Raw genomic sequence first — 53,595 nt, 5'->3', positions numbered from 1 at the left:
CCTGCAAAGTTCACGACTCTGGCTACGGCCATCAAAAACGTCATGGGCGAGATCACCACTCGCTTGATCAAGACCGAGAAGGGCCTTGAAACCATCACCACGGGTGAGTATCCGGTACGTGTTGCCTCGGTCGAGGATCTACGTGCACGTACTCCGAAGATCGCCGGTGAGCGGGTAGAGACGTCCTACCACACCTATGAAGGGTACGGTGGTGGTATCTACCGTCACATGCCTTCTGACACCACCAGTGAAGACAACGGTGGCGATACGATCGTCACGGCCGGCGGTGCACGCTACAAGCGTGAGTGGGCAAACCTGGATGAGCGCGACAACGTCATCATGTGGGGCGCGGATCCGACGGGCGGCAAGGACACTTCAGCCATCCTGCAAACCATGGTCGATAACGACGTCATGGAGCTGCACTTCCCGAACGGTCGCTTCATGGTCGACGCTCAGGTTGATCTGAAACAAATTGGCCTCTCTGGCAACAAGTTTGCGTACTGGGGTCATGACAAGAATGTGGCTGCCGTTTTCGCCGGGCCAAACCTTTCTCATGATGATTCCCGTGATGACTTCTCGACCGGCAATTTCGAGGAACCGGAAAACGCCGAAACTTTCGGATTTCATTCCTCTGGTTTCATGTTCCGCGACGTTCACTACGCGCGTTACCTGAGCTTCGTAGGCAACGGTCGAAAGTCTACCGACGCCTGTGGTCTGCGCGCCTACGGCTATGTGAATCACTTCGAACACTGCATGTTTCACGGCTTCTATGTCGCAATTGGCCAGCTGAACTGCGACAGCCGTGTCCACCGCTGTGCGTTCACTTCGCTGATGTACTGCGCGGTGTCCTCTGGCGATTCCATTACCACCGTGACGATCAATCAGTGTGAGCACCAGTCTTGCGAGAAAGGATACTGGTTTACCGGCGAAGTGACCGGTTCCGGCTTCATCGACAACATCTGGGAAGAGTGTGGGGCACCGTTCGTATCATGCCGTTCTTCTGGCAGTAACCGCCGTGAAGGCAACTGGTTCGAGAAACGGGGTGGAACAGACGAGAACGGCAATCCGATTCCGCAGTTTGAAGTGCGCATGAACCAAGCGTCTCAGTCTGAGTTCTCTGCCGGTAACTCGACTCGCTACAACTCAGCGGATTTGAACACCGTAACGAAAGACGATGACGAAGGGCATGACGGCAAGTTGGGCGGTGTATCGGTAGACGCCGGCTTCGTGCAGGTGGCTACTTCTACGGGTCAGCGTACAAACCTGCATGCGCGATCCCTCGACTTTGTGCCTGATGCTTGGTCTGAGGCACGCGCGTTCAAACTGACCACCCGGGGCAACGAGAACGGTTGGAGCTCCTTGTACTTGCAGCCCAACGGCAGCCTGTACGTGAACCCCTACTACGGTGGCGTCTACCTATCAAAGGTGGATCGACATACGTTGAGCCCTGCCGGTTTACACTGGCCCCGTGAAACGGTCAAGGATGGTGAGATCGGTGCATGGTCTGCATTTGAGCCTGCTGGTTACGGTGCCATGCGTCACAAGGTTCCCTACCGATACACCAATCCAAATGCCACCGAAGATGCTGATGGCAACGTCATTGATGTCGAAACGGGGGAAGCAGCGGAACGTTATAAAGAAGGCAGTTATACGGCCAACATGCCAATCGGGGTGCGTTGGGAAGGGACGTTCGAGAAGGGTAAACCGACCGGGAAGGTCGCATTTTTCGATGAGTCGACCTCTGGCAATGATAGCAACGGTAACCCCTACGTTACGCTCTGGAGCACGCACTACCAGATTTCGGATCCGTTCATCATCGGTGTGCGCTGTTCAAACCCGGACATCGAGTTTGAACGTTGGTCGCCCTCTTCTTCTTACTCTGGCAGTTGGGGTGCCTACAAGATCTGTAAGGGCTTCTATATGTTCTTCCGTGATAAGGCCACTAAAGAACCCTGCTTGCCGACCCGTGACAATGCGGATGACACGTTCGAGTTCATTTTCATGAACGGCTCGTGATTGATCTGGCTTAATCACCCTGTTTCTCATTACCAAGGAATTTGCATATGGCTCTTAAAAACACGTTTCAAATTACTCGTCCTGGTTTCTCTGGTGCACTGCGCAAGGAGAACACCTACGTCCTGGTGACATCCGTTGAAGGCCGTGACGTCATTCGCGTGAAGTACGCCTACAAGGACATCGACACCAATGAGCTGCTGGACGAACGCACGACTCGGTTCAAGCCACAGCTCGATGGCACGAACTACATCAAGCAGGCGTACAACCATCTGAAGTCGCTGGATGAGTTCAAGGATGCGACGGACTATGACTTGCCGAAGCCCGAAGTTCAGGTGCCTCTGACACCTGAGCAAGAGCAGGCAGAAGCCGACGGCATCTAAGCCAAGGTACTCGAAGAGCCCCCGCTTAATGCGGGGGTTTTTATTGCAATACTTAAATAATGACGCATTGAAATAAGGAGTAGATCATGGGGTTATGGAGCTCTTTGTTTGGCAGTGACAACGTAATCAAGAAAGCGGCAGACGGGATCTACAACGGGGTCGATAAAGCGATCTTCACCGACGAAGAGAAGGCCACTCGATTCATGTCGCTCCTGAAGTTGTATGAGCCGTTTAAACTGGCTCAGCGCCTTTTGGCACTGTCGGTAACACTTCCGTATGTGGTCGTATGGCTCCTGTGCGCCTGTATGCTGGTTTTTTCTGGTTTTGTTGAGCCAGGGTATGGGGAACAGGTTTCAGAGGCTGCACGGGCCCTTGGCGAGCTGAATAACGATACGTTGGCCAGGCCGGTAACGTTGGTGCTCAGTTTTTATTTTGCCGGTGGGGTGCTTGAAGGCGTGGTATCCAAGATCCGAACGAAGCCGTGATTTCCCGAAAGGGGACATTTAAGTGGGACAAATACGTGGGAGAGCTTTTTCACTCGAAATGGGTCTCTCCGTTTTTAATTTTCTTTTTCTTGTTTTTAAACCTTGTTTTTAGGGCGTGTGGACAGAACGCTGTAACCCGCATGGTTGAGCCTCTCGTTAAGGGTCAAAATTTTCCGAAAACGGACATCTGGGTGGGCGCGGGGGGACAAATAGGTGGGATAATGGGACAAATACGTGGGCGAAAGGGGACATTTGAGTGGGGGTATCCACAGCCCTAGATTGCACCTGATTCTGCCTTGTTGCATATTCGAGCGCTGATCTGGAGGCACGATGTCGGAAGAACCCAAGCCGAGTGAACAAACACCCCTGCTGGCAAAGTACAAGGGTACTCCTCGAGTCTCGATGAGTAATGCCCTGGCACGCTCTGCGCATGACCTCTCGCTGCACGAGAAACGCCTTGTGGCGCTGTGTATCTCAAAGATGGACAGCCGCAAGACCTGGACGCCCGAGCGCCTGGTGATCCGCATTACCGTTCCCGAGTACCGCGAAACCTTTGACATCGACCACGACAAGCACGTCTACCGTGACCTCAAGGAAGCCGCCGAACGACTCGAGACACGCCGCATACGCTTCGCTGAGGCCGGCAAGAAGGGTGAGCGCCTGCACAGCATTGCCTGGGTCGGCCGCGCCACGTATGCCCAGGGTGAGGGCTGGGTGGAGCTGGCGTTTTGGCACGAGCTTGCACCGCACCTGTTCAAGCTCCGACAGCAATTCACCACCTACCATCTCAAGCAGGCATCCGCCTTGCGTTCAGTCTACAGCTGGCGATTGCTCGAGCTGCTGATGCAGTTCCGGGACAAGCAGGCATTGCTCATCACGCTGGAAGATCTACACCACGCGCTTGATGTACCCGATAGCCTTCGCAAGTCGTTCAAGGATCTCCGCCGGCGAGTTCTGGAACCAGCGACCAAGGAACTCAAGGACAAGGAAAACCTGACTGTTGAATTTACCCCTCGAAAGACCGGTCGGCGCATCACCTCATTAAAATTCGATTTCGGCTATGAGCAGCAGACGGTGCTTGATCTGGAGTGACCTGTAGCCGAGTGCTCCCACCTAAATGTCCACCTTTAACACTCGGGCATCCTGTAACCGATAGGCCGTGCCGTTGACTTGAGCGCGTAAACCGCACACGATTCCGACCATTGCAATAGTGAAATAACGCAATAGCTCATTATTTAAAAGGGGGACGAATCAGCCATGCGCTACGCAGTGGTGTATCTCAAGGGCGGTGTGGGCAAGACCACGCTCGCAACCCATCTGGCGGCGCATTTTGCGCGGTCGGCCCCTTCCCTGCTCATCGACGCAGACCCTCAGGAAAGCAGTGCTACCTGGGCCGCATGGCGCCAGGAACACGAAGCCCTTCCCAAGCCCACGACCGTTCGACTCCGAGGCAAGGCCGTCTTCGATGAAGGCCGCTCACTGGCCGAGAACTACCAGAACACCGTGATCGATGCAGGTGGCCATGATGGCGCCGGCCTGCGTAACGCTCTGCTGGCTGCAGATCGTGTCGTGGTGCCCATGGGTATTTCTGGTTTCGACGGAGCCGTCTTTGACGACTTCATGGATCTGTTCAACACCGCCCAGGATTTCAACCAGGGGCTCGAGATGCGTGTGGTGGTCAACCGGATCAACCCGCAGAGCTCAGATCGGGAGCTTCGTGAGTTTCTGGGGGAACGCAACGTGCATGTCATGGAGCGCGTGGTTCATGAACGCAGGGTCTTTCAGCATGCGATCGGAGATGGTCTGACGATCGAAGAATACAAGCCGCGCAATGGCTCAGCGATCCATGAGATGGGTCAGTTGTATCGAGAAATTACGGAGTGGAAGTGATGAAGAACAAGCCCAGGTTCGAGTTTGAAGAAAAGGATGTGAACGCTTGGCGCGGCGAAGATCCAGAAGCCGAAAAGGCCAAGAAGGTCGAGGCCAGTACCTACGATGCAAAGGACACCCGAATCACCAAGACCGTGCGTATGCGCATGCGTTACGGCGAGTTCCTGCGTGACCAGGCTCATGCCCGTACTGTCGAGAAGGGCAGCAAGGTTTCCGAAGCGGATGTGCTGGACGAGATCATGCAGGAATACATCGTGAATCATAAGCTCCACGCGTAAGGGTATTCATGACTCAGGACGCCACTCAGCTTGAGCGCACAATCCTCGAATGCGCTGAGCAGAACGCCATCACTATCGAACGATTCATTGAAAACGGAGACGCCTTGGTCTCGGCCGATTTCATGCGTGCAGTGCACGAGCTCAATGCGCTGACTCAGCTGGGTTTGTTCAAGGACAACGGCATGTCTGAAGAGGCCATGGGCACGCTCGGTGAAATCGACAAGCGTGCACGCATGATGATGCGGGACATGGTCACTCCTGGTGGGAATGACTCGGAATAAAAGGGCTGGTTAAACATAAAATAGATCCCTATCAATTTGATAGGGATCTATTGCAAATATTTAGGGCCAGTCAATATATTGACTTTGTTCAGTATCAAAAATATGAGACCTGAACTCGATCATTGGCCAACTATGATTAAGTTCTAATTTCTTTTTTAAAGGTTTGCTTACATTGTTTTCGAGGTCATTCATATCTATATAGTAACCGACTACTAATCCATCTGATGTCTCTCGAGCATGTATTTCTAGGTCAGATAGTTCTTGGGCTTCTTCTAAAGTAATGCCTAATTCTTCAGCAATAATTTCTTCTATTCTTGATGAATCTCCGTATTCATCAAAGTATTCTTGCTGTTTCCAGTCAATTTCTTGGTCTGACTCAGCATTTTTAATATCCAGAGGTTCATCATCGAATGTCCAAACACCGTCTGTGAATATTAAAAGCAAGCTTGCAGAGGTTACATGCAGTTTAGTTGCGGAAAATACCTTGTCGGGTATAGGCTCCCCCGTGTAATCGAAAGAAATTTCTAATATAACGAGGCCAAACCTACCTCCGAAAGAAAAATCATGAACTGTAAGCCCATCAATAAAAAAACCGGAAGCATTCGTTGAAGCTATGAATTCAGATAATTGATCTTCGACAAGTATTTCAAGTTCAGCCAATAAATGGTCGTTTTCTTCCAGTACTTGGGTGAGATCAGATATACCGAATGCCGCTTTGAGGAGTCGTGGATCTTTCTGATTGCTCTCGTTTACTGTTTGTAGCTCATGAAAATCATTGAAGTCATTGCACATAGCTATCTTTTCTAAAGCTTTGCTATGTTTTACTTTTTCATTTTTGACTTTTTTGGCGTGAGATTTGATGAGGTCGAGCGGGGTGAAGGTAGTCATACAGAATTTGCTCCGTTAGACGACGCTTATTTGATTGTACTCAGTTGCCTGCTTACCGAACACAAAAAAGCGTCTAGGACACAAATTCGATATCGACTTTAGTTTAAGATGGGTTTTTACTTTGGCTTTGCAGGCGCCTGGCGTCCATCTATCACCATAATTCCCTATTTACGCTAGACGAAAAGGCGATTCTTTTCAAGGGCAAAAATTTTATTCTTTCACTGCCGTGTACTTCTAATGCAAGGGTATTTCCACGCAATATGTTCATGCTATTGACGACTGAAAGTAAGAGCTGCGCTGCTGCTCTCACAATTTGGATTGCAACACTTGGGTTCATTGGCTCAGCCCAGGCCGACATGACGGTCGGCTCATGGAATTTGAAGCATCTAGGCTGGAACAACGGCAAGAACATTGGTCATGTCGCTGAGATTGCCCAAGGTGCGGATCTCTGGGCATTGCAGGAGGTTATGAGCGCTGATGCTGTCACAGAGCTCGAGCACGCACTTGAAGATCGAACGGGCGAGTCATGGTCGTCGATGACATCCCATGAAGTCGGGCGCAGCTCATATCGTGAAAGCTATGCATATCTCTGGCGTGATAGTGCAGTCGAGTACACGAAAGGCGCCGTAGTGTATCTGGATCCGGGCGACTTGTTTGCGCGCGAGCCCTACCTTGCCGAGTTCCGTGACAAAGACGATGGCAACAAGATTGCGATGGCCACGGTACACATCATCTATGGCGACAGCCGCTCAGACCGTACTCCCGAAATCCGCGAGCTCGCATCAATCTGGGACTGGATGCGGGAAGTCTATCCAGACACGCCGCGTGTCATCGCGGGCGACTACAACCTCCCACCCGACAGCCCAGCCTGGCAGCCGCTTCACGACCAGGGCGCAGAGCCTGCGATCAAGTATAGCGCTACGACCCTTGGTAAAGCCGACGGCACATACGCGAATCTGTACGACAACCTCTGGTTCGATCCAGAAGCGCTTAACGTCACCGGCAGCGCAATCGTGCAGTATCCCGACCTACTCGGCATTTCGCACGAAGAAGGTCGCAGCACGGTGTCGGATCATGCCCCTATCTATATGACGACCGGGGATGCTGAACCCGGATTTGCTTCGGCAAATGTTCAGGTGGCTCAGGCCAATGGATCAAGCTGCATCGATTTGAATACCGGATCTGTAAGCGAGCTGGATGAGCTGCCAAATGTTGGGTCAGCACGCGCACAGGACATCATTGATGGGCGTCCTTGGCGCTCGATCAGTGAGCTCACACGGATTAACGGGATCGGCAAGTCACGTATGGGCGAGATCCGCGACAGCGGACAGGTATGCAAACTTTAGGGAATGTCTTGAGTTAGGTTAGATACAGTTTTTTTAAAGAAGAAGATTGGAGTTAGTGTTCTTAATATGAAAAAAATTTATTTAGTCATTTTTTCACTATTGTTTTGTTCTGCGATCTTAGCAGGTTCTGTCATGTATGGGCCTCGTGTTGACGTAACTCTTGATAGAAATAGCTTTGCAAAACAATGCCCACCCTCATTCCCCATAGCAACCCGAGTGAGAAATTACAGTTTTAAAACTATCAAATCTATAGATTTTAATCTCGAGTTGTTTGAAGGGAATAACACGAGAAATCTTCTTCGTGTTCCTAGAGCAGGAATAATGCATTTGATCAAACCATTTGATACAAAGGTTTTCTGCTTAATTGATGGTGACATCAAGAATAAAATAAGTGGTAAAGCTAGTGGTGGTGATTCCTTAAAAAAAGCTATCTCAGACGTAAACTCTCTTCATGATTTTGTAGAAAAACATTCAATCTACGTAAGTAATATTAGATACGAATATTTGGAATAATTTTATTATGGCCTGGAATGTAAACGACATGTGATTGTTTAAGAATTAGGCAATAGGAGATCTGAAGGCTAAACTGAATTTGCCAGATAACTCCCTGACAGCACGGGGGTAAGATCACCTGATCGGAGATTGCGTCTAAGGCATATCAGGCTCTTACTGCGGGTGTTATGTGCCACCGCCCGCTGGGCTCCATGGAACCTGACTAGGCCACGTCCTTGATATGGTCGGATCGACGAGCGCGACGGTATTCGCAGCGCTCGGCAATCAAATGATTGGGGTTGATTCCGTCTCGCGCTTCCCGGAGCTTTTCGTTGATCAGCGGGGTCAACTCCTCGAGCAACGACGGCTGCCATACAGTGAACTCAACGATCTCACGCTTGATCTCGCCGGTATCATCCAGCCCTGTGGCAATGCAGGTGATGTGCCAGGGCAGGGCCGTGCTCAGCATCCAGTTGTGTACCCATAGCGCCTCTTGCGCCCACATAATCTGCTTGGAATAGACAGGCACCTTTTGGGCGAAGGGCTCGCCTTTAAACCGCTCGAACACCATGGTCAGATGATAGGAAAGACGATCACTCTTGCGCTGGCGAGTGGCACCGGACTGTTTGTATTTTGGTTTCATCGGGCATGCTCCTGTAGCAGGATAAGTTTGTCGCTGCGGCCGGCGTGCCAGGCCATTCTCATGCCGAGCCCGCCAAACGGGGATTCCTCAAGGGACGGGTTCGCGAAGCCATCGGCATACGCGTTTGTCCACTCGATCCCGAGGTCTTTGGTAAGGCGCCTTCGCTCAACAAGCGGCAGCTGTACATCAATGATTGGGGGGCTCTTTGGCATGATATATACCGTTATTTTCAGGGGATGAATCATCCAAAGAAGGTGCAGGATGCACCCTGCCATTCACTATGGGGCAGCCCATGAAACAGCGACTCAAGAGCCAGGCGGAACGCTGGCGAGATGAAGCCATGCTTGTGATGGACTACAAGATGGCACTGATCGGGTATCGGTTGATCGAGCAGATGGAGCTGGATCTGAAGCACCATGACCATCGGCTGGCCGACATCATGGGCACTTCCTGGTTCGAGGTGATGTTGCGTTATGGCAGCAGAAAAGGGGAGAAGGCGGGTAGGCAGTGGAAGTACATGATCGAGACTCGAAGCTACCCACCCAGAAACATTTAATTTATCGGGGACAATGCGGCTTAAAAATAGTGGATACGCCAATGAGGTTGTTATAGGCGTCATACACTTTGTATTTAACTCGTCCCTTTTGATAAAGGAATGTCTTTATTTTCTTGTTGGCTTTGTACTGACAAATGCCATAAGTAATATGGCCGGAAAGAAAAGTATCTATTTTCTTCTGGGTAACTTGGTGCCCCCATATACGAAGAATAAGCGCACTTTTCGTTTCTTTCATTTTTCCTGAAAACTCCAGGAAATCATCTTTCGATGCTACCCGATCTATAAATATATCGGGATCATATTGCTTTGGATTTTTCCGCTTCATTTCTTGAGATAACCGATCTGCGACGGAACACAGGTCACGGCCATAGTAATTGGCATAGCGACAATTCGGTTTTGTGATGGCGAAGACGTAAATGGTGGTGCACCAGAGGGTGGCTGCGACTAAAGCAGCGGCGAACTTGAACACGTGAGGCTGGCCTAACAGGTCTGAATTTTAAGTAAGCGCGCTAATTTAGCACGCTTAGTTTTCTTTACAAGATGTTTCAAAGAGATCGTGTCTCGAGGTTATCCACACAAAAATAATCTAATTTAACATAATGATGATTATGCGAACTGAGCTAAGGGGTGCTGTGGATTTTTCGGAAGAGAATTTTTTAAGGGAAATCGGCGACCGGAGGCGGTCTGAACAACAAGGGGAGGTCGCGGGAACTGATGGCGTTGACCGGCTGAATCAGCGCCCGCTGAACAGTAACGGTACAGTGCCAGTCATAGATCGTCAATCTATGGCGGCTGCTCCCTGAATCAGAAAAGCCCCGGCATGGCCGAGGCTTTAAAGAATGGGGGTATGCAATAGATCGCTTAACGCTTGTCCCGATCGATTCCGAACTCACGGTCGAGTGCCTTGAACCATTTCATGTGGGGCGCGATGTACGCCACAAAGATCCAGGTGAGCATAACGACGATTACGGGACTCATAAAGAGTAGCGTGATTGGCTCAGTCAGCATCGTCTTCTTCCTTGCCACGCCTAAATCGCGTAGCTCTGTAATTATCAGCTTCTACCTTGGCATTCAGTATAAGCCCTGGAACCATCACAAACAAACCAAGGGCCATGCCCGAGCAGGCGCTGGTAAGCGTATAGCTCTCGGTATGGGCGATGAAGTAGCCCAGAAACGACAGCACCATGGCGGTGCCACCCAGGGTCTGAAAGATCAACGCCACGTTCTTGGCCAGGTGATATGCCCTGGGCGAGTGGCGCTCACTGAAGCCTGCACGACGTACCATCCATATCGACGCCATTACCCGGTTCATGAATCCTTCTGGTTTGAAGCTCTGTTGATACGCACGCAGATCCGGGATCTCATCCTCGAGCTTTTTAAATTCTGTGGGGGATTCGCCAGGATTTTTGCCAGAATTGCTCATTTCGGCCTGCCTTGATGTTCGTGGTTTCGATCAATAGGTGCATTATCTCCTAAATCAGTCCAAAACCAGACCCCGCTTGCGCGGTTTGAGTGAGGTCAGAGTACACACATAAAAAAGGCACCCGAAGGTGCCAAGGGCTTCTCAAGGAACAGAGAATCAGGGGCGGTCTCTCGCTTTCAAAAGACCGTATTTTCGATACAGCATGGTCTCCAGAGCCTGGAGCGAGCGTCCACCGATATGCGCTGACAAGGCGATGGCCACCGGCAGTGTCATCCAGCCAGGCAGATGCTTGGCAATGCTGAAATAGCTGTCGTACATGAGGTAGCCGCACAGGACGGCTGCCAGGAACTCGCTGATGATCCAGAGTACGTTGGCATCATGGCCACGCACGATGCGCTGCATGATGGAGACAACGCCGCTGACGACGCTGATGATGAAAGCCCCAAGCATTCCTTGGAAGTCCGGGGGCATGTCTTTAAAGGGCATGGGCACCCCTCCTCAAAGAAAAAGCCGGCATTGGCCGGCTTGATTTTAAAGATGGGGTGGTTTACATGCTGAAATAATTCAGTGTTTAAGTAATGAAATAATGCAATAGATCAAATAAGCGCGCGTCCATGGGTCTGAAGGTTTGAACGCACCAGGCGATCCAGGCGCTGAGCGTAGTGCTCGGCTTCTGATCGATCCTCTGTAACGCGGCGTCCTGGCAGTACCCAGGCGGTCTTGCGGCCTTCGACAGGGTCTTGAGCCCGAACTGAGCCAAAGCCCACGATGATGTCGTTATCGTTTTCAGTGAATTTGAAGTTGCTCTGATCTACTGACATAGATAAGACGCTCCGAAGAATAAGTGGTAGAGCCATTATACTGAAAATAACGGTATAAATGCCATGCCTGACCCCCTACTTATGAGAGATTCAAAACGTCTGAAAAATCGATCAATTCCATGAAATCCGTGCTCTTGCGGTAGGACGCTTTCACGATGTCCGGCAACGCGTTGAACCGCTCGGTGCGCAGGAAGTCCAGCCGCGATTGCACGTAGGAATAGAAGCACGTCTCCTTGCTCCGCTGAAGGTCAATGCGGCAGGCGAAATGTGCGTCATTGTCGAAGAACACGGAAACGTGCGTTTTGATGTAGCCCTCGGTGCTTCCCCAGGCGATTTGCCGGGCCTTCTTCTCGAACGCCTCGAACGGCGTCTCGACACCGTCTTCAAACCAGGGGGATTCCGAGAAGTTGACGACCACGTGTGTCGGCCGCATCACATCCTCCAAAGGCGAATATAGATGGCGCCGTCATGGGCCATGCACTTGTAGCCCTTCCAGTGCGGCGAGCGCACGGAGCCCGAGAAGTCGTACTCAAACCCCGCCCACTTCTGCAGGCGGGAATGGTGACGCTGGTTGCGAATCCAGTTCCGTGAAAGCTGAAGGACGCGGTACTCAGGGCTCCCAGGCTCTGAGGTTTTCAAGCTGGTCATACTCATCTTCCTCGAGAGCATCAGGATGGTTTGAGGGCAGGTGCTCGCGCTGCTCGAGCTGGCGGCGGCGAAGCATGATGTGTGCAGCCTCGGCGCGGTACTGGTTCGGGTCTGGCGCTGTTTCAAAGCGTCGGTTGTACATGCGGGCTCTCCTGTTACTGGAGCATTAGAGACTGACCGGTATGGTTCTCGTCACGCGAGACGACCGAAACGCCGACATCCTTCAAAAGATCCAGCCCTTCGGTGCAGTCGTGGAGTCGGTCGTAGTGAATGGCCTTGAGGCCGAGACCGACCAGTTTCTTGGCGCACTCAAAGCACGGTGACAACGTGACAAACAGCAAGGCGTTCTTGGTGGGAATGCCCTGCACCAGCATCTTGTCGAGTGCGTTCTGCTCGGCATGGATCACGGCACGGTTGGTTTTCAGGCGGTGCCGCCCTTCCCCGGGAACGTGCTGATAGGTCTCGCAGGCGTTGGGCATGCCGGCAGGCATACCGTTCCAGCCAATGCTCAGCATGCCCGAGGTCGTGACGACCACTGAGCCGACCTGCTCGCGCGTGGCCACGGACTCGTACTGCGCCTGATACGCCATTCGCCAGTAGAGCGGGAAGTACTTGGGTTTATGCGGATCGATCATGGTTCCCTCGATAATGCTCTGGAAAGCGGATCTTCGGCGCGTTCGGGTCTACGGACGCCAAAACAGTGAGCCAGTGGTTCATCTCACCGATGGACGTGCTTCGGCTGGTTTCACCGCGTGCGAACACGTCGGCAGCCTGCCGGAAACGCCAGCGGTAATAGGCGCGCTTGATGGGTCGCTTGATGGAGCGCTTAACGGAACGCGTGATGGAATGTGTCATGGAAATACCCTTTGAATGGATAAAGTCACCGAGTGCCCGGAGGGCGCCCGATCAGGTGGTAAAACGCCGCCAGCCCACGCCGTCTGCCTCGATCTCCTCGCTGAGCCAGGTATGCAGTGCCCGCATCTGATCCAGTGAGAGATCCATGGTTCGCGCTTCTCGGGGCTGCCCGGCGGTGACGGAAAACGTAAGACTGAAGGTGTGGTTGTGCCGCGTGATCCGCACCTGATTGGTGGGGTCGTACAGCTCGATGGCTTCGGCCATGGGATTACTCCTCGCTCAGAACGAGGTAGGCATCCAACCCCTCATCCAAACAGCGGTTTAAGTACACTTCCGCGTCATACAGGCGGAAAAAGGATCCGAGCACAGCGTCGTGCCCAGCGTTGGTTTCCTGGACGACATCGAAACGACACGCCACTTCCAGGGCCTGCTTGAGACGTGCCTGCTGGGCGCACGTCATCGGCCAGGGCAGCCACTCATAGTCGAGGACAGTGAACTCGTTGGTGCAGTCATAGGCCGCCCAGGCCATGAATTGCTTGATGCCTGTCATGGTCAGTCGACGTCCAAGACGAAGCCCGGGCGTGTCGAAGCGAACTTCCCCCTCTTCGGTAATCTCGATGATGCGGCGGTCATTGATGTGCTGCGTGCCCTTCTCGAAGACGCCGCGAGGCTGCCTGCCGCGATACGTCCGGCCGACCTCCAGATCGTCAAAGGTCATTGCCCTGCCGTCCCGGGCCGGTCATGGGCAGCGATGATGTGGTCACGAAGGCTCTGCATCTCGGCTCGCGCGGCGGTGCATTCAACGGGCGGGAGCATCCCCTGCGCGGCCCACCACTCCTTCATCAGCAGCCAAGCAGTCTCGACGGACAGAGTGATGACGTGTTGAGTTGGTTTCTCCAGCTGCGCGATCAGGTCATCCGCCCGGTCGTAAAGGTCGATCAGTTCCTGAGCGCCTTCGGGATCCTTGGCGTAATCCGCACTGAAATAGGGCCCGTGGGTGTAGTGTTCAAAATCATCTGCACTGCGCTGCACCAACGTCGTGAGATCCGATCGTTGCTGGTCTGTCAGGGCAAGCGGTACAGGCTGGCGGGATGCGTTCGAGGGCATGTAACAGCTCCAAAAACAGAAAGGGCCCCAGCTGGGGCCCCTAGAAATGAAAACGCCTCATCGAGATGAGGCGGGTGCGAGATGCCCATGGACGACATTGGCGATGTCCTGGGCCAGGCGGTACTTCGGAAACGTGATGGACGTGAGCTCGCAAAGCGCATCATTACGGCGCAGTACATCGCGGTTGATCTCGACCTGATAGCCGGTGACACGGCTGCCCGAGACCCACGCCAGTTTGGGTGTGCTCATGGGAATCCTTGCAGGGGCCTAAAGGGCGTAGATTTCCTCGATCGGCATGCCATAGAAATGCGGGGTGGTGAAGCGAACGGCCCAGTCGATGCCGTTGGGGCCAAGGCCGACTTCCTTGCACAGAAACCCGCCGGTGGGTCGGGCCTCGATAACAAACTGACGGGGTGTCAGGCCGTCCATCTTGGTGAGCCTGAGGTAGGCGGCGGTGTCGCTGAAGTCACGATCCTCGGTTACGGCCATGTTCCGGTGGCGAAGGGCCTTCTTGAGCTTGTGAAGCTCTTCATGCAGCGGCCGCATCATTTGCGGGACAGCGCGCGATTGAGGCGTTCGGTGACGAACTCATTGAGCGCTTCCTTGATGATGGCGGCACACTGGGCTTTGGTCGGTTGCATGAGAGATACCTGATTCGGTTATGAAGGGGATTGAATGGCCTGGAAGTGTTCTTCGCAGACCCGCTCTATTTCCTCGGTGCTGGCGTCATTGGGCAGCGTCACGTCCTCGGCCCAGCTGGGCCAGAAGATGTCGAGTGCCGCCCCCAGCTTCACGGTGTCGTGCTGGATTTCCGGCAGTTCCTGCCAGCGCATGGCCTTAATCAGTTCCCGATTGGCAAACGCCACCACGTCCAGATCGTTGCGGATCAGCAGATAGATGGCGTCATGAATCAGGGCGACTGGTTTAATGTCCAAGCGGTAGGGCGAGGCCCAGACGGCAGCCATGAAGGCATTGGCGGCACGGTTGTTGAGCAGGCCATAGGACTGCCCGAGGGCATTGCCAGCCGTGCGCCCTTCTGCCTCGGCTTCGTGCGGTGTGGTTGAGTGATTACGGATGGTCTGCGCCAGAAGCGGTGTTCGAAGTCGCAACCCAAAGGCCACTTCCACGAATCCCTGTTGGGCGGCCTTATCCAGCTGTGCCTGCACCCACTGGTCACTGACTCGATAGAGCTCGTGGTAGTTGGCTTCGATCTTCTTGGCGGTTTCCTCATCAAAGCCCAGGTTTTTCATCAGGGTGATGTAGGTGCCCGCATAAGTAAGCGCAAAGGTAGGCGTCTTGGATAACTGCCTAATATCGGGATACTTTTTCTTGATTGAGTTGATCGACTCCACCGTATCGACAATGCCGGGCAGGCGGTCTGGGAAGTAGCTGAACGCCCTCAGGCAGTGACCGTCGTAGCCCTCCGTATACACCTTGAGCTTGTTGGGATCCTTGGTGGTGAGTGCACTGATGTAGTCCTCGAGCGAGTTGAAGTCCGCCCCACAGAACAGCCAGCCCTTGGGCGCTCGGAAGCATTTCTTGATGAGCTTGCCGTAGTAGGAGCCCGACGGGATCTGCTGAAGGTTTGGATCGGAACTCGACAGTCGACCGGACTTGGTGCCGCCCAGGTTGAAGTTGCCGTGAAGCCAGGTGACATCATCTCCGTGCTCTATGGCGGCTTCGAAGTTCGGGATGAACGCCGACAGGATCTTGGCCGCCTTGGCAAACCCGATCAGTGACTCGAGGATGGCCACCGTGGATGGGTCGCTTGTGTGGTTGATCAGCTTCTCGAGGGTGTCCGCGCCGGTTGCCGGCTGGCGAGTGGCCGTGGTGTCGATCACCGGCAGATCCAGCTCTTCATAGAGCAGCATCTGAAGCTGAGGCCCCGAGTTCGGATTGAACATCACGTAATCGAAATGCTCGATCGGGTGCTGCTTGGTCTTGAGCTTGCTGTTGGCCTTCGCTCGTTCCCGGTGCCGAAGCCGCTGGGTGAAGGACTGGATCACGGACTGCTGATTGATGGTGTCCAGATAGCCCTGAATGTCACTTTCAAGCGCCTCTCGGGCCTTGGCCACGTAGGCTTGGGAAAGCGGCATGCCGGTCAATTCCATCTGAATGATGACCTTGAGCGACGGCAGCATCAGCGACTCATAGACCGCCTCCTGCTGGTCTTTCTCCATGATGGGCCGGTACGTGTCGTGCACATAGTTCGTGCAAAGCGTATCGACCAGGTTGTACTCAAGGAGCTCATCAAGCGGGATTCGGCGAATGTCCTTGATGTCGTCCTGGGCGTAATTGCCGGCGAACTCGTGAGCCAGTTCCTTCAGCCCCAGCGCGTTGCCGGCGGTGGAGTTGGTTGCGAGATAGGCAATGATCTTGGTGTCATCGAACAGCCGGGTCATGACCTCAAGCCCGTGCAACAATCCTTCGGTATCGAGTGGGTGCTCCATCCACAGCGCCCAGATAAGGCAGCGCAGGTCATAGGCCGCGTTGTGCCAGCGAAGGCGTCCCTGATACGCCTCCAGGAACTCACGCAGCACCGCCCGGATCTCCCGGTTCACCCGGAACTCCCCGTGATAGCCCTCCGCAGGCTCGGCCAGCGGGGTGTAGTCACAGGGGAAGGCCACGCCATCGGACTGGTTCCAGGAGAAGGCACACGTTCCGACACCGGCGTTGTGCACCTTCAGCGAGAACGCCTCGATGTCCGCCGACAGAGTCGGGTACTGGTGCAACTGGCTCAGTGCCGCGCGGATCGACTCGACATCCTTGGGGTAACTGGCTCGGCCAATGACGTTCTGACCCAGTGCCTGATAGGTGCCCAGGTGCGCATCCGCCAGCGCCTTGAGCGTCAGCGTCAGGCGAGACTGGGTATCCGGGTTGTAGATCAGCTGCTGGTGGTTCATGCCCAGTACCACGTTCATGTGCTCAAAGCCCTCGATCTTGCAGGGCAGGCAGTAGCCATAGTGCGGCTCGGCCTTTCTCTCCTTGGTAAGCACCTTGAAATAGGCACCGTCGCAGACATAGAGCAGCCGTGTTCCCAGCGAGTCCAGCCCAGGCAGCAGGTTGGCCAGATACGCCTTGGCGTCCTTGACCGAAACCTTGCCGCGCCGGTCGTGCTGGAGTGTGAACCCAATCACGGACTGGCTTGGAATGTGACGCTGATTGAGTGGTTCGATGTAGTGGCGAATCATGTCCGAGCGCTGGAAGGCACTCACCTTGGTCAGGATGGCAATGGGGTAATGATCCGCCTCGTCGAAGATCATGTGTCGCATGACGTCACCTTCAGGAAACGAGGTTCAGGACAAAGCGCTCCCGGATAAGCTGGATCGGGACTTCATGGCGCGCGCGGAGCTCTTCGACCCTGGCATCGCTCAGGTCAGAGATTCGGCACCCGCAGCTGTCGATCAGCTCCTGCAGGGGCTGGTGCAGCGGCTCGGGGAGCAGCTTGATGTAGTCGTTGATGTTGTCGGACGTGTTGAGCACCGACGTGATGTAGCCCAGTACGTAGGGCATCTCGTAGGCGTTGAGCCGGTTGAGATCAGCCAGGTACTCATCCATGCGTTCGGTGAGGCTTTCGTGCAGCCGGTTCATCCTTCGGGGGAGAATTTCCTGGCCGTTCAGCACGTAGGTCTGACCGTCGTAGATGAACGAGAAATAGGAGCTTCTGAGCAGCTTGGTGTTGTCCCGGATAATGCCGTGGAGACGCGTCTCAAACTTCTGCTCCATGGGCCCGTAGATCGTGTCGTGCAGCTTGTCCTTGATCTGCTGTTTGGTTCTTGGATCGAATTGCAGCTTTTGGGTCATACCAGGTCTCCGCATAACGTCACCTGCCGACGCGCGCGACTGACCCCGACGTACAGCATGCGGGCCATCTGGTCGTTGCTCCGGCACTTCTTGAGGTCGTCCAGATCAATGAAGACCTGGTCATAGGTGGAGCCCTGCGCCTTGTTGATGGTGCAGGCATAGGCCGCTCGAAGGTCGGCCCACTGTTCGATGTCACTGATGACCTCTCGATCATCGTCCTTGAGGGCACGGGCGTAGCGGCCGTTCTTGGCATCGAGGCTATCGGGGAGAAATACCCGGTACTTGCTGTCCAGTTCGACCCAGTGTCCGAACACGTCATGAAGCGCGATGCGCGGCTCCTTGCGTGTGATCAGCACGGTCTGGTCGGTACGGATGGCGCCCCGGTTGAGGCTCAGGTAGTGGTTGCAGATGGCGTAGTCGCCTACCTGCAGGGACGGACTGCCCTGGGCCCGGTCTCGCACGGCGTGGTTGTAGCCAACGACACGTTTGTTCGTCCACGCCAGAATCTTGGAATCGGCGTCGCCCCAGTCCGGGCGGGTGAACTCGGTAAGCACTTCCCGCTCGAACTGGTCGCGGGGCAGGTGACGGATGAAGTAACCGTCTGGGAGGAAGGAGAAGAACTCCCCGGTCTCCACCGTGTTTCGGAACTTGGTCGAGAGATCCATGATCGGATTGCCCTCGGCCTGGCGCATGACCTGACGGAGATACGCGGTCTTGTAGCCGGCATCGAATACCGGGGAGCGCTTGCAGCCCACACTCAGAAGCTGTGCGGGATCACCCAGAAACACGATCTTGCAGTTGATGGTCTGGGAGTGGATGTAGTGCAGCAGCGCCCGGTCGATGTAGCTGGCTTCGTCAATGAAGATCAGCTGGTTGTGAGGCAGATTGGAGCGGTCGTGAACATCCTCTTCCCGGATCCGCAGCTGGCTCTTGCGGGTCTCGTAATCGGTCTTGAGGATCAGGCGCAGCAGACGGTGAATGGTCTGCACCTTCTGGCCGGTGATCTGACCGAAGTTCTCGGCGGCCTTGTTAGTGGTGGCTGTGAGGGCCACTTCAAGGCGTGGCGAGTTGGGCATCACGATCTCACGGAGCCCTTCAAGCCGGGGGATGTTGTCGAGGATGTAGCGTGTGAGGGTTGTCTTGCCGGTTCCGCTGTACCCGCATAACACGAACTCGGATTCGTTGGGGTCGAGATAGAACGCGCAGAACGCCTCAAAGGCCGCGGTCTGGTCGGCCGAAAGAGTGAACGTTGTCATGGGAGTGTCCAATCAATGAATCTGTCGGGAGTACTGACCCGGATTAAGTGAGATACCGCGGAGTTCGTTACCGAAGGTGATGTGCTTGATCTGCTCGGCGAGGATGAGCGCAACCGCGTGGGCATGCGTTGGGGGACGTCCTTCCTGCAATGGGTCGCCGCCCAGGGCGATCTGAACTTTCCCTCGTTCCAGATCAGTCACTGAGATAGTTACGGTAGCCATGGCTGTCCTTAATCGGGGTCATGTTATGCGTGGCACGATGAGCGCCATCATTTTGTTGGTCTTGGCCATGCGGTCTGCGAAGTCGCCGGCCTGCTGCAGGGTGTTGAAATCTTCCATGTGACGGGCCCGGAAGTCGGGGCCCGTGGTCGTGCGTTCGTACACGCCCCAGAACTCCGGGGCGGTCTTGCTGGGGTCAACGCCGTGGACGCATCCCTGCCGCACCACGCAGGCCATGACCTCGTAATCACAGGTCTCGCCGGCGATGGTTCGGTAGATGCAGCTCATGCTCAGTCATCCATTGCGTAGTGAATGGTTTTGCCAAAGGGCGCGTTGAACTTGGTGTTGTCGTGAATGAGCCAGATGATCTGCACTCGGGGATCGATCACGTTCTCGTCGAACCGGAAGTGGCCATCGGTGAACATCAAAAGCACCTGCGGCTTGTGCCGGGCTGTCCAGTCCATGACCTCGCCGATGTGCGTACCTCCCCGCCCTTTGAACTCGACGTTCTCGAGCTCTCGGGTGGTGCGGACACGATTGACGGACTTGATGCAGGTATCGAACTGGATCAGATGGATCGCCGGTGGCTTCATGCGTGACAGGATGCCGTGGGTTTCGCTGACGAACCGAAGAAATTCCGCATCCTTCACTGACGCCGAGGCATCGACGGCAATGGCCACCTCGCCCAGTCCTTCGCTGTACAGCGAGGGCAGGTAGTGCTCGGGCATGAAGCGTCGGTTCGGGCGGCGCCAGGAATAGTCCTCCTTCACCATGGCGTTCATGAATCGCGCAAGGATCTGGTGCCAGGGCAGCTTTGGATTGAGCAGGGTGTCGATGAATATCTGGATCTGACCGGGAATGCTCCCCGGTGTGTCCCCCATCATCTTCGACTGAAGGGCGGCACGAACCAGAATGTCCTGGATCTTCTGCTCGACCTCGGCGGCGGCCTCATTGGCACCACTGCCAGGCACGCCACGGCCCCCGCTCTCGCCCGGGCTGTCCCCGGGTGGGGCATCGCCCTGCCCCGGCTCGATCAGATCGCTCATGGGCAGCGGCTCAGTCGGCTCGTCCGGCAGCAGGTCATACACCTCTTCGGTGCTCATGCCCTGGTACTGCCGATCAAGAAGGCCCCCGGGCGGGATCTGGATGCCTCGATCCGTGATGATCAGGTTGATCACGTAGTCCGCTGCCCGGTTGAATTTCTCTGGTTCACGCGTGCCCCGGCGAACCATGTGCATGAACGCCACATGCAGGGTCTCGTGCAAAAGCAGGCCCAGCTGCTGCTCGGGGGTGTGCGCCAGGAAGAAGTCCGGGGAGTAGTAAATGGTCAGGCCGTCGGTTTCAGCCGTTTCTACGCGGGTGTCCCAGACATGCTTCAGGGAAAAGCAGACGGTGCAGAAAAAGGCGGAGTCCTTCTGGCGCATCAGTGCGATCTTGGCTTTATCCAGTGCCTTCTGTGCGGTCGCCAGATTCGGGTGAATCGGTGCGTTCATGGCTGTTCCTTAGTCGTTGCATGGCTTTCGCCGACTGCCAGAGAAAAAGTGCGGTGATGGACATGAAAATGGCGAGGCCCCCATAGCCTTCCCGGAATGCGTCAACGGCAATCCAGAGCCAGATGGCCCCCATGAAGAGCTCCTCGGTGCCACTGTCGGGGTCGAAGACCCCACGCCAGGCTGTCGAGGCGTCACAGGCCATCTGGATGACCCCAACGGCGATCTGCCAAATAACGATGGCAGGCTGGATCAGGCAAAAGGCCAGAGTGCGCAGCAGGCTGTCCCACCACTTCAAATCAGCTCCCGGAGGGAGCGTCCACGATCGGATGTAGCCCGCCATAAGCGAGACGTAGATCAGCACGCCGGCAACCGTGTAGAGGGTCGCCAACCGTTCAAAGACTTCGTACATGGATGGTTCCTATTGAGTGACCAGCGTGCGCAGCTGGTGGCGCTTGCCGTATTCGAGCTGGTTGTCCCAGGGCTTGGGCTGGGTAGCCGTGTATTTCTCCCTGATGTAGCGCGCCAGTGCGTCGGGATCGGCGGTCAGGTCGATCAGGGAATGCAGGGTGAGGCTGAGTTCGGCGTCGCCGATGTAGGTGCTGTCGGGCTCGCCGTCTTCAGTGAAGCGAAGGTAATGCGTGCAGCCCTCAAACGTGTCGCCGGGCCCCCAGACGTGGTCGAAGGCGATGCCGGCCGCCTCGAGCTGTTTAAGCTCCTCGATCTGGCCGTAGTTCGCCTCCTCGAACTCCATGACAAACAGCGATGTGGTGCCCTCGACCGGGCCATACCCACAGCAGATGTTGTCCAGGATCCTGAGGGCGGCTGCCTTGTGCTCGGCAAGCACGGACACCCGTGCCCAGGTTCTATCCCCCATGAATATTCCCTCGAAACTGCTCCTTGAGTTCCTCGATACGCTCAGGCGTCAGCTCCGAGCCGTCATAACGGATGAAGCGGGACGCATGGGCGGTGACGGGACGGCCCTCAAGACGCGCAGACGTGACGGTGATGTAGGGCCGATCGGCGAATATGCCCGGCAGGGTATCGGTCAGGGCGACACAGACGACGTGGGACGGCAGCAGGTCTTCCTGGCTCCGGTTGGCGAGACATAGCAGCTGGTCGCCTGCCTTGAAGTGATGGTTCATGCGGGTGGATTCTCGATCAGGGAAGGGCCAACAAAGAAATGCCCCCGATGCGTTGGCACCGAGGGCATGGAAAAAAATGAAGGGTCACAGGGCCTAGAACAGCTCGACCGCGTTGACGCTGATCCAGTTCTTGATGGCGTCGTGCTGAACCAGCACCGGGTGATGACGCAGCATGTCGCGCATGCACACGATCTGGAACTCGGGCGGCAGACGACGCACAAACGTCATCAGGCCATCGAGCACGGATTCCTTGGCGTGAGCGGCAATGGAGCCGGTCAGTGCAAACTGGATGCTTGGTTCCTGGGGCAGCGAGATCTCCGACGGCGCCGCCACGATCTGCTCAATGGTCGGCAGCTGCTCGTGGATCTCGACGAACGACTTGAACTCGCTGGCCACCCCGGACGACACCGTGCCGGCAAGAATCGGCATGACCTCATTGATGTCGGTGCGACCCTTGGTCAGCGGGCTGGCCTTGTACCAGGTACGCGGTGAGGCGTAGGTGAAGTCGGTGTGGTCTGGTTTGAAGCTGTAAAGCAGATCCGGCTTGAAACGCAGGAACGACAGGATGCGGTAGTCGACCTTGTCCTTGGCCGCCTGAGCGATCCAGTCGTTGAGGTTTGGCACCATCTCAAGGTGAGACAGGCGCGACTGCAGGGCCGTCGACATTTCCTCGACGATGGCGTTGTCTGTCTCGAGGTTGCCTGCCCCGGCCATGACCGCCTTGGGATGCAACCGGCTCTGTCCGACCATGCGATCCAGCAGGATCTTGTAGGCCGCTGCCTGTACCGAGCGTGGGGCACTCGAGATCTCGTCGAAGAAGATCAGCCAGCCGTCCTTGTCTTCCGGCAGCGGATCGCCCTCGAGCGGGAAGGTTTCCATGGGCACGTATCCGGCACGGCCACGCTCGACATCGATCTTGGGGAAGCCATTTAGATCGGTCGGGTCGTACTGCGACAGGCGCACATCGATCAGCTCGAGATTAAATTCCTCGGCGACCTGACGCACGATGGCGGATTTGCCGATGGCCGGGCTGCCATGGATGACCGGAACCAGTCCTGCTGTCAGGGCATGGATGAGCTGTGACTTGGCCTGTGAGGGCGTGACGGTATATTTCATGGATCTTCCTTGTCTGGTTCGGGTGAGCGGCTTACGCCAGGCTCATGGTTTTCTGGGATGAGGCACGCTGGACGTTTATTTCCAACGTGAAGTAGAAGTAAATGAAGTAATGAGGGATCAGGGTTTTGATAGGGCGCATGGTGCAGTGGATGTTGGTTGGCATCCGGCCACTAAGGAAGGCCACCCTGTCAAATAGCTGCGTAATAAGCTGGGGGGCGGAGGTACTGTCTTGTTTTGCTTTCGATGACTACCGGCTGCACCTTATCGGCGAAGGTCGAGGCGCTGGCGGAAACTGCCCAGCTGAAACGACGTTCAGCGGATAAGGGCTACTTAGAATCGCTGGAAACCGTTTTGCCAGAAGGCCGCTATAGAGGGAAGCCAGTACTACAAACAGAAACGGTCCGGCAGATCAGCAGCCACCCGCTAGACCCACCAGCGCCAGTCCCTTTGGCAACTCCTCGTTACCCGTGGGTTATCGCGCACCCGCGAGACTACTCGAGATGCTCAACGGAAGCGCCTCGACAAAGAGAGCCCCCCCCTTTATTTTCATACTTTTACGTTTGCTCAGGGGAGATTCATGGCGGTTGATATCAAGGCCCTTTTTGGCGAGTGGTTCGGCGATACCTTCAAAGACAACGAGAATAGGTATGTGAGCTACGAGGTACTTTCAGATTTTATATTGGAGCAACATACCGATTGGAACTTAGCGCCGGATACAGAAGGTTTAGCACGGAAGTTTGCCGCACAACTGCGGGATATGCCGAAAAGGGAATTTGCTTTTCTTCTCTGCCACACAGGGTATATCCCAGAAGTGTACAAAGCCGACTCCAGTCAGGAGACGCTGTATACCAAGCTGGTTGAGGCAGTCGCTTGCGAATGGGCCATTCGACTTGGCTTCACTGACTCCACGCTGCCTACACAGAAGGCCAGTAAAGAAGACGTTACAATCAGCGATGAAAACAAGATTATTGTCTGCGATGCCAAGTCCTATCGCCTCGGCAGGAGCCAAGCAGCCCCTAACGTAAAGGATGCGCTGAAGAAAGGCGACATAACTAAATGGCTATCGCACTACAAAGCAGACAAGCGTGTGGGCGGGTTGGTCACGTTCCCTTCCCAGCACGATTGGAAGAATGGAAGCGATTTCTATCTCTATCTCACCGACAAGAATTCGCCCATCGTGATGCTATTCTATGAGCACATGGCGTTCATGCTTCTAACCGGAATGGAGAAACAATCTTTACTCAACTTCTTCGAGCGACATGCGGAAATTTTCCCCAACGAGGAAACAAATAAATCTGGGTCTAGGAAGGTCTACTTTGAGAAAATAACTGAACACCTGCTTAACACGGGCGTACCCAGCTGGAACCACTTCCAGCCGCTTGCAGACTATGTAGTCAGTGAAAAGGTTTATCACACGAAGGCGTGGTTGGACGAACACCTAACATCTGAAGAAGCAGCCACCCGTGCTTGGGTTGACAGTTTGCCGGTTGAAACTCTGAAAGAGGAGCTAGTAGCAGTGCGCTACCAGCTCGATAACCAAAATTTACTTCGCCAACGGGACAACATTCTAAAATTCAGGAAGATCCTAAAGAAATAGGTCCTGCTGGTTGAAGTCGACCAATCGGCCCTTCATGGTCGAGAAGATCTCTTGGTCTTTCTCGATCATGATGAACTTGCGGCCCAAGTTGGCAGCCGCAGCCCCGGTCGAGCCACTACCGGCGAATGGGTCGAGCACCACGTGACCGGGCTTGGTGACGAGGGAGATCAAAACCTCTAGGAGCTTTGCCGGCTTTTGAGCAGGGTGCAAGCCGCCTTCGCCCTTTTCCATGCCCATTTCGATTATGTTCTTAATGTGACCCGTTGCGGCCTCAAACGCATCCTGATTATATGCGCCAACACCGTGTTCGAGAACATTATCTGCAATTGTGTGCTTGTATGGCTTGAAGCACCAGATGATAGGCTCAAAGCTGGGGCGTAAGTTGCCTATCCGCCAACCCGTCCACTCTTCTGCATCGTCTTCACCCCCCCGACGGTCATAAACAATACTCAGCCGTTGGGCGCGATGTGTAGCTCGGGGCTTTACCCACGAAAGCATATCCCTAAAGTTAAAGCCTGCGTCCTCAAGTGCGACAACGCAGCGGGGAGCGTACCGTCGACCAGCAAAAACGATTGCTGATCCCCCAGGCTTTAACACCCTAAGCCATTCTTTGGCCCAAAGAGAGCACCACTCGTAATATTGCTTTGGGATTTCCCGATCTGCCTCAGACCAACCATTAATAGGCTTTCCTCTGCGCTGAAACACTGACCCCGCTTTTTGCTGGGCTGGGCTATTGCCCATGTACGCACTGTTGGTGTTCGAATGCAGAACATCCCACTCATCAGCACCGATGCCATAAGGGATATCGCTAAGGATTAGATGGACCGAATTATCTGGCAGCTTCTTCAGCTCTTCGATACAGTCCCCATTTATAACTTGGCTTTTAACGTCTAACTCACTTGCAATCTGGTTCATAGAATTCTCGGTCGTAAATCTAATTCAAAGCCCAAAGGTGCAGGGGCCAACATTCTTAACGGCGTGCCCTATCTATTAGGTTCCGGGCCTTCTAGTCGGAAGGCAGACCCAGCAGCTCGTGGATTTCCGATACGGTATGCGGTCTCTCCCCAGCAGAGCCAGCAATGAGGGCTGGGCAGCACGTCCAGCGGCCTCTAGCGTCTTCCAGACCTGCTCCAGCCCCTTGTCCCAGTTGGCGAACCATTTGGTGGGCTTGCCGGTTAGCTCGCTATATAGGGCAGGTAGCTACTAGGTGGGCAACTGCTCAATATCCGCACGGGTGCAAATGGCCGGTATTCTTGCATTTTCAAGCGTAAAGATCATGCCGATCTACTCCTAAGCGAAACCACGTTTTGGCCTTCGTGTATGCGGCCCAGCAGTTACACGGTTATGCGCTCTTGGCACTCCCGTAGGTGGCCGCCCAAGGTAGTGCCGTGGATTGTAGGCCCCCAGTCACGTCCAACAGACAGCTTCTGGTTCATCACGATCAGTCTTACTCGTGCTCATCGTTGTCTTCTGCGGCACTGACCTCGTCGCCAATGCTGATGGCGGTTACTCGGACGCCGGCCAACGACGTGCTTTCGGTGTCGTTTTTCATCGAGTCGAACAGGTCATCGAGGGAGTCTGGATTGGTGGCATCGTCCAGCTTCTCCAGCACGACCGTCAGGTAACGGTGGTTCGGGCGATGGGTATAAGGGTGCGTTCCTGTCGGGTTCATTGACGGGTCTCCGATATGCCCAGCGTCTTGAGCAGGGTGTTGTGGTAGATCATGAGCAGCGGATACAGCTCGTTGGAATGCGTGATCGGGAGTTGGCCTTCCAGATACGCCAGAGCCTCGGACAGACTGTCCTTGGTGGGATAGAGGCTCTGGGGTTGCGTGCTAGTGGGTGTATCGAGGATCTCGAAAGGGAACGACGGTTGCGCCTGACGGCGGTGGTGTTGGGTATGAGTCTGCATGGATTTCCTGCATACAGGCCGCGATGACCTCATCTGCGTTCTGGCTCAAAAGCATCAGATACTTGTGGTTGAGGGCATTGGGATCGCGGCATGCGTCGGCGAATTGTTTGACCAGCAGCAGCAACGGCAACGCGTTGGTAATCAGGCTGCGGTCAGCGGGATTGTTGGTTCGGACAATGATTTGCAGACAGCGATTGCCTGCCATCTTTCCGGTGTATTCATAGGCGGCGACCTGAAGCCCTTCCGCAATGGTCGGGTTCTCTTCAAGTACCCAGGGGCCGAGGGTGAACGGCAGCTCCGGTGTGGTCGTACTCATGCTCGCCCTGCCTTGCCAGTCATGGCCTTGTCGCGCAGCTGGCGAGCAAAGCGGATGGCAGCCACGTCTTCGTTGATCTCGGCGGTCTGGGCAGGCGTAAGGTCTGCCAGGTAGTTGCGCACGAGCTCGCGTGTCAGTGAGTGTTCTGGGAGCTTCATCTCGAGTTGTTCGGGGCCCATACCACGCTTGCGGAGCAAGCCCATTACCGCCTGCTCGGCCGGGTCGGTGGTGGCTGAGATCGAGCCTTTCTCGATCAATGCCCGACGGACGGTGCCACGCGAGACGCGGTACAGGGTGGCAAGGTGGGTCATGGTGACGTTGGTTGTATCGAAGAGGTCGGCAACTTAACGCTTTTGATGGTCGCTGAGTTTGCAATGACGGCCCATTGGGGTCTCCTTCGGATATAGGGTGTCTATAGAGCGGATCGGGTGATTCGGGAAAGTTGGTATATAGGTTTGGTTGGTTTTGTTACTGTCTGTCTTGAAAACGCACTGAAAAGGACTGAACTTCACTCGGCCCGCAGATTCACCGAGTGGTTGAGCTACCGTCGCTGTCAGCCCTTTCCACTGCACTCGACTGAAGAAAAAAATGGGGAAGACCCTGTCGGATCTTCCCCTCTACTCATCATCCTTCTACTTCACCGAACGCCCGGAGGGCGTCTGTTCTACTGTTTCACTGAATCTCAGCTGAACTCTGTCGATAAATCTAATCAATGAATCAGCAGACCTAGCGGAGATCCTTTAAGTGAAAGATAAAACAGCGGCTAAGGCTTCAAACTCCCTCGCAAAACTTATCTACTCGACAGCGTTGATCGATCGGCAACAGTTCCTAGAAGCCGCCTTTTCGAAGCATTATGGCGAAGAACAGATAAAGTTAGCGGTAGAAACCACGCCAGCCAAAGCAGGTATTTGTCCCAAAGCAATTCAAAATCTTTCGCAAAAAACGATAAAACTGCACCAACTTAAGGCAACCTCTACATCGTTTGTCACCGGAGTTCCCGGAGGTTGGTACATTGCCGCAACCATCCCTACAGACATAATCCAAGTGCTATACCAAGGATTATTAATGGCGCAAAAACTCGCTTATTTACACGGTTTTGCCTGCATGAAGGGAAAAGGCATGGAAGGCTTCGACGACGAGACACAGCACAAAATCTGCTTGATGCTTGGCGCCGTAGCAGGGATAGATACTTGCAGACAAGGGTTAGTAAATTATGCAAACCATCTTGCTATTAATTCGACATTATCGGAGACCAAATGGCTGGTGCCTTTTCTGAAAATTCTCGTTCCAAAAGTTGCTGATGAAATAAAGGAAGAGAGCTATCAGAAGTTTATGGGGCGCGCTATCCCTGTAGCGGGAGGCGTAATGTCTGCTGCATCTACCTGGTACTTTTTCAACAAACGTGCTCAAGATTTTCTCCTACATGTACAAGGCTATAAAACCCACGAAGATTTCGTGAGCTGGAGCGAAACTATTGAGGGTGAGTGGTTTCCGGGCCCTTCCAGCTGAAAAGAGAGGGCCATCCAAAATGAACCCTTTTCTCCTCTAACCCAAATTCAGCAGATCGCGTAGTTCGACTGCCGGATCGACTGGCTCAGTCCGCTGCTGATCTTGGTGTAGCTGCCACCCTGTACGCCGTGAATCTGGCTCAGGATGTCGGACAGGATCTCGCTGTCGGCAAGCTCTGCGAAGATGTTGATGTACTGCTGGCGCAGGTGGTTCATGTTGTTGGGATGGCACTGGAACTCATCGTGTACTGACACGATCTCGAAGGGCTGATAGGCCAGCATGCCGGACACCAGCTGGGTCAGGCGCTTGAACTGGCTGTCGCTCAGGTACTGAAGGTTGGTGGGTGTGAGGTGCGACAGGATCACTGGATCGACCATGTTGGTGGCATTCATGCGCTCGAGATACCGCGCGAAGGTGGCATCCGGTTCATGCGATGTACGGGCAAGTCCCAGATCACGTACCAGCGCCTCTTCCAAGATCATGTCCTGCACGGACTCGACCACCGCCCGATCGTAGTTGCAGCGACGGATCAGCGAGCGCAGCACGTAGGCATCGATCGAGTGCACCACGTTGGCGACGTTGGATAACCCGGACTCGCTGCCCTCGTTCTCGAAGTACTCATAGGTGAAGGTGGCGTGGTTCAGCTCATCGACTTCGAGACGCTTCTCCACCTTCTCCATCACCTTGACGTGAGCGTGGTAGTTGTCCGGCAGTACCCAGTCGTGAGACAGGGCGAAGGGCTGCCAGGAATCCAGAAGCTCATGCAGCAGCTCATAGGCGCCCGGTGCGACTTCCTGCACGGACAGGTAGAAGCTCTTGAGCTCTTCGGTCTCCTCGCCAAAGATCGCCTTGGGCTGCGCCTTTGATCCGTAGAAGACGGTCATGACTGCGCTCTTGGCGCTCTTACGTGAGACCTGAACGGACAGGCCCTGATTGGCCAGCTTCGAGTTCATGACGTCGGTAACGATGGTATAGGCGTCTGCCCGGACGGTGGGATTGATCAGGCCGGTTGCCGCGGCGCCCTTCTCACAGCCGGTCAGCGTGGACATGATCTGAAGGCCCGAGCAGCAGGCATCGAAGCCCACCAGATGACCGATGGCCTCGCCTCGCAGAGCACGGCGAATGGCCAGTACGGACTTGGTGTATCGCGGCACGTTGTCGGCCTCTTCCGCCAGCGCCTCGAGACGGTCGAGGTTATCGGTGGCCCACTGGATACGGGTCTCGAATACTTCCTTGTCGAGGCCGAAGTTGTTGGCTGCGTCGATGAGCAGGTACTGCCAGCCGGTAAATTGTTCCATGTTGAGATCTCCAGAATATAGACGTGCCTGCCCCTACGGCGGAGCCGCATGGGTACAGGCAAGGGATTAAAGGGATTGGATCAGTCGAAGCGATACCAGCAGCGCACGGCAATCTGACGTCGATAAGCAAGCTCTCGACGAAAGTAGCGATAGCCGTAGGCTGGGTTAATCTGGATCTTCAGCGAGCCTCGCTTCATGCCTGACTGAGTACTGCAAACACGCACCAGTTGGCCGAGCGATTGAAGCTGGCGCTGAACGTGATTGGTTCGGCATTGAAGCAACTCTGCGGCTTGGTCAATGGAGACGATCAGCATATTCTGAAAGTCGAGCGCCTTGACCAGTGTGTTCATGAGCTTGAACACGCGCGTGGGGAAATTGATTGGCGCTTTGATGAGTGCATGTCGCCCCTTGTCTTCGTTGTAAATGGCGGCACACCCGTTGAACCGGCTCAGAGTACGCTTGTCGATGTCGGCCATGAAACGGTCGCGTTGCTCGACACTACTCAGTGAGTCAAAGGGTGGGATAAACGCCTCGGTGGAATGAAACGCTGGATGAATCGGTGCAGTCACATAGGCCCGTTCGGTAAGAATTTCGCCGGTCTGGTAGTCCACCAGATCGTTCAAGGACTGAATAACGAAATGCTCCAGCTCGGCCCAATCGCTGCTTTCGTGGGTCGGTGAATGACATGGATACTGGCGCATTGACGACCATTTCCCCCACCAGAAATCGTCTGAATTGGTGGGGAAATACTCCCTCTAGTCCGCATGGTTATGGGCTTTGTCGAAAAGTGCCTTAAATAATAAGAGTCTCTTTTCAACGTCTATGAGTCGTCGGGCCTTACGGGCCTCCGCACTGGCGGGCACTCGCTACGCTCTGCCCTTGTGCTGCGCCCGTTTGGCCCGACTGCAGAGTGGGTATGGAAGGCTCACATGGTGAGTTAAGTTCAAACACAGTTATATGCTGTACCCGCTCTGATGTGCGCATACCTGCGACCTATAACGCAGGAACATCCCCGACGACTTCTTGTCGATGGAGCTCGAGAGACGCCTTCTTGAAGGAGCTGCCCTGAGTCGTGATGTGGTAGCCCTGCGCGTAGATACGGCCTCGCTTGTCCACCTTGTGTGTCAGCCACAGGCAGTTGCCCTGCCGGGCAAGGAGTGAATAAAGCTCGTAGCTGGTGGCCTTGAAGTCACGCCACTGGACGTCCTTCTCAGCGGTGTCGATGTCGAAGGTGGCGTTCTCTTCCAGCGTGCTCAAAAGCTCGGTGTCGAGCCGCAGTGCTACCCGGTTCTGGGTATTGAGGACATCGAGGCAGATGTCGCCATCATGCCCATTGCCCCCACCAAGGATCAGGCAGTCGTTGTGCGTGAGATAGCCGGACTGGTAGTTGTGCGTGAGGGTGTCTGGCTCACACACCATGGGTGGCAGATAGCGCGACTGACTGATATAGGTCAGAAGCCGCTCGGACAGTGGAATGGCACTCTGGATCATCAGACTTGCCTGCACGTCTTCCTTGATGATGTCGAACGCATCGGTCTGGCACAGCACAGCCAGCAGCTCCGCTGCGGTCTGGATGCCTTCGGCCTTCTCGGAGAACTTGAGGCGTCCAGCCAACTGCGCTGAGACCGAGGTGAACAGTTCAGCGATCTGGCAGTAGGCCACCTGCACGAAGATGACCCGCACCAGTTCTTCCAGATCGAAGGTGGCCAGCTGGGCCAGACGCTGGTTCTTGGACTCGAAGTAGTCCTGACTCAGCCAGTCTTGCAGCAGAGCTGCCCCATGGTGCACACGCTGCTCTGTCTCCGGGTGATCGGCGATTTCCTGCCGGATGTATTGATCGATGAACTTGCGCGAGAAGCGGTACTCATTGCTCAGCTGGGTGTCATAGGCGGTCATGGTGTTCATGGTGAGATCTCCTGATTGATGAAGGGTGATTGAGCTGAGGCAGCAGCGTCCTACTGCCACTGCTCCTTGCTGTCGCGCTGCTCCCTGCAGCTGAAATGGTCTGTCTGATCGAACTGGTTCAGGACGTGAGCGATCTCATCGTCCGTCCAGTAGGCGTGATCGACAGGCGTGCGTGTGCCTCCCGGTGCCGGTCGATGCCGCACGGGATGACGTTGCTTGAACTGCATGCGTCCTCCTTGATGGGATGATCCCACCCTCAGGCGGAGCCTTCTGTCTGACGCCACCGAAAAAGAGACGACCCACCGTCCGTAGACGATGGGCCTTGGGTTACAGCCAGCCGAAGCAGGGTTGCAGTTCGTAGCCTGCCGGTGCCATCAGGGTGATGGACTCAAGCAGGCCCTCACCACCAGCAACATGGTTTTGTGCCTGAGTGACGGCACCCATTTCGGTATCGCTTCGGATGATGACTTCTGTTTCGTGGCCTTCCAGTGCGGTGTAGCTCAGTACGTATTCGTTCATGATCAGCGGTCTGCCATGCCAAGGATTGCGGTGCATTCGAACGTGGCGTTCGGGTAGGTATAGATCTGGCTCTGCCCTTCCTGCTGGCAGTCCGCGAAGGTGTAGTCGTGGAAGTAGGCGTGTCGGTCTATCGAGCCGTCGCTCAACAGAACACTGACAATCAGTGCGTAGAACATGCGTGAGATCTCCAGAGGAAAGACCACCAGCCACCTTGAGTTAGGCAGCTGGTCAGGATGGATCAGAGTGCAAAGGCGTTGTCTTCGTTGGGTGTGGCGTCGTTGTACTCGAGGATCAGCAGTTCCTTGAGACGATCGACCAGTGCCGGATCAGCACGCAGCTTCTCGATCAGCTGTGCATCGCCTGCACGCGAGAGCTTCAGGGGAATGGAACCCACCTTGCGCTGGCCACCACCTGTGGTCGGTAGATACAGATTCAGGAAGCCGTCGCTCTTCCAGTTCTCATTGCGATTGCCACCACCACTACGCATGTTGCTGAAGTTGGTGACGTTGTTCTGGTTGGCCGGTTGTTGAAAGCCCATGGTGATTCTCCAAAGTGAATAGATTGAGTTGAGTGATGAAAGCCTCATGACTTCCATCTCAAGCGCGGAGCGCTCATGAATACATGCAGGGAAGATCAGTCAGGGATGACTGCTTCGGAGTCCTGATCGCAGTTGGGACAGGAACACTGAGTGCCTACAACGGGTGCACTGGCGTAGTTCTCCCAGCGATAGCCACAGAACAGACACTCGAAGTCGAGACGATGGGACATGGTGAGATCTCCAATACGATGGGATATAGGTGCGCTATAGGTTCGGGTAGGGAGACAGGTGAGCTATAGGTGGATGGACTATCACCCACTAACTCAGCTCATATGCAGCTCATATGCAGTGGTCTGACCCGTCTGCCTCCCCCTCTCCCAAAACCTTCGGGTCACAGCTCGAAGTGAAGCCGGTGTGTGAGCTCATCGAGTTCTGGATCGAATCCGGTCTGACTGGGCTCGCGTGCCTGTTCATCCAGCATCAAAAGCACATGATCGAAGTCCGGCAGCTCAGCAAGATCAGCAAGGTGTGCGGATGCGGTATCCGTCAGTGCATCGTCGAAGGTGTACAGGGACATGGTGTATCTCCGTGGTCTGGCTAGACCGACATGGCCTAGTCCAGTCCCAGCGCGGAGCGCTCTGTCTACGTCTGATCCGTTGAGGGTGTCTGGTTCAGTGTCTGGTTCAGTGAAGCGAGATACTGCTGCTCATTGACCTGCTCCTGCCATGCGAGCTCTTCATAGGCTGCGTGTGAGATGTGCAGGTTCATCTCTGCCTCGTCGGCATGTGCTTGGAAGTGATCGTGTACGTGGGCATTGTTGAGGGACATGGTTTGCTCCTGAGTGCGTAATGACAGATGGATTCATGCCACTCGCGGAAGCGAGGCTCTATCCCCTCTAGCTACTGCTCTGTCTGTAGCTGTGTTGGGTCATGTGTTGGTTTATGTGTGGGGTAAAAAAGAGGCGCCCACCTCCGTAGAGGTGAGCGTTGGCTTAGGCGACGTCCTTGTCGCTGGTGACTTCCGTGAGTTCAATCTGTGCTTGCTGCTGTTGCTGTTGCATAGGTGCCTGAGCTTTGAGTGCGGTAAGGCGCTGTGCTCGTTCTACGCGTGCTACATCGTTGAAGCTGGTGGCTTGTTCTTCGGCCCATGTGGCTAGTTCATTGCCTGCATTGGCTAGTTTCTCGCCTGCTGTGAACAGGGTGGTGAGCATGTTGAAGAACTGAGTGAGCATACGAAACATGAGGAGATCTCCTAGTTGGTTAGGGTACAGATGCGTCCATCCGCACCAGTCCAGTCGCGGAGCGCTATGGGGGGGGGGTGCTTTGTGTTGGTTGGCCCCAAACCCGTAAGCCCTGAACTCGTAGGCAACTATGAAAAATCTCAAAAAGTTGGGGCCCGTATTTTTTCCAGATGGGTCTGTAGCGTCTCCGTAAACTCGGGCTTTATTTACCCGAGACGACGCTATGAACTGGTACGACGAAGCGGTTGAAGACGAACCCGTCATCATCACCCTGGACACCTTCGAGCAGATTGCTCCCCACTGCCCGGATCCCGACACCTGGCTGGATGTTCTGGATCGAGGGCTTTCACGCCAGGGCATCTTTGATCTCAATGAGATCGCTCTATTTCTGGCTCAGACCTCGCATGAGTCGACCGACTACTCTCGCCTATCCGAGGGATTCAACTACGCCGAGCAGGCCCTGCTTTCGGTCTTTGGTTCCCATCGCATCAGCGCAGAAGACGCGCGCCGTCTGGGACGCAACGACGATCACCCGGCCGATCGGGAAGGCATTGCCAATCACCTCTATGGCGGCGAATGGGGCCTGACGCACCTGGGCAACACCGAGTCGGATGACGGGTTCCGCTACCGGGGCCGCGGCATCATCCAGCTCACCGGGCGGGACAACTACACCCGATGTGCCCGCGCCACGGGACTCGATCTTGTCGATCAACCCGACCTGCTCTCAGACGAGCCGGAGGCGGCCGTAGAAGCGGCGCTGTGGTTCTGGGCGGCCAACGTATGGGGTCAGGACATCAAGACCACCACGCGGCAAATCAACCCCGGTATGGTCGGCTTTGACGACCGTGTCCGACGCTACCGTCGCATCAAACGCCTTATCGCGGCCTGAGATATTGCAATAATGAAATACTTAAATAGTGCATTACTTGCCCGCCTGATGTTCGTGCTGATGCCTGCCCTGGTGGCCGGCGCTGTGGGCTGTTTGGTCACAAAGTGGCTGGGGCTGCTGCTGTGTATCTACGTAATCTGCCTCGGGTGGGGCGCCACCACACCCTGCCCGACGCGCGGGGAAGGAGTTCCGTATGACCGCTTTGACGATTGATCAATTCAAGGCGGCCCTGCCGCCCAAGGTAAAGAAGTCGGTCAATCAGGAGCTGATCGACCGGATCAACCGCACCCTGTCCGATCCCGAGCTGCATGAAGCGTATCGGGACAATCTGCTGAGCTACACCCGGGTCATGGCCGAGGGCAAGTTCCGGGTCTCCCAGTACATCGATGCCGTGAAGTACGTCAGCCACAAGCTGCTTGGCTGCACCAACCTGGATGCGTACTCGAAGACCTTCCCCGAGAAGATGATGCGCTTCACGGTCATGGGGACGTCCGACAAGGACATCTCGAGCTACGTCTCGGCCTACAACAAGTCGAAGCTGGTCAACCTGATCATGGAGCAGACGCTGGTGCCGTCCTGGATCCTGAACCAGGACTTGTACCAGAAGGCCCTCAATGTGCAGGCAGATCTGATGATCTCTGCCCGCTCCGAGAAGGTGCGCTCCGATGCGGCCAACTCCCTGCTGACCCACCTCAAGCAGCCCGAGACCCAGAAGGTGGAAATGGATGTGAACGTGAAGCAGGACAGTTCGATCCAGGCATTGCGCGACGCCACCATGGAGCTTGCCGCCAGACAGCGTATGGCCATTCAGGCTGGGGCCCAGGATGCCCAGGACGTGGCCCACTCGAGCATCCTGATCGAGGGCGAGTCGGAGGTGAAGGATGAGTGATCCCGTCAAGGACGCGCTCGAGTCGGTCTGGAAGGTCGAGGACTACCTCAACTCGACGTCCTATGACCCCGATCCGACGTATGTGCCCAGCGACTTCGCACTCGAGTTCGTCACCTTCATCAAGCTGACCAACGGCCCAGAGGGGGAAGAGAACAAGACGCCGCTGGTGCACTACAAGATGCTGGACACCATCACCCAGGGTGGCCGGCGCGTCATCAACCTCTGTCACCGAGGGATCGCCAAGACCACCGTGATGGGGGAATACCTGTTCCTCTACATCGCCACCTACGGCGAGCTGCCCGGATTCGGCAGGATCGACCTGGCGCTGTACGTCTCGGACTCGATCGAGAACGGCGTGAAGAACATGCGCAAGAACCTGGAGTTCCGCTGGGAGAACTCCGAGTTTCTGCGTGAGTACGTGCCGACGGTCAAGATGACCGACATTCGCTGGGAGTTCAGAAACGCCGACGGCAAGATATTCATTGTTAAGGGCTACGGCGCCAAGACCGGGGTGCGTGGTGCCAAGGAGATGGGGAAACGTCCCCAGCTTGCGGTGCTCGATGACTTGATCTCGGACGAGGACGCGCGCTCGAGTACGGTCGTGGCCGCTGTCGAAGACACCGTCTACAAGGCAGTGAACTACGCCCTGCACCCGAAGAAGAACATGATCATCTGGTCAGGCACGCCCTTCAACGCCAAGGATCCGCTGTACAAGGCAGTCGAGTCCGGTGCCTGGGCGGTCAACGTGTTCCCGGTGTGTGAGCAGTTCCCGTGTGCACGCGAGGACTTCCGGGGCTCCTGGCCCGACCGCTTCACCTACGACTATGTGCTCGAACAGTACGAAACCGCCGTGAAGCTCGGCAAGGTCGATACCTTCAACCAGGAGCTGATGCTCAGGATCATGTCCGACGAGGATCGTCTGATCCAGGATCACGACATCGGCTGGTATCACCTGGATTCGGTACTGCGCTACCCGCAGCGCTTCAACTTCTACATCACCACCGACTTCGCCACCAGCGAAAAGCAGAAGGCCGACTTCTCGGTGATCTCGGTGTGGGCCTACAACAACGTCGGCCAGTGGCTGTGGGTCGATGGCATCTGCAAGCGTCAGGACGTGGCCAAGTCGATCGACGACCTGTTCCGGCTGAGTCAGAAGTACCGGCCCCAGCAGGTCGGCATCGAGGTCAGCGGGCAGCAGCAGGGCTTCGTGTCCTGGATTCAAAACGAAATGATGGATCGCAACATCTACTTCCCGCTGGCCAGCGAAGGCAACGACATGAAGCCGGGGGTTCGACCCAACACCAACAAGCTGGTGCGTTTCAACTCGGTGGTGCCGCTGTTCAAGGCCAGAAAGATCCTGTTCCCGAAGGAAAAGAGCAAGAGCCCCGAACTGGTCGAGGCCGTGACCGAACTGGAACTGGTGACGCCGGGCGGCTTCAAGAGCAAGCACGACGACTTCATCGACACCATCTCGATGCTGTCGGCCCTGAAGCCGTGGAAGCCCTCCGAGGAAGCGCCCATGGCACAAGACGGCTCGGGCATCTGGGATCTCGAGGAAGACGACGAGGAAACGAGCCGACTGGGCTCCTACATCGTGTGAGGAACGCACATGCAACTAGACGATATTTTTGATGCGCTTGGATCGAGCGAGCTCTCGCAGCTCAGTCTGGGCTCGGAGACTGACATGGGCGTGGCTCGCGAAAGTGAGGTGAAGCTGCTGCCTCATATTAATCTGGGCCTGACCGCGCTGCACAAGCGGTTCAAGCTGCGCGAGGGCCGCATCCGGGTACTGCGTAAACCCGGCCGGGAACAGTACGTACTGACGGCGGCGCACGCGATGAGCGCCCAGGGCGTTGGCTCACGCGACGCCTACATCGACGACGCCGAGCGCACGTTCGAGAACGATCTGCTCAAGATCGAACAGGTGCTCGACCCCAACGGATGTCCGGTGCCGCTCAACGACGAGAACATGCCTGGAGGACTTCGCACCCTGTCGGTCAATACGCTGGTCATGCCGGCCACGTTTGCTCACCCGTATGTGACCGTGGTGTACCGGGCGAACCATCCTCAACTCAAGCCAACCAATGCCACGGCCATTCGCAAGATGGAGATCGATCTGCCCTTCAGCCACCTCGAGGCACTGCTGTTCTTTATCGCAAGTCGAGTCTTCAATCCGATGGGCGCAAGCGAGGGATTTCACGAGGGGAACAACTACGCGTCCAAGTACGAGCGGGCGTGCCTGGCGCTGGAAAATGGGGGGTATCAGCTGGAGAACCAATTCGAGGATCACCGCTTCCATCGCAACGGCTGGTGCTAGGGCCTGAAAAGCAAAAACCCCGCCGAAGCGGGGTTCCTACTGAGGCCGTCGCCTCTGGGGATCGCTCCCCACCCTGGAGATCTCACTCTACAAGGTGAGGCCATTAAACCGGGCAGCGCCTAAAGCGTCAATACCGGCCAGAATCGCCAAAGCCACCCTCACCGCGTTCGGTGTCATCGAGCTCATCCACCAGCTCGGGCGTCACGTACACCGCAGGCACCACCACCATCTGAAGCACACGTTCGCCGGCGTCCCAGGAGAAGCGCTCGCCGTTCTTGGTTCGAAGGTTGGCAATCCACTCACCCCGGTAATCCGCATCGATCACGCCACAGGTGTTGTTGAGCTCGAGTCCGAACTTGGCGCCGGTGCCGGAGCGTGGCAGCAGCAGTGCCACATTCCCCTTGGGAACAGCGGCCGAGAAGCCAAGCCCAACCTTGGTGGTGCGGTCGTCGCACTCCCCTGCCTCGGGCATGTACAGGTCGAGTCCCCCGGCGGCCTCTGAGCCACGGGTGGGAAGAATAAAGTTCGGATGGCGTTTTTTCATTTTCATAGACTGCCTCTCATTGAGTTTTTCGGCGCTTTTCGCCGCGAAACTACACGACTGAAAGCGAGGGGTTTGGAATGGATGAATCGTTGGATATGGGTATGGACGTACCGCAGACGCCGCTGACCGAATGGAAGAACGAGCCCTCGGTGACGGATCTGAAACGGGATCTGCAGGAGGCCCAATCGACGCATGACTCACAGGTCATGCAGATCGAGGACTGGCTGGATGTGCTGCATGTGCGGGGCAAGGCCGCACCGCCCAAGAACCGCCAGGGTTCCCAGGTCGCGCCCAAGCTGGTGCGCAAGCAGGCCGAGTGGCGCTACCCCAACCTGAGCGAGCCGTTCCTGTCGACCGAGGATGTCTTCACGGTCGAACCCATCTCGGCAAGCGACGTGAAGGCGGCCCGCCAGAACAAGCTGATCCTGAACAATCAGTTCAACACCAAGATCGACAAGGTGGCGTTCATCGACGAGTTCGTGCGTACCGCGGTCGAGGAAGGCACTGCGATCGTGCGGGTCGGCTGGGAGTACGAGGAAGAAGAGACTGAAATCCAGGTGCCGGAGTTCGAGTTCTACGCCGACCCCCAGCTAGGGCCGATGCACGCCACCATGGCCCAGGAACGTCAGATGGATCCGGCGAGCTTCGAGCAACGTGCCGAACCCCTGCGCCAGGCGCATTCACTCTCCATGGAACGCGGTGTCCCGCACGGAGTGCGGCAGGTCGGCATGAAGGCGGTGAAGACCACTCGCGTCACCAAGAACCAGCCCACACTCGAGGTCTGCGATTTCCGTAACGTGATCATCGACCCCACCTGCCGGGGCGACGTGGACAAGGCCAGTTTCGTGATCCACAGCTTCGAGACCTCGCTGTCCGAGCTCAAGAAGGACGGGCGCTACTCAAACCTCGACAAGATCAAGACCACCGAGAACACCCCGCTGTCAGAGCCAGACCACGCCACCACCGACACCAGCAACTTCACCTTCAAGGACAAGCCGCGCCAGAAGTTCGTGGCCTATGAGTACTGGGGCTATTGGGACATCGACGGCTCGGGCACGGTGAAAGCCATCGTGGGCACCTGGGTCGGCGACACGCTCATCCGCATGGAAGAGAACCCCTTCCCCGACGGCAAGATCCCGTTCGTGGTCATCCCCTATCTGCCGGTACGCAAGAGCACCTACGGCGAGCCGGATGGGGCATTGATCGAGGACAACCAGAAGATCACCGGTGCGGTGACGCGCGGCATGATCGATCTGTTGGGCAAGTCGGCCAACTCCCAGACCGGCGTGCGCAAGGACGCACTCGACGTCACCAATCGGCGCAAGTTCGCCCAGGGCCAGGACTATGAGTTCAACGCCAACGTCGATCCGCGCCAGGCGTTCTATCAGCACACCTTCCCTGAAATCCCCCAGTCGGCGCAGGTCATGCTCCAGATGCAGAGCATGGAAGCGGAATCCCTGACCGGGGTGAAAGCCTTCAACAACGGCATCTCCGGGCAATCGCTTGGTGACGTTGCTGCCGGCGTTCGAGGCGCCCTGGACGCCTCATCCAAGCGCGAGACCAGCATCCTGCGAAGGCTCTCCAAGGGCATGGTCAAGATCGGACGCAAGATCATCGCCATGAACGGTGAGTTCCTGTCCGAGGAGGAAGTGGTTCGGGTCTCGGAAGAGGAGTTCATCCCGGTGCGCCGTGACGATCTGCCGGGCAACTTCGATCTGCGCCTTGGCATCTCCACCGCCGAGGAAGACAACCAAAAGGCCCAGGAGCTCTCCTTCATGCTCCAGACCATGGGCAACAGCATGGAGAGCGACTTCTCTCGAATGATCCTGGCCGAGATTGCCCGGCTGCGGAAGATGCCGGCACTGGCCAAGAAGATCGAGTCCTACCAGCCGCAGCCGGATCAACAGGCTCAGCTTGAGCTCGAGAAGCTCAAGGCCGAGGTGGCGAAACTTCAGGCCGACGTGCGTGAGACCGAGACCGATGCCCAGCTCAATCAGGCTCGTGTCGGCACCGAACAGGCACGCGCAGAGCACCTGTCCAGCCAGACCGACAAGGCCAATTTGGACTTCGTCGAGCAGGAGTCGGGCGTGAAGCAGGAGCGTGAATTGCAAAAGCACGGGGAGCAGGCACGAAGCCAAGCCAACCTGAAAATGCTCGAGCATTCGTTGGGAAAGAACGGACAAAACCCGGGCCAGACCCGCCATTAAAAAAGTTCTGATGGGTCTGTGAAAACTGGTTACTGTCGCCCAATCAACAGCCTATCAACGACCGGAAGGTGTTATGAGCCAAGCTGACATTCAAGAAATCGAGTTGGACATCGAACAGGCAAAGGCCCTGATCGAGAAGGACGACGCATTGACTCGCCTGAGTCAGAACCCTGACTTCCAGAAGGTCATCCAGGAAGGCTACCTCAAGGGAGAGGCGGTTCGTCTGGTTCACCTGAAAGCCGACCCCAACATGCAGCAGCCGGACATGCAGTCGGACATCGCCAACCAGATTACGGGTATCGGTTGCTTGTTCAACTACCTAAAGGTCATCGAGATGCAGGCGCAGCATGCACGCTTCGCCATGGATGAGCACCAGCAGACCCTCAATGAACTGATGATGGAGGAAGGCGCTGAATGACCACCGAGACCGTACAGGGCCTTCCCGAGGAAGGTCGCTCACTTCTGGAAATGTCCGACGATGACATCGCCAACATGGACACTTCCTTTCTTGATGATGATGACCCGGAAGACAGCGACGCGTCGCAGGCCCCGGCCGAGCCCGAAGGTACTGAGGGCGCAGGCCAGGAGGGCGCAGACGACGGCGCTGCCGATCCGGGCACCCAAGAGGACGATGCCGATGACCAAGACGCAGACGCCGATGCTGGCGATGCTGACGCTGGTTCTGCTGATGACGCTGCCGATGCGGCCGCTACTGATTCGACCCCGGAAGGTGGTGATGAAGCTGCCTCGGATGCCACTGAAGAAGCGGATGCTGAGGATGCCGAGTCCAAGGACGCTGATCAGTCGGAAGACACTCAGGACACGGTGGACTACAAGGCAGAGTACGAACGGCTGCTCGGAACCTTCAAGGCCAACGGCCGAGACATGCAGGTTCAAAACGTCGATGAAGCCATCCAGCTGATGCAGATGGGCGCCAACTACACCAAGAAGATGGCCGCCCTGAAGCCCAACCTGAAAGTCATGAAGCTCCTGGAGAACAACAATCTCCTGGACGAGAGCAAGCTCGGCTATCTGATCGACCTCGAGAAAAAGAATCCCGAGGCGATTCAGAAGCTGATCAAGGACAGTGGGATCGACCCACTGGACATCGATACCCAGAAAGAAAGCGGGTACACGCCCACTGACTATTCCGTAGACGATAAGGCCCTCGAGCTGGACTCGGTACTGGACGAGATCCAGGAAACGCCGACCTACCAGCAACTGCTCGATGTCGTCGGGAAACAGTGGGACGGCCCAAGCCAACAAGTTATCGCCGACAACCCCCAATTGCTTTCAGTCATCAATAACCACATGGCCAGTGGCATTTATGACCAGATCGTCAACGAGGTTGAGCGCGAGCGCATGTTCGGGCGCCTATCGGGTATCTCGGATCTTGAAGCCTACCGCCAGGTCGGTGATCGACTGCACTCAGAAGGCAAGTTTGCTGCGCCGGACAACTCCGGCCAACAGCAATCACCTGCTGCCGAGCCGCCGAAAACTGCCCCTGCGCCCAAGGCACCTGATCCGGCACTCAAAAGCAAGAAGCGAGCCGCCGCAGGCTCACCCCGTACCGCTCCGAAGTCCAAACCTGCGGAGTTCAATCCGCTGTCCATGTCGGACGAGGACTTCGAGAAGCAGATCGATTCCCGATTCATGTAATTTGTGAGATAGCTTATGACCCGTACATACAACGATCCCGCTGGCGGTAAAGCCTCCTCCGTTGGCACTCAGCTTCGTACTGACTACTACCAGAAGAAAGCCCTGATCGAGGCGCGCAAGCTCCAGTTCTTCATGCCGCTGGCGGACGTGACTGCCATGCCGAAGAACATGGGCAAGAAGATCAAGCGCTATCACTACCTGCCGCTGCTCGACGACGCCAACATCAACGACCAGGGCATCGATGCGACTGGCGCCAAGATCCAGAACGGCAACCTCTACGGTTCCAGCAAGGACGTCGGCACCATCTCTGGCAAGCTGCCGCTGCTCTCCGAGACCGGCGGTCGCGTGAACCGCGTTGGCTTCAAGCGCAAGGAAATCGAAGGCTCCTTCGAGAAGTTCGGCTTCTTCGATGAGTACAGCCAGGAATCCCTGGACTTCGATTCCGACGAGGAACTGCTGAGCCACATCAACCGCGAAATGCTCAACGGTGCGCACGAGATCACCGAAGACGCACTTCAGATTGACCTGCTGACTCAGGCCGGTGTCCTGAAGTACGCCGGTGCGGCCACCAAGGACGAGGAAGTCGACGGCGAGAGTCTGGCGACCTACAGCGACCTGATGCACCTATCCATCGACCTGGACAACAACCGCACGCCCAAGCACACCAAGGTCATCAGCGGCACTCGCATGGTTGATACCAAGACCCTGCCGGCCGCGCGTGTGTTGTACATCGGCTCCGAGTTGATTCCCCTGGTTCGCGCCATGAAGGATCTGCACGGCAACCCGGCCTTCATCCCGGCTCAGCACTACGCTGCGGCAGGCACCGTGCTTAACGGTGAGATTGGCACCGTCGATCAGTTCCGCATCGTGGTCGTTCCCGAAATGATGCAGTGGGCCGGTTCCGGTGCTGCGGTCGCTGAGGGTGACTCTGGCCACTACGAGGACGCGGGCAAGTACACCATCTTCCCAATGCTCGTGGTCGGTGACGGCTCCTTCACCACCATCGGTTTCCAGACCGACGGCAAGACTGTGAAGTTCAAGATCATTCACAAGAAGCCGGGTGAGAAGTCAGCCGATCGTACCGACCCGTATGGCGAGACCGGCTTCATGTCGATCAAGTGGTACTACGGCTTCATGGCCCTGCGCTCTGAGCGCCTGGCGCTGCTCAAGACCGCAGCCACGCTGTAAGGCTCGTTCAGGGGGTGGGTTTAGCCCGCCCCTTGTTATTTAAATATTTCATTATTGAATTACGGAAATAATCCAATGACTGATCAAGTACCCCAGCAGGATGAGCTGACCGTCCTCAAGAATCGCGCCACCGCCATGGGCATTGCCTTCCATCCGAACATCGGCGTGGACAAGCTGCGTGAGAAGGTCAACGCCGCCCTCACCGAAAGCGCGCCCGAGCAGGACGCACCGGCCACTGACAGTACCTCGGGTGAAACCGCCGCTCAGCGTCGTGCTCGCCTCAAGCGTGAAGCCAGCAAGCTCATCCGCGTTCGCGTGACGTGCATGAACCCGCTCAAGCGTGAGCATGAAGGTGAGATCTTCACGGCCGGCAACGCCATGGTCGGCAGCTTCAAGAAATACGTGCCCTTCAATGCCGACGACGGCTGGCACATCCCGCAGATCATCTACAACCAGCTGACTCAACGTCAGTGCCAGGTTTTCTATACCGAGCGCGACGCACGCGGCAACACCACGCGTAAAGGCAAGCTGATTCGTGAGTTCAACGTCGAGGTGCTTCCACCCCTGACCGAAGCTGAGCTCAAGGAACTGGCCCAACGCCAGGCCATGGCGCGTAGCGTCGACTGATGAGTATGAGCCCGGAGACCACCATGGACGAGATCGCTATCAATGAGCTCACAGACACCAGCCTGACAGGCGACGGTACGTTCGATCGGCTGATGCGAGCGACCAAGGCCCACCTGGATGCCGAGTTCAAGATGGGTCGCATCAAGGGGGGCGAATACGCTCAGGTCTACCTGGGCTCGCTCACAGCGGTCATGCAAACCGCGTTGCAGTTCACCCTGGAACAGCGCAAGGCCGCTCAGGATGCAGCACTGACCCAAGCCAAGATTCAAACCGAGCGCTACCAGCAGGGCATCCTGAAGCAGCAGCAGATCAACCTGGCGACCGAACACGAGACCGCCAAGCTCCAGCAGGCCCAGCTCCGCCAGCAAACGGAGAACCTGCGTCTTGAAGCCGACAAGCTCAAGGCAGAGACGGCCCAGATGGAGCAGCAGACCGAGAACCTGGCCGCCACCAAGGCCCAGACGCTCGAGCAGACCGCGCTGGTCAAGCAGCAGACCCTGAACGCCATCACCCAGAACGACACCCTGCTCAAGGAGCAGTGCAAGCTGGATGCCGAGTTCGACCTGTTGCAGGAGCAGAAGCTCCAGACCGTGGCCCAGACCGCCCTCGTGACACAAAAGCGCGTCACTGAAAAAGCCCAGATCACGGCGTCGGGCGTGGACGAGGACAGTGTCATCGGTCGGCAGAAGGGGCTGTATCTGGCGCAAACCAATGGTTTCGAGCGCGACGCGGTACAGAAGGCCGCCAAGCTCATGGTCGACAGCTGGAACGTGCGGCGCACCACCGACGATGCCACCTCCGCCAACGAGACCAACCGGCTTGATGACGTCACCGTGGGCCGGGCGGTGGAACGTCTGCTCAGCAACGTCAACGCCTGACACGGGCATCGTTACGTACCACCGGGAGCCCACGCGGCTCCCTTTTTCTATCGGGGATGGGTTATGGGATTGTTCAGCAGCAAGCACAAACGCACCGTCCATACGAGCGTGGTTCGTGCCGTGGATGACACCGCCATGCCCGAGACGCTTCGTCAGGCCATTCTTCGCTCGGTCTACCAGGAAACCAACATCAGCGAGGAACTGGTCAATGGGCTGATCGATGGCCCGGCCCTGAACTTCGAGCGCATGTTTCGCTACGCCCAGAAGGACTATTACTGGGGCCTGCCGAACGCCCGCCTTCTGACTAACAAGGGTGGCACCGACGATGTGCAGCGGATCATCGAGGCCGAGCTGGGCCATGACGTCACGGTCGAATACTGCGTGCTTGGAGCGCCGCGCAGTCAGCACTTTGCTTGGCAGGCCCTGGTCGATCAGCACGGCTACGACCCCACCACCAATGTGCTTGGCCACCTCACCGATGAGAAGGGCACGCCGGTCTATCTGAGCGATCTGGTCGTGGTCTACCCGGAAAGCCTCGCCGGCGAGATCGACCCGAGCCTCATGGAGTCCCTCGGTGTCCCTGCCACGTCAGGCTATACCCCCAAGCGTCCGGCGTCGGGGCTTGGTCGATTGGGCCGCTACGCTCAACACACTGACTATGTGCTCGACCCAGACCGCACCGAGGATGCGGCGCTGGTGTTCTACACCTATGAGCAGGACGGGGCGATCGTCGACGATCACTTCGAACTCACGCTTGCAACGCTTGAAGCGGGGGATTACTTCCAAGCGCTGGTGTCCTGGGACGGGGGCAGCGATCTGGCCTACCGCTACTGGACATACCGCCAGGGCGCCGGCGACTACCCCAAGCTCGACAACGTCAAGGAGCTGGCGGTCGAGAACCCGGGCACCTACTTCCCGTTCGCCCTCTTTCGCCGCGACCGAACCAACATCGCCACCAAGGAGCGGGAGGACACCGAGGAATATCAGTCGACCAAGACACTTCTGGACTTCATCAACATCGACTACCAGAAGATGGGCGACTCGATTGCGGAGAACGAGGATGCCGGGGACATCGACCAGGCCATTTTAATGATGGCGATGCCGGTCACGTCCGAGCACCAGATTGATCTGGCGTATGTCTATGCCTTCTTCGAGCGCCTATACCGCACCAACCCGTCCGCCAGCACGGCAGGCCGAGACTCGAGCCATGGTGAGAAACGCATCGGCAGTGCCTTCCTGATCGAGGAAGCCGACTCCAACACGATCCTGTCCTACAACTCGATCTCCAAACGCATCCGGGCCGGTCAGATTGGCAAGGTGGGTGAGTACCAGAAGGAAATCCGGGAAGAGCCCTACACAGTGCGGGAATCCCATTGGGCCGGCAGCAACAAGAACGAGGTACGCCGGCGGATCGTCGAGCGTACCTACTACCGCTACAGCTACCACATCCGATACCAGCGCAACGCCACGTTCTTTGAAGAGGTCATCGTCGAGGATCTGGTTCAAAACCGACGCAGTGATGGCCGCAGCTACGCCACCAATGCAACCCTCAAAGACGATCCCGAGAACATCCTGATCCCACTGGATCGAAGCCTGGCGGATACCTGGTCGCTGGCGGACAAGGAAACCCTGTACCTGCGCTCGCTGCACTACGTCTTTCACTCCATGCACGTTGAGCGGGTGAAGTGGTATCAGTCCGGCTGGTTCACCTTTGCCCTGAAGGTCGCGGCCGTCGTCATCTCCATCTACAGCATCCAGGCGGCCGCCATCACCCTCGCGGCTGCGGCCTCGCTGACCGCCATTGCCTGGGCTGTCACAACCATGGTCGTGCAGGCCATCGCCTTCAAGCTGGCCACCCGGGAGCTGGTCAAGATCCTGGGCGCTGATGGCACCCTCCTCGCCGCCGTGGCGCTGGCAGCGGCCGCCGCCTATCAGGGCTACACCGGCAGCACGCTGCTGCCAAGTTCTGAACAGCTTCTGATGGCATCCAACGGAATGCTGTCGGAATCCCAGCTGCGCAGTGCCGATCTGATGCAGGATCTACAGGACGACCTGATCGACTTCCAGAGCTATCAGAAAGACAAGAACGAAGAACTCGACAGCGCCAAGGGACTACTGAACCAGAGCAACCTGCTCGATCCCTTCGCCCTATTCGACACCCCTACCGTGCCGCAGCGTTTCGGCGAAAGCCCGGACGACTTCTATGAGCGCACGGTTCACTCGGGAAATATCGGCGTGGCCGGCATCGACCTCGTGTCCGGCTACACCGACATTGCCCTCACGCTACCCAGCATCAACACCACGCTAGGAGGTTCGTATGCTTAATTACGGAAACACGGATGAATGGAGCATGTTCAGTCAGCCCCTGGCTGCCATGCAGGGTGTACAGCAGCAGGCGGCCACGGCCCCGGGCCTGTTCGGTGGCACCGGCGGCATGTCATTGGCCCCCCAGGGCGGCGGCGGTGGCGGGGGTGCCTCTCCGTTCAGCAGCCTCGGTCTGTTCGGGGGCACCGATGCCGACGGCAATCAGGTCAACGGCTGGGCCGGTTCCGCCATTGGACTCGGTCAGGGTCTGCTTGGCGCCTACATGGGCATGAAGCAGTACGGTCTGGCGAAGGACGCCCTCAAGCAGAGCAAGGCCCAGTTCGAGAAGAACTACGCCGCCCAGCGCCAGATGACCAACTCACGACTGGAAGATCGTCAGCGTGCGCGCGTGGCGTCCAACCCCGACGCCTATCAGTCCGTCAGCGGCTACATGGATAAGTACGGAGTGAAGTAATGGCCCAACCCATCACATGGCGCAATGTGACCGCCCCCTCGACGCAGGGGGCAAGCTCACTCTTCCAGGGTGCCCAACAAAGCCTGGACAACTCACTCGGGGCGCTCGGCCGTCTGGTCGATCGTGAACAGAAAACCAATCGAGCGAACTGGGAGAACCAGCGCAACAACAACACGCAGGATGTTCTGAATCAGCTGGGTCAGTTTCAGTCCGTGGATGAGTACAACGCCGCACGGGAGTCAGGAGCACTGGCTCAGTTACAGAACCGCTTTGGCCGCCAGGTTGATCAGAGCGCGGTACGCCAGGCAATGACAGCCCTGCCCGGCCAGCTGATGAAGCGGGGCCAGGCTGAGGCGGAGTACGAGGACTTCACTCGGCAACGCGACGAGCGCCCGCTAGTCAACCAGTACCAGTCCATGATTGCCAATCAGGATTACGCCGGTGCGCAGGCATTACTGGATCAGCACGATTTGCTCAATGAGGGTGAACTGGCTGGTATGGCTCGAAATTCTAGACTAAAGGATGCGGCAGAACGTCGCGCTAACCGAGCCGATGGTCGAGCGGCCGCCAGCTTGCGCATGCGTCAGACGGCGTTCAATCAGGGGCAGCAGGATCGGGCATCGCACAAGGCGGGTGAGGCAATTTTGCAGGCGTCGCTCAATCGGTATGCGCAGCAGGATGAACAGGCGACACAGCAGCTCAACAGCCTTGCCAAGCGACATGGGATCCCTGTGGTCAACGGTCAGCCCGACCTGTCCAAGGTTGGCGATGACAAGACGAGCGCATTCCGGGATGCCGTCAACAGTGCGGGAATTTCCGTACCATCCTGGTCTCAGCGACGCCAGGAACTTACTAAGACTTTGATGGCTAACAAATCGATTTCGCCAAGCGAAGTTGGATCCCTTATTAACAATTTTGACGGATATGATACACTCCGTAACGAATTGTCATCTTCAGCTAAGAATAAGTTAGGAGTTCAAAGCCGAGACGCGCAGGAATACTTCTCGAACAAGGAGAAGGAACTTGCGCAGCGAACCGAGGATGCCCGAAAGCGCGACATCTTCCATTCCACCGGCAAGGATCCTGCATCAGAGCTTGCTGACATCATGCCTTCTGGCAAGGCACTGGACGATCGAGGCTTTAGTTCAAGCGAACAGGCCGACCTTCAGTCCAAGGCCAATGCATACATGACCAAGGGATTTCCCATCGGGGACGGCGCCTCTATCCCGGTGCCCGCCTCTGTCATGAAACTGGCCCTAAGCCGCGTAACCGACAACTTCTACGGCTTCAATACATCGCTGGATGATGTGATCGAATCGTGGGCAAACGAACCGGCAACGCTCGAGGCGTATGAGGAGCACCTCACCCTCCGCGATAAGAGCGCAGCCGACAGGAATAATCTGAAACGGGAAAAAACCGAGCAGTTATCCTCGCTTGAAGCGAATTTCAAAAAGCGTCAGGGCGTCAAATCCGTCTCCACACGGGACTTCCTCGAGACCCTGGGGCGCTTCAAACCGAGATAGGATTAGGGCCGAACTATGAGCTACAACCCCGATGATTTCCTGGCAGCCCAAGACGCTGCCATTTTTGGGCCGTCCAAGGACGGCCTTTTCAATGACCGGATCCAATCCAAGCAGGATAAGGTAAACAAGGCGTCTGCCAATAAGCTGGCGGCGCTTCATCGAGCTCGTGATGCCCGGTTCCAGCGGCAGATGCAGTACGACCAGTCTCTGATCGGCAAACTGGACGTCGACCCTGATTCCTTTATTGGAGGCAATCTCAACCGCAGTGCTGCCTTTATCTCGGGGGCAAGCCGCCTGGCCGGCCAGATGGCCACCCTACCTCTGAACATCAATTCGCAGGCGCAACGCGCAGCCATCGACGATGGTGCCATCGACGCCTACAACCGCTACAAGAAGGACGAGGCAACGCCTGAAGACATGGCGCTGCTCAACGCGATTCCCCAACAGGCGCGTGAGTCCCAGCAGTCCCAGCATCATTCGGATCAGACGGCCTTCGTGCCCAGGGACACCAAAACCAATCTGGATCACCTCAAGTCCTACGGCACCACCACAGGGCTTGCCGACGTCATTCGTCGAGGCACAGATCTGTCGGACATCGTCTACCAGGGCAACCGGGAAGATCTGTCTAAAGACCTTCGCTCCGGTGATGGCAAGGAAGGACTCGAGGAACTGGCAGAGGCCAAGAAAGAGTTCGAAAACGGCAACGAACTGGCCGGCACGCTCAAGGGCACCAAGGCACTGACCAAGTTGGTCGCCCATGGCGGCATCAGCGTCGCCCAACATCCCGAAGCCATGCTCGAGTACGTGGCCGAGAACATTCCTCAGCTCGTTACCGCAGCGCGTGGTGTGCTTGGTTCCGTGGTGAGTAACGCAGGCTATGGCGCCGATGTGACCAACCAAGGCGTGATGAATTACCGCGACGACCATCGCGGTGACGATCCAGGCCAGAGCGACTACGCCAAGATGGCTGCTTATGGCTGGGCAAGCTCCGGGGCTGAAATGCTTGGGGATGCTGCCATGCTCAAGAAACTGGTTCCCGGCCGCAGCAAACCCGGTGCGTCTGGCCCGGTTCGAGCAAGGGATTCCGTACTCAATACCGGCAAGGCAACTGCCGAGGGCATGGCAACAGAGGGTCTGACCGAGGGCGTGCAGACCTACACCGAAGGCCAGGCCACCAACAAGCCTGCCTCCGCGGCTGACATCTACGAAGGCGTTGCCATCGGTGCAGGTGTCGGTGGTGCTCTTAGCGGAACCATGCGCGCCGGTGCAGAGGCGTCCCAGGCAACGCCCGAGCATGCCGAACAAAATGCCAAGCAGGCCCAGGACAAGGCGGATTTTGACGCAATCGCCGAGTCGGGCGATGTAGCACCCTACCTCGATAAAACCGGAACGGACTACGCCCCGGAGAAAGCCGTTGGCGCGTTGATGCGCAACAGCCAGAAGTCAGACGCTACCCCCGAACAACGGGACGCCAACCTGACCCAGGCCAATGAGATCGTCACGACCCTGGAGCAGGAACGCCAGGACAAGCAAGCGGTGCTGGATTCCATGGCACCCGAGAAGCGTGCCGAATACGCAGGCCAGCTCGATGAACAGAAGCAGGCCCTCGAGCGCGCAGAATCCCCTGAAGAACGTCAGGACATTCAGCGCAACATCGATCTGCTCAGTGACGTCATTGTCGACATCGACAAGACAACGCCCAAGCAGCGCAAGGCCGCCCAGCGTGAACTGGATCAGGTCGAGCGGCACCTCAAGCAGTCCCGCGCCATTACAGAGCGAATGACTGTCGACAACCAACCCAAAAGTGATGAAGTACGCTCGGTGATTGACCGCGCCGACCAGGATGTATCGGAGACCGAGCCCGATACCGACGCTGCATATCGCGTCGTTCAACTGGCCATGGCAAACCCGGACGCCCTCTCTATCGAGGACGTCGATCGTCTAGTCAAAAACACATCGAACAGTCTGGACGAGCAACAGCGAACCTATCTTCGCAAGTACGCAGAAACCAAAAAAGCCGAGCACCGGCTGAAGGGCCTCGATGGCGTCAGCGACAACATCTTGGTAGGCGGCAAGGGCTACAAGGGTATCCAGGAATATCGCCAGGCCTTTACCTCTGCGGTAAAGGCCGGCAACCCGGACGCCGCCAAGACCGAACTTGCCGATCTGACGCAGTTTGCCCGTCAGCACAAACGCAAAGCCAAAGCGGCGCAGGAAGCGTTCCGCAAAACCAAAGGGACAGAAAACAGCATCCAGATGGTCTACAGCAAACGAAATGGTTGGCATGAGTCCGCCGAGCCCATTTCACGCCGACAGAGGGAAGACAACGGTGCAATGGAGATCAGCACCCACTCGGGCAAGTTTGTGCAAGCCATTATCGAAGAGGCACGCACCTTGGAACACGTTAGAGCAGAGCTGAGCAGCGCCCAGGATATGGCATTTGGCGCTGCCAACACCGCCGCTCAAGAAGCATCCCCCGCACAGGGCGCTACCACGCGCACCGTAAAGACCGCGCCTGATGCACCGAAGGCGTCACAAGCGCCGAAAGCACCGAAAACGCCAAAGGCAGACGCGGCGCAGGCCACGAAAACAGCGCAGGTCGCTGATTCAACTGAGACGCAGCCAGCACGCGCCGCGACAGATGAATCATTGCAACACTTAAATAATGCAACAACGCAACAACCGAGCACCGAGGCACCTGCACAGGAATCAACTGCGCCCGTCGAACCAACGACAGGACGGCTCAATGCCGTCGAGCAGACAGACGATCCGGCCACGCCCTACGTCGAGCGTAACCTGGCAAGCCAGTACACCCAGACCTCGAAGACCGAGCGGCACGCCTCTGGCAATCCGCTGGTCGAGCTGCCGGATGCATTGACTGCCCTGGATCAAGACCCGACGGTAGCCAACGACTACCTGACCGAGCCGATGAACGACCGCCAGCAGGCGCTGCTCGAGACCTTCATCGAGATGGCCCGGGAATGGGGCGACACGGCTCAGGCACTGTTCCAGCCCAAGGCGCGTGCGGACTTCCGATATGAGGACACCCTACAGTTCCTGACCGACGAACAGGGCCAGATCCCGGCCAACACACGCACCGCCATTGCTGCCGGTATGGCGACCTGGTTGATCGAAAATGCCGGGGAGACCCAGTACAACGACGCCGAGTCGATCAACGCCATTCTGGGCCGTGAAGGCTCTGCACCCATCTCCCAGGATCAGTTCAATCAGCTGGGTCGCGTCGGGGTACGTAACCGCGTAGCCATCAACTCACTGGGTCAGAAGATCAGCGATGCCCTCGGCCTCAAGGCACGCAAGGACGCAACGCAGGACGCACAGACCAAGCTCGAGGGATCGCTTGGCGCCTACGCCCTCGGTGTCCTGATCGACGCCGGACTGGTCACGCGTACTTCGATTGCGCAGGACACGTTCGAAGCGCTTCAGAAAGGCCAGGAGCTGCCTGCTGGTTCAACCAAGAAAGGTGCCCAGCACAACTTCGTGCGCGTCACAGCCACCCGGGATGATGCCGGACAGCTGAGCTACGCCGCCGATACCCAGGAGCTCTTGGATAAGTCCAAGGACACCAAGGGCATGCTGAACAAACTGTTCTCGATGGAAGACAGCCTCAAGGCGCCGTCGAGCACACCGATCGACTTCACACAGAAGAGCCCGCGCAACACCGATCGCGCCGTCCCAGAGTCGCTGGCCAAGATCCAGGACGCGGAAGGCAAGCGCCCCCACTACGTCCGCAAGGACATGAACACGGTACTCGAGACGCTCGATGACTCGGTACTCGAGTCGATTGCCGGCGTCGTGAATCTGGGCACCCAGCGGGTGCACTCGATCAACCAGGCGCGCATCGAAGCCAAGAACGATTCCCTGCGCCGCGAGATCGCACGCTACCGGGAATACACCGGCGGCATGGACTCTCTGGATCAGGCCATCTACTTCCCGCGCAGCGTCTGGAAGCAGCACCGTGTCGGCATCGACAGCAATCTGCTCAATCCCCAATCCAGCAAAGTGCAGCGGCACATGCTCTGGATGGACGGCTGGAACACGCAGGTGCCGATGGACAAGAACGATCCGCTCAATCGTCAGTTCATGCTGGCAGTGGCCGATGGCC

Annotated in this window: 70 protein-coding genes (1 of these 70 only partly in view); 26 read left to right on the top strand and 44 right to left on the bottom strand. The window is 56.6% G+C overall.

The genetic code is table 11. From position 1 onward, the window contains the following. From NAT49_RS14850 to NAT49_RS14820, 7 genes are all read left to right on the top strand, one after another. A protein-coding gene (locus tag NAT49_RS14850; RefSeq protein WP_251595615.1) for a putative phage tail protein crosses the window boundary here: on the top strand, positions 1-2,016 show its 3' portion. It extends 9 nt beyond the left edge of the window; 2,016 of the gene's 2,025 nt are visible here — the last part of the coding sequence; the start codon falls outside the window, past its left edge; the stop codon is at positions 2,014-2,016. Between the two features lie 47 nt (positions 2,017-2,063). Continuing rightward, entirely contained in the window at positions 2,064-2,396 is a 333-nt protein-coding gene (locus tag NAT49_RS14845) for a hypothetical protein (protein WP_251595613.1), read from the top strand. 86 nt (positions 2,397-2,482) lie between these two features. Further along, complete coding sequence (locus NAT49_RS14840) at positions 2,483-2,881, top strand: hypothetical protein (RefSeq protein WP_251595611.1); 399 nt, start codon at positions 2,483-2,485, stop codon at positions 2,879-2,881. Positions 2,882-3,211: 330 nt separating this feature from the next. Beyond that, positions 3,212-3,973 (top strand): replication initiation protein, encoded by a 762-nt coding sequence (locus NAT49_RS14835; protein ID WP_251595609.1) that lies wholly within the window; start codon positions 3,212-3,214, stop codon positions 3,971-3,973. Positions 3,974-4,138: 165 nt separating this feature from the next. Further along, entirely contained in the window at positions 4,139-4,771 is a 633-nt protein-coding gene (locus tag NAT49_RS14830) for a ParA family protein (protein ID WP_251595607.1), read from the top strand. Continuing rightward, positions 4,771-5,049, top strand: coding sequence for a hypothetical protein (locus NAT49_RS14825; protein WP_251595605.1), 279 nt, complete (start codon positions 4,771-4,773; stop codon positions 5,047-5,049). The genes NAT49_RS14830 and NAT49_RS14825 overlap by 1 nt, the downstream gene beginning before the upstream one ends. An 8-nt stretch (positions 5,050-5,057) precedes the next feature. Then, complete coding sequence (locus NAT49_RS14820; protein WP_251595603.1) at positions 5,058-5,330, top strand: hypothetical protein; 273 nt, start codon at positions 5,058-5,060, stop codon at positions 5,328-5,330. 60 nt (positions 5,331-5,390) lie between these two features. Here NAT49_RS14820 and NAT49_RS14815 read toward each other — a convergent pair whose 3' ends face one another. Next, positions 5,391-6,218, bottom strand: coding sequence for a hypothetical protein (locus NAT49_RS14815; protein ID WP_251595601.1), 828 nt, complete (start codon positions 6,216-6,218; stop codon positions 5,391-5,393). A 266-nt stretch (positions 6,219-6,484) separates the two neighbouring features. Here NAT49_RS14815 and NAT49_RS14810 point away from each other — a divergent pair, with 266 nt between their 5' ends. Both NAT49_RS14810 and NAT49_RS14805 read left to right on the top strand, forming a co-directional pair. Continuing rightward, the gene (locus tag NAT49_RS14810) at positions 6,485-7,564 is read left to right on the top strand and encodes a helix-hairpin-helix domain-containing protein (RefSeq protein WP_251595600.1); all 1,080 of its coding nucleotides are present in this window, start codon (positions 6,485-6,487) and stop codon (positions 7,562-7,564) included. A 66-nt stretch (positions 7,565-7,630) separates the two neighbouring features. Then, positions 7,631-8,077, top strand: coding sequence for a hypothetical protein (locus tag NAT49_RS14805; protein WP_251595598.1), 447 nt, complete (start codon positions 7,631-7,633; stop codon positions 8,075-8,077). Positions 8,078-8,279: 202 nt separating this feature from the next. On the opposite strand, the gene NAT49_RS14800 is transcribed toward NAT49_RS14805, so the two are convergent. Further along, positions 8,280-8,699: a hypothetical protein gene (locus NAT49_RS14800; protein WP_251595596.1), complete on the bottom strand. Its 420-nt coding sequence runs from the start codon at positions 8,697-8,699 to the stop codon at positions 8,280-8,282. 292 nt (positions 8,700-8,991) lie between these two features. Between NAT49_RS14800 and NAT49_RS14795 the strand changes: the two genes are divergently transcribed. Continuing rightward, positions 8,992-9,255 (top strand): hypothetical protein, encoded by a 264-nt coding sequence (locus NAT49_RS14795; RefSeq protein ID WP_251595594.1) that lies wholly within the window; start codon positions 8,992-8,994, stop codon positions 9,253-9,255. A gap of 1 nt (position 9,256) precedes the next feature. On the opposite strand, the gene NAT49_RS14790 is transcribed toward NAT49_RS14795, so the two are convergent. The 25 genes from NAT49_RS14790 to NAT49_RS14670 all read right to left on the bottom strand — a co-directional run bounded on the left by NAT49_RS14790 (position 9,257) and on the right by NAT49_RS14670 (position 23,139). Beyond that, positions 9,257-9,724 (bottom strand): hypothetical protein, encoded by a 468-nt coding sequence (locus NAT49_RS14790; RefSeq protein ID WP_251595592.1) that lies wholly within the window; start codon positions 9,722-9,724, stop codon positions 9,257-9,259. A 392-nt stretch (positions 9,725-10,116) separates the two neighbouring features. Next, positions 10,117-10,263 carry a hypothetical protein gene (locus NAT49_RS14785; RefSeq protein ID WP_251595590.1) on the bottom strand — a complete coding sequence of 49 codons (147 nt, stop codon included), beginning with the start codon at positions 10,261-10,263 and terminating at the stop codon, positions 10,117-10,119. Beyond that, positions 10,253-10,678, bottom strand: a complete 426-nt coding sequence (locus NAT49_RS14780; protein ID WP_251595588.1) for a hypothetical protein — start codon at positions 10,676-10,678, stop codon at positions 10,253-10,255. The genes NAT49_RS14785 and NAT49_RS14780 overlap by 11 nt, the downstream gene beginning before the upstream one ends. Positions 10,679-10,834: 156 nt before the next feature. Then, the gene (locus NAT49_RS14775; RefSeq protein ID WP_251595586.1) at positions 10,835-11,164 is read right to left on the bottom strand and encodes a phage holin family protein; all 330 of its coding nucleotides are present in this window, start codon (positions 11,162-11,164) and stop codon (positions 10,835-10,837) included. Between the two features lie 110 nt (positions 11,165-11,274). Next, positions 11,275-11,499 carry a hypothetical protein gene (locus NAT49_RS14770; RefSeq protein ID WP_251595584.1) on the bottom strand — a complete coding sequence of 75 codons (225 nt, stop codon included), beginning with the start codon at positions 11,497-11,499 and terminating at the stop codon, positions 11,275-11,277. Between the two features lie 79 nt (positions 11,500-11,578). Then, entirely contained in the window at positions 11,579-11,932 is a 354-nt protein-coding gene (locus NAT49_RS14765) for an LPD25 domain-containing protein (protein ID WP_251595582.1), read from the bottom strand. Next, the gene (locus NAT49_RS14760; RefSeq protein ID WP_251595580.1) at positions 11,932-12,147 is read right to left on the bottom strand and encodes a hypothetical protein; all 216 of its coding nucleotides are present in this window, start codon (positions 12,145-12,147) and stop codon (positions 11,932-11,934) included. The genes NAT49_RS14765 and NAT49_RS14760 overlap by 1 nt, the downstream gene beginning before the upstream one ends. After that, complete coding sequence (locus NAT49_RS14755) at positions 12,110-12,289, bottom strand: hypothetical protein (protein ID WP_251595578.1); 180 nt, start codon at positions 12,287-12,289, stop codon at positions 12,110-12,112. The genes NAT49_RS14760 and NAT49_RS14755 overlap by 38 nt, the downstream gene beginning before the upstream one ends. A 13-nt stretch (positions 12,290-12,302) precedes the next feature. After that, on the bottom strand, positions 12,303-12,782 hold the full coding sequence (locus tag NAT49_RS14750) for a deaminase (protein WP_251595576.1): 480 nt from the start codon (positions 12,780-12,782) through the stop codon (positions 12,303-12,305). Then, on the bottom strand, positions 12,766-13,002 hold the full coding sequence (locus NAT49_RS14745) for a hypothetical protein (RefSeq protein ID WP_251595574.1): 237 nt from the start codon (positions 13,000-13,002) through the stop codon (positions 12,766-12,768). The genes NAT49_RS14750 and NAT49_RS14745 overlap by 17 nt, the downstream gene beginning before the upstream one ends. A gap of 51 nt (positions 13,003-13,053) precedes the next feature. Next, positions 13,054-13,266 (bottom strand): hypothetical protein, encoded by a 213-nt coding sequence (locus NAT49_RS14740; RefSeq protein WP_251595572.1) that lies wholly within the window; start codon positions 13,264-13,266, stop codon positions 13,054-13,056. A gap of 4 nt (positions 13,267-13,270) precedes the next feature. Continuing rightward, on the bottom strand, positions 13,271-13,720 hold the full coding sequence (locus NAT49_RS14735; protein WP_251595570.1) for a hypothetical protein: 450 nt from the start codon (positions 13,718-13,720) through the stop codon (positions 13,271-13,273). Continuing rightward, positions 13,717-14,109: a hypothetical protein gene (locus NAT49_RS14730; protein WP_251595568.1), complete on the bottom strand. Its 393-nt coding sequence runs from the start codon at positions 14,107-14,109 to the stop codon at positions 13,717-13,719. Before NAT49_RS14730 ends, NAT49_RS14735 begins: the two co-directional genes overlap by 4 nt. Positions 14,110-14,166: 57 nt before the next feature. Then, positions 14,167-14,358: a hypothetical protein gene (locus tag NAT49_RS14725; RefSeq protein WP_251595567.1), complete on the bottom strand. Its 192-nt coding sequence runs from the start codon at positions 14,356-14,358 to the stop codon at positions 14,167-14,169. 18 nt (positions 14,359-14,376) lie between these two features. Beyond that, entirely contained in the window at positions 14,377-14,658 is a 282-nt protein-coding gene (locus NAT49_RS14720) for a hypothetical protein (protein WP_251595565.1), read from the bottom strand. Between the two features lie 110 nt (positions 14,659-14,768). Continuing rightward, positions 14,769-17,381, bottom strand: coding sequence for a DNA polymerase (locus NAT49_RS14715; RefSeq protein ID WP_251595563.1), 2,613 nt, complete (start codon positions 17,379-17,381; stop codon positions 14,769-14,771). A gap of 10 nt (positions 17,382-17,391) precedes the next feature. Next, positions 17,392-17,913: a hypothetical protein gene (locus tag NAT49_RS14710; protein WP_251595561.1), complete on the bottom strand. Its 522-nt coding sequence runs from the start codon at positions 17,911-17,913 to the stop codon at positions 17,392-17,394. Continuing rightward, positions 17,910-19,169 carry an ATP-dependent DNA helicase gene (locus NAT49_RS14705; RefSeq protein WP_251595559.1) on the bottom strand — a complete coding sequence of 420 codons (1,260 nt, stop codon included), beginning with the start codon at positions 19,167-19,169 and terminating at the stop codon, positions 17,910-17,912. Before NAT49_RS14705 ends, NAT49_RS14710 begins: the two co-directional genes overlap by 4 nt. Before the next feature lie 12 nt (positions 19,170-19,181). Continuing rightward, positions 19,182-19,391 (bottom strand): hypothetical protein, encoded by a 210-nt coding sequence (locus NAT49_RS14700; protein WP_251595557.1) that lies wholly within the window; start codon positions 19,389-19,391, stop codon positions 19,182-19,184. 18 nt (positions 19,392-19,409) lie between these two features. Next, positions 19,410-19,676 carry a hypothetical protein gene (locus tag NAT49_RS14695; RefSeq protein ID WP_251595555.1) on the bottom strand — a complete coding sequence of 89 codons (267 nt, stop codon included), beginning with the start codon at positions 19,674-19,676 and terminating at the stop codon, positions 19,410-19,412. 2 nt (positions 19,677-19,678) lie between these two features. Then, positions 19,679-20,881: a vWA domain-containing protein gene (locus tag NAT49_RS14690; protein ID WP_251595553.1), complete on the bottom strand. Its 1,203-nt coding sequence runs from the start codon at positions 20,879-20,881 to the stop codon at positions 19,679-19,681. Beyond that, positions 20,829-21,290, bottom strand: a complete 462-nt coding sequence (locus NAT49_RS14685) for a hypothetical protein (RefSeq protein ID WP_251595551.1) — start codon at positions 21,288-21,290, stop codon at positions 20,829-20,831. Before NAT49_RS14685 ends, NAT49_RS14690 begins: the two co-directional genes overlap by 53 nt. A gap of 9 nt (positions 21,291-21,299) precedes the next feature. Beyond that, entirely contained in the window at positions 21,300-21,755 is a 456-nt protein-coding gene (locus tag NAT49_RS14680) for a hypothetical protein (protein WP_251595549.1), read from the bottom strand. Then, positions 21,745-22,023, bottom strand: a complete 279-nt coding sequence (locus tag NAT49_RS14675) for a hypothetical protein (protein ID WP_251595547.1) — start codon at positions 22,021-22,023, stop codon at positions 21,745-21,747. The genes NAT49_RS14680 and NAT49_RS14675 overlap by 11 nt, the downstream gene beginning before the upstream one ends. Positions 22,024-22,116: 93 nt before the next feature. Further along, positions 22,117-23,139, bottom strand: coding sequence for a P-loop NTPase family protein (locus NAT49_RS14670; protein WP_251595545.1), 1,023 nt, complete (start codon positions 23,137-23,139; stop codon positions 22,117-22,119). Between the two features lie 577 nt (positions 23,140-23,716). Between NAT49_RS14670 and NAT49_RS14665 the strand changes: the two genes are divergently transcribed. Beyond that, positions 23,717-24,736: a HindIII family type II restriction endonuclease gene (locus tag NAT49_RS14665; protein WP_251595543.1), complete on the top strand. Its 1,020-nt coding sequence runs from the start codon at positions 23,717-23,719 to the stop codon at positions 24,734-24,736. Here NAT49_RS14665 and NAT49_RS14660 read toward each other — a convergent pair. The 5 genes from NAT49_RS14660 to NAT49_RS14645 form a co-directional block, all read right to left on the bottom strand. Continuing rightward, the gene (locus NAT49_RS14660; protein ID WP_251595542.1) at positions 24,725-25,651 is read right to left on the bottom strand and encodes a DNA-methyltransferase; all 927 of its coding nucleotides are present in this window, start codon (positions 25,649-25,651) and stop codon (positions 24,725-24,727) included. The genes NAT49_RS14665 and NAT49_RS14660 overlap by 12 nt on opposite strands. A gap of 532 nt (positions 25,652-26,183) precedes the next feature. Continuing rightward, a complete protein-coding gene (locus NAT49_RS14655) occupies positions 26,184-26,408 on the bottom strand; it encodes a hypothetical protein (RefSeq protein WP_251595540.1) in 225 nt (74 codons plus the stop codon). Continuing rightward, positions 26,405-26,647, bottom strand: a complete 243-nt coding sequence (locus tag NAT49_RS15105; protein ID WP_374708818.1) for a DUF6833 domain-containing protein — start codon at positions 26,645-26,647, stop codon at positions 26,405-26,407. The genes NAT49_RS14655 and NAT49_RS15105 overlap by 4 nt, the downstream gene beginning before the upstream one ends. Further along, positions 26,571-26,963: a hypothetical protein gene (locus NAT49_RS14650; protein WP_251595538.1), complete on the bottom strand. Its 393-nt coding sequence runs from the start codon at positions 26,961-26,963 to the stop codon at positions 26,571-26,573. The genes NAT49_RS15105 and NAT49_RS14650 overlap by 77 nt, the downstream gene beginning before the upstream one ends. Next, a complete protein-coding gene (locus tag NAT49_RS14645) occupies positions 26,960-27,274 on the bottom strand; it encodes a hypothetical protein (RefSeq protein ID WP_251595536.1) in 315 nt (104 codons plus the stop codon). The genes NAT49_RS14650 and NAT49_RS14645 overlap by 4 nt, the downstream gene beginning before the upstream one ends. 433 nt (positions 27,275-27,707) lie before the next feature. Here NAT49_RS14645 and NAT49_RS14640 point away from each other — a divergent pair, with 433 nt between their 5' ends. After that, a complete protein-coding gene (locus tag NAT49_RS14640) occupies positions 27,708-28,472 on the top strand; it encodes a hypothetical protein (RefSeq protein ID WP_251595535.1) in 765 nt (254 codons plus the stop codon). Between the two features lie 47 nt (positions 28,473-28,519). Here NAT49_RS14640 and NAT49_RS14635 read toward each other — a convergent pair whose 3' ends face one another. From NAT49_RS14635 to NAT49_RS14590, 11 genes are all read right to left on the bottom strand, one after another. Continuing rightward, entirely contained in the window at positions 28,520-29,770 is a 1,251-nt protein-coding gene (locus tag NAT49_RS14635) for a DNA-directed RNA polymerase (protein ID WP_251595533.1), read from the bottom strand. A gap of 80 nt (positions 29,771-29,850) precedes the next feature. Continuing rightward, the gene (locus NAT49_RS14630) at positions 29,851-30,471 is read right to left on the bottom strand and encodes a hypothetical protein (RefSeq protein ID WP_251595531.1); all 621 of its coding nucleotides are present in this window, start codon (positions 30,469-30,471) and stop codon (positions 29,851-29,853) included. A 292-nt stretch (positions 30,472-30,763) separates the two neighbouring features. Continuing rightward, positions 30,764-31,675 carry a hypothetical protein gene (locus tag NAT49_RS14625; RefSeq protein WP_251595529.1) on the bottom strand — a complete coding sequence of 304 codons (912 nt, stop codon included), beginning with the start codon at positions 31,673-31,675 and terminating at the stop codon, positions 30,764-30,766. A gap of 50 nt (positions 31,676-31,725) precedes the next feature. Further along, a complete protein-coding gene (locus NAT49_RS14620) occupies positions 31,726-31,902 on the bottom strand; it encodes a hypothetical protein (protein ID WP_251595527.1) in 177 nt (58 codons plus the stop codon). Between the two features lie 100 nt (positions 31,903-32,002). Next, positions 32,003-32,194: a hypothetical protein gene (locus tag NAT49_RS14615; RefSeq protein WP_251595525.1), complete on the bottom strand. Its 192-nt coding sequence runs from the start codon at positions 32,192-32,194 to the stop codon at positions 32,003-32,005. Positions 32,195-32,196: 2 nt separating this feature from the next. Then, on the bottom strand, positions 32,197-32,370 hold the full coding sequence (locus NAT49_RS14610) for a hypothetical protein (protein ID WP_251595523.1): 174 nt from the start codon (positions 32,368-32,370) through the stop codon (positions 32,197-32,199). Positions 32,371-32,432: 62 nt separating this feature from the next. Continuing rightward, positions 32,433-32,732: a hypothetical protein gene (locus tag NAT49_RS14605; protein ID WP_251595521.1), complete on the bottom strand. Its 300-nt coding sequence runs from the start codon at positions 32,730-32,732 to the stop codon at positions 32,433-32,435. Between the two features lie 95 nt (positions 32,733-32,827). Next, positions 32,828-32,962 (bottom strand): hypothetical protein, encoded by a 135-nt coding sequence (locus NAT49_RS15050; protein WP_285836171.1) that lies wholly within the window; start codon positions 32,960-32,962, stop codon positions 32,828-32,830. Positions 32,963-33,123: 161 nt separating this feature from the next. Beyond that, the gene (locus tag NAT49_RS14600; RefSeq protein WP_251595519.1) at positions 33,124-33,309 is read right to left on the bottom strand and encodes a hypothetical protein; all 186 of its coding nucleotides are present in this window, start codon (positions 33,307-33,309) and stop codon (positions 33,124-33,126) included. Between the two features lie 65 nt (positions 33,310-33,374). Further along, on the bottom strand, positions 33,375-33,560 hold the full coding sequence (locus tag NAT49_RS14595; RefSeq protein ID WP_251595517.1) for a hypothetical protein: 186 nt from the start codon (positions 33,558-33,560) through the stop codon (positions 33,375-33,377). A gap of 163 nt (positions 33,561-33,723) precedes the next feature. Then, positions 33,724-33,972, bottom strand: a complete 249-nt coding sequence (locus NAT49_RS14590) for a hypothetical protein (RefSeq protein WP_251595515.1) — start codon at positions 33,970-33,972, stop codon at positions 33,724-33,726. Between the two features lie 223 nt (positions 33,973-34,195). On the opposite strand from NAT49_RS14590, the gene NAT49_RS14585 reads away from it, so the two are divergent. The 4 genes from NAT49_RS14585 to NAT49_RS14570 all read left to right on the top strand — a co-directional run bounded on the left by NAT49_RS14585 (position 34,196) and on the right by NAT49_RS14570 (position 38,067). Then, positions 34,196-34,861, top strand: coding sequence for a glycoside hydrolase family 19 protein (locus NAT49_RS14585; protein ID WP_251595513.1), 666 nt, complete (start codon positions 34,196-34,198; stop codon positions 34,859-34,861). A 193-nt stretch (positions 34,862-35,054) separates the two neighbouring features. After that, positions 35,055-35,750 (top strand): hypothetical protein, encoded by a 696-nt coding sequence (locus tag NAT49_RS14580; RefSeq protein ID WP_251595511.1) that lies wholly within the window; start codon positions 35,055-35,057, stop codon positions 35,748-35,750. Then, on the top strand, positions 35,743-37,350 hold the full coding sequence (locus tag NAT49_RS14575) for a hypothetical protein (protein ID WP_251595509.1): 1,608 nt from the start codon (positions 35,743-35,745) through the stop codon (positions 37,348-37,350). Before NAT49_RS14580 ends, NAT49_RS14575 begins: the two co-directional genes overlap by 8 nt. Positions 37,351-37,359: 9 nt before the next feature. Next, a complete protein-coding gene (locus NAT49_RS14570; protein WP_251595507.1) occupies positions 37,360-38,067 on the top strand; it encodes a hypothetical protein in 708 nt (235 codons plus the stop codon). 127 nt (positions 38,068-38,194) lie between these two features. Here the strand turns inward: NAT49_RS14570 and NAT49_RS14565 are convergent, their stop codons facing one another. Next, entirely contained in the window at positions 38,195-38,617 is a 423-nt protein-coding gene (locus tag NAT49_RS14565) for a dUTP diphosphatase (protein WP_251595505.1), read from the bottom strand. A gap of 71 nt (positions 38,618-38,688) precedes the next feature. On the opposite strand from NAT49_RS14565, the gene NAT49_RS14560 reads away from it, so the two are divergent. The 10 genes from NAT49_RS14560 to NAT49_RS14515 all read left to right on the top strand — a co-directional run. Then, positions 38,689-40,818, top strand: coding sequence for a portal protein (locus tag NAT49_RS14560; RefSeq protein WP_251595503.1), 2,130 nt, complete (start codon positions 38,689-38,691; stop codon positions 40,816-40,818). A gap of 73 nt (positions 40,819-40,891) precedes the next feature. After that, entirely contained in the window at positions 40,892-41,236 is a 345-nt protein-coding gene (locus NAT49_RS14555) for a hypothetical protein (protein ID WP_251595501.1), read from the top strand. After that, the gene (locus NAT49_RS14550) at positions 41,233-42,477 is read left to right on the top strand and encodes a hypothetical protein (RefSeq protein ID WP_251595499.1); all 1,245 of its coding nucleotides are present in this window, start codon (positions 41,233-41,235) and stop codon (positions 42,475-42,477) included. The genes NAT49_RS14555 and NAT49_RS14550 overlap by 4 nt, the downstream gene beginning before the upstream one ends. Positions 42,478-42,492: 15 nt before the next feature. Further along, a complete protein-coding gene (locus NAT49_RS14545) occupies positions 42,493-43,665 on the top strand; it encodes a N4-gp56 family major capsid protein (protein WP_251595497.1) in 1,173 nt (390 codons plus the stop codon). Positions 43,666-43,740: 75 nt separating this feature from the next. Next, complete coding sequence (locus NAT49_RS14540; RefSeq protein ID WP_251595495.1) at positions 43,741-44,292, top strand: hypothetical protein; 552 nt, start codon at positions 43,741-43,743, stop codon at positions 44,290-44,292. A 23-nt stretch (positions 44,293-44,315) separates the two neighbouring features. Further along, entirely contained in the window at positions 44,316-45,170 is an 855-nt protein-coding gene (locus tag NAT49_RS14535; protein ID WP_251595493.1) for a hypothetical protein, read from the top strand. Positions 45,171-45,233: 63 nt separating this feature from the next. Further along, positions 45,234-47,495, top strand: a complete 2,262-nt coding sequence (locus NAT49_RS14530; RefSeq protein WP_251595491.1) for a hypothetical protein — start codon at positions 45,234-45,236, stop codon at positions 47,493-47,495. Beyond that, entirely contained in the window at positions 47,488-47,949 is a 462-nt protein-coding gene (locus NAT49_RS14525) for a hypothetical protein (RefSeq protein WP_251595489.1), read from the top strand. Before NAT49_RS14530 ends, NAT49_RS14525 begins: the two co-directional genes overlap by 8 nt. Then, positions 47,949-49,472, top strand: coding sequence for a hypothetical protein (locus NAT49_RS14520; RefSeq protein WP_251595487.1), 1,524 nt, complete (start codon positions 47,949-47,951; stop codon positions 49,470-49,472). Before NAT49_RS14525 ends, NAT49_RS14520 begins: the two co-directional genes overlap by 1 nt. 15 nt (positions 49,473-49,487) lie before the next feature. Continuing rightward, positions 49,488-53,595 (top strand): hypothetical protein (locus NAT49_RS14515; protein WP_251595485.1); only part of this gene is annotated, 4,108 nt, incomplete at its 3' end.

The organism is Larsenimonas suaedae, assembly GCF_023712105.1.
In the GTDB taxonomy this organism is placed as follows: Bacteria; Pseudomonadota; Gammaproteobacteria; order Pseudomonadales; family Halomonadaceae; genus Larsenimonas; species Larsenimonas suaedae.
This window is presented reverse-complemented; position numbering and strand designations above follow the sequence as displayed.

Excerpts from the sequence above, each read along its gene's own strand:
- NAT49_RS14845 (WP_251595613.1), top strand. The coding sequence starts at position 2,064 with ATGGCTCTTAAAAACACGTTTCAAATTACTCGTCCTGGTTTCTCTGGT.
- NAT49_RS14840 (WP_251595611.1), top strand. The coding sequence starts at position 2,483 with ATGGGGTTATGGAGCTCTTTGTTTGGCAGTGACAACGTAATCAAGAAA.
- NAT49_RS14835 (WP_251595609.1), top strand. The coding sequence starts at position 3,212 with ATGTCGGAAGAACCCAAGCCGAGTGAACAAACACCCCTGCTGGCAAAG.
- NAT49_RS14830 (WP_251595607.1), top strand. The coding sequence starts at position 4,139 with ATGCGCTACGCAGTGGTGTATCTCAAGGGCGGTGTGGGCAAGACCACG.
- NAT49_RS14825 (WP_251595605.1), top strand. The coding sequence starts at position 4,771 with ATGAAGAACAAGCCCAGGTTCGAGTTTGAAGAAAAGGATGTGAACGCT.
- NAT49_RS14820 (WP_251595603.1), top strand. The coding sequence starts at position 5,058 with ATGACTCAGGACGCCACTCAGCTTGAGCGCACAATCCTCGAATGCGCT.
- NAT49_RS14815 (WP_251595601.1), bottom strand. The coding sequence starts at position 6,218 with ATGACTACCTTCACCCCGCTCGACCTCATCAAATCTCACGCCAAAAAA.
- NAT49_RS14810 (WP_251595600.1), top strand. The coding sequence starts at position 6,485 with ATGCTATTGACGACTGAAAGTAAGAGCTGCGCTGCTGCTCTCACAATT.
- NAT49_RS14805 (WP_251595598.1), top strand. The coding sequence starts at position 7,631 with ATGAAAAAAATTTATTTAGTCATTTTTTCACTATTGTTTTGTTCTGCG.
- NAT49_RS14800 (WP_251595596.1), bottom strand. The coding sequence starts at position 8,699 with ATGAAACCAAAATACAAACAGTCCGGTGCCACTCGCCAGCGCAAGAGT.
- NAT49_RS14795 (WP_251595594.1), top strand. The coding sequence starts at position 8,992 with ATGAAACAGCGACTCAAGAGCCAGGCGGAACGCTGGCGAGATGAAGCC.
- NAT49_RS14785 (WP_251595590.1), bottom strand. The coding sequence starts at position 10,263 with ATGCTGACTGAGCCAATCACGCTACTCTTTATGAGTCCCGTAATCGTC.
- NAT49_RS14780 (WP_251595588.1), bottom strand. The coding sequence starts at position 10,678 with ATGAGCAATTCTGGCAAAAATCCTGGCGAATCCCCCACAGAATTTAAA.
- NAT49_RS14775 (WP_251595586.1), bottom strand. The coding sequence starts at position 11,164 with ATGCCCTTTAAAGACATGCCCCCGGACTTCCAAGGAATGCTTGGGGCT.
- NAT49_RS14770 (WP_251595584.1), bottom strand. The coding sequence starts at position 11,499 with ATGTCAGTAGATCAGAGCAACTTCAAATTCACTGAAAACGATAACGAC.
- NAT49_RS14765 (WP_251595582.1), bottom strand. The coding sequence starts at position 11,932 with ATGCGGCCGACACACGTGGTCGTCAACTTCTCGGAATCCCCCTGGTTT.
- NAT49_RS14760 (WP_251595580.1), bottom strand. The coding sequence starts at position 12,147 with ATGACCAGCTTGAAAACCTCAGAGCCTGGGAGCCCTGAGTACCGCGTC.
- NAT49_RS14755 (WP_251595578.1), bottom strand. The coding sequence starts at position 12,289 with ATGTACAACCGACGCTTTGAAACAGCGCCAGACCCGAACCAGTACCGC.
- NAT49_RS14750 (WP_251595576.1), bottom strand. The coding sequence starts at position 12,782 with ATGATCGATCCGCATAAACCCAAGTACTTCCCGCTCTACTGGCGAATG.
- NAT49_RS14745 (WP_251595574.1), bottom strand. The coding sequence starts at position 13,002 with ATGACACATTCCATCACGCGTTCCGTTAAGCGCTCCATCAAGCGACCC.
- NAT49_RS14740 (WP_251595572.1), bottom strand. The coding sequence starts at position 13,266 with ATGGCCGAAGCCATCGAGCTGTACGACCCCACCAATCAGGTGCGGATC.
- NAT49_RS14735 (WP_251595570.1), bottom strand. The coding sequence starts at position 13,720 with ATGACCTTTGACGATCTGGAGGTCGGCCGGACGTATCGCGGCAGGCAG.
- NAT49_RS14730 (WP_251595568.1), bottom strand. The coding sequence starts at position 14,109 with ATGCCCTCGAACGCATCCCGCCAGCCTGTACCGCTTGCCCTGACAGAC.
- NAT49_RS14725 (WP_251595567.1), bottom strand. The coding sequence starts at position 14,358 with ATGAGCACACCCAAACTGGCGTGGGTCTCGGGCAGCCGTGTCACCGGC.
- NAT49_RS14720 (WP_251595565.1), bottom strand. The coding sequence starts at position 14,658 with ATGATGCGGCCGCTGCATGAAGAGCTTCACAAGCTCAAGAAGGCCCTT.
- NAT49_RS14715 (WP_251595563.1), bottom strand. The coding sequence starts at position 17,381 with ATGCGACACATGATCTTCGACGAGGCGGATCATTACCCCATTGCCATC.
- NAT49_RS14710 (WP_251595561.1), bottom strand. The coding sequence starts at position 17,913 with ATGACCCAAAAGCTGCAATTCGATCCAAGAACCAAACAGCAGATCAAG.
- NAT49_RS14705 (WP_251595559.1), bottom strand. The coding sequence starts at position 19,169 with ATGACAACGTTCACTCTTTCGGCCGACCAGACCGCGGCCTTTGAGGCG.
- NAT49_RS14700 (WP_251595557.1), bottom strand. The coding sequence starts at position 19,391 with ATGGCTACCGTAACTATCTCAGTGACTGATCTGGAACGAGGGAAAGTT.
- NAT49_RS14695 (WP_251595555.1), bottom strand. The coding sequence starts at position 19,676 with ATGAGCTGCATCTACCGAACCATCGCCGGCGAGACCTGTGATTACGAG.
- NAT49_RS14690 (WP_251595553.1), bottom strand. The coding sequence starts at position 20,881 with ATGAACGCACCGATTCACCCGAATCTGGCGACCGCACAGAAGGCACTG.
- NAT49_RS14685 (WP_251595551.1), bottom strand. The coding sequence starts at position 21,290 with ATGTACGAAGTCTTTGAACGGTTGGCGACCCTCTACACGGTTGCCGGC.
- NAT49_RS14680 (WP_251595549.1), bottom strand. The coding sequence starts at position 21,755 with ATGGGGGATAGAACCTGGGCACGGGTGTCCGTGCTTGCCGAGCACAAG.
- NAT49_RS14675 (WP_251595547.1), bottom strand. The coding sequence starts at position 22,023 with ATGAACCATCACTTCAAGGCAGGCGACCAGCTGCTATGTCTCGCCAAC.
- NAT49_RS14670 (WP_251595545.1), bottom strand. The coding sequence starts at position 23,139 with ATGAAATATACCGTCACGCCCTCACAGGCCAAGTCACAGCTCATCCAT.
- NAT49_RS14665 (WP_251595543.1), top strand. The coding sequence starts at position 23,717 with ATGGCGGTTGATATCAAGGCCCTTTTTGGCGAGTGGTTCGGCGATACC.
- NAT49_RS14660 (WP_251595542.1), bottom strand. The coding sequence starts at position 25,651 with ATGAACCAGATTGCAAGTGAGTTAGACGTTAAAAGCCAAGTTATAAAT.
- NAT49_RS14655 (WP_251595540.1), bottom strand. The coding sequence starts at position 26,408 with ATGAACCCGACAGGAACGCACCCTTATACCCATCGCCCGAACCACCGT.
- NAT49_RS15105 (WP_374708818.1), bottom strand. The coding sequence starts at position 26,647 with ATGCAGACTCATACCCAACACCACCGCCGTCAGGCGCAACCGTCGTTC.
- NAT49_RS14650 (WP_251595538.1), bottom strand. The coding sequence starts at position 26,963 with ATGAGTACGACCACACCGGAGCTGCCGTTCACCCTCGGCCCCTGGGTA.
- NAT49_RS14645 (WP_251595536.1), bottom strand. The coding sequence starts at position 27,274 with ATGACCCACCTTGCCACCCTGTACCGCGTCTCGCGTGGCACCGTCCGT.
- NAT49_RS14635 (WP_251595533.1), bottom strand. The coding sequence starts at position 29,770 with ATGGAACAATTTACCGGCTGGCAGTACCTGCTCATCGACGCAGCCAAC.
- NAT49_RS14630 (WP_251595531.1), bottom strand. The coding sequence starts at position 30,471 with ATGCGCCAGTATCCATGTCATTCACCGACCCACGAAAGCAGCGATTGG.
- NAT49_RS14625 (WP_251595529.1), bottom strand. The coding sequence starts at position 31,675 with ATGAACACCATGACCGCCTATGACACCCAGCTGAGCAATGAGTACCGC.
- NAT49_RS14620 (WP_251595527.1), bottom strand. The coding sequence starts at position 31,902 with ATGCAGTTCAAGCAACGTCATCCCGTGCGGCATCGACCGGCACCGGGA.
- NAT49_RS14615 (WP_251595525.1), bottom strand. The coding sequence starts at position 32,194 with ATGAACGAATACGTACTGAGCTACACCGCACTGGAAGGCCACGAAACA.
- NAT49_RS14610 (WP_251595523.1), bottom strand. The coding sequence starts at position 32,370 with ATGTTCTACGCACTGATTGTCAGTGTTCTGTTGAGCGACGGCTCGATA.
- NAT49_RS14605 (WP_251595521.1), bottom strand. The coding sequence starts at position 32,732 with ATGGGCTTTCAACAACCGGCCAACCAGAACAACGTCACCAACTTCAGC.
- NAT49_RS15050 (WP_285836171.1), bottom strand. The coding sequence starts at position 32,962 with ATGTCCCATCGTCTCGACTTCGAGTGTCTGTTCTGTGGCTATCGCTGG.
- NAT49_RS14600 (WP_251595519.1), bottom strand. The coding sequence starts at position 33,309 with ATGTCCCTGTACACCTTCGACGATGCACTGACGGATACCGCATCCGCA.
- NAT49_RS14595 (WP_251595517.1), bottom strand. The coding sequence starts at position 33,560 with ATGTCCCTCAACAATGCCCACGTACACGATCACTTCCAAGCACATGCC.
- NAT49_RS14590 (WP_251595515.1), bottom strand. The coding sequence starts at position 33,972 with ATGTTTCGTATGCTCACTCAGTTCTTCAACATGCTCACCACCCTGTTC.
- NAT49_RS14585 (WP_251595513.1), top strand. The coding sequence starts at position 34,196 with ATGAACTGGTACGACGAAGCGGTTGAAGACGAACCCGTCATCATCACC.
- NAT49_RS14580 (WP_251595511.1), top strand. The coding sequence starts at position 35,055 with ATGACCGCTTTGACGATTGATCAATTCAAGGCGGCCCTGCCGCCCAAG.
- NAT49_RS14575 (WP_251595509.1), top strand. The coding sequence starts at position 35,743 with ATGAGTGATCCCGTCAAGGACGCGCTCGAGTCGGTCTGGAAGGTCGAG.
- NAT49_RS14570 (WP_251595507.1), top strand. The coding sequence starts at position 37,360 with ATGCAACTAGACGATATTTTTGATGCGCTTGGATCGAGCGAGCTCTCG.
- NAT49_RS14565 (WP_251595505.1), bottom strand. The coding sequence starts at position 38,617 with ATGAAAATGAAAAAACGCCATCCGAACTTTATTCTTCCCACCCGTGGC.
- NAT49_RS14560 (WP_251595503.1), top strand. The coding sequence starts at position 38,689 with ATGGATGAATCGTTGGATATGGGTATGGACGTACCGCAGACGCCGCTG.
- NAT49_RS14555 (WP_251595501.1), top strand. The coding sequence starts at position 40,892 with ATGAGCCAAGCTGACATTCAAGAAATCGAGTTGGACATCGAACAGGCA.
- NAT49_RS14550 (WP_251595499.1), top strand. The coding sequence starts at position 41,233 with ATGACCACCGAGACCGTACAGGGCCTTCCCGAGGAAGGTCGCTCACTT.
- NAT49_RS14545 (WP_251595497.1), top strand. The coding sequence starts at position 42,493 with ATGACCCGTACATACAACGATCCCGCTGGCGGTAAAGCCTCCTCCGTT.
- NAT49_RS14540 (WP_251595495.1), top strand. The coding sequence starts at position 43,741 with ATGACTGATCAAGTACCCCAGCAGGATGAGCTGACCGTCCTCAAGAAT.
- NAT49_RS14535 (WP_251595493.1), top strand. The coding sequence starts at position 44,316 with ATGGACGAGATCGCTATCAATGAGCTCACAGACACCAGCCTGACAGGC.
- NAT49_RS14530 (WP_251595491.1), top strand. The coding sequence starts at position 45,234 with ATGGGATTGTTCAGCAGCAAGCACAAACGCACCGTCCATACGAGCGTG.
- NAT49_RS14525 (WP_251595489.1), top strand. The coding sequence starts at position 47,488 with ATGCTTAATTACGGAAACACGGATGAATGGAGCATGTTCAGTCAGCCC.
- NAT49_RS14520 (WP_251595487.1), top strand. The coding sequence starts at position 47,949 with ATGGCCCAACCCATCACATGGCGCAATGTGACCGCCCCCTCGACGCAG.